This window comes from Scandinavium sp. UTDF21-P1B (assembly GCF_040750395.1).
Classification (GTDB): Bacteria; Pseudomonadota; Gammaproteobacteria; order Enterobacterales; family Enterobacteriaceae; genus Scandinavium.
Window position 1 is genome coordinate 170015 of the sequence record NZ_JBFLVD010000015.1, and the last position, 57443, is coordinate 227457.

The following is a 57443-nucleotide window of genomic DNA, read 5'->3' on the forward strand; positions in this document are numbered from 1 at the left end:
TATCACTGATGCAAAGACCACTTTATCAACGTCTTTTCTGGCTGGTTGTCTTATGGGGCGGCAGCGTGCTGACGCTGGCGACGGTGAGCATGTTTTTCCGCCTGCTGATGAGCGCCGCGGGATTTAAATCTTAACCATTCCATTGCCGGGCGGCACGTTGTTTGCCCGGCCTACAAAATCCGTAGGCCGGATAAGGCGAAGCCGCATCCGGCAATGGCGCTTACAAGCCCTTGCGCTTTGGCAGGGTCTTCATCAAATCGTCCGGGCTGACGGACGCCACAATGCTCCCCGCCTGCGGCATCTTCAGGATATGGTTTTTGATTTTGCCGACCACGTGCATTTCGCACGGACGGCAGTCAAACTTCAGCGTCAGCACTTCGTCGCCGTGCATCAACTGCATTGGCGTCGCCTTCCAGCTCTTGATGTTGCCTTTCGCCTGTTTCGGGCACAGGTTAAACTCAAAGCGCAGGCAGTGCTTGGTGATCATCACCGGCACGTCGCCCTTCTCTTCGTGCGCCTCATATGCCGCGTCGATCAGCTGGACGCCGTAGCGATGATAAAACTCGCGCGCTTTGTGGTTATAAACGTTAGTTAAAAACGTCAGATGCGTTTCCGGGTATACCGGTTCCGGCGTGGAAACCGGCTTGCGGCTACCGCGTACGTAGGCCGCCAGACGTGCCTCATCAAGCATCTCCACCGTTTCACGGCGCAGCTGGTTCAGCAGGCTGTTCGGTACAAACAGCGCACCCGGCAGGTTCACCTGCACGTCGCGCGGGTAATAAATGGTTTGCCCCAGCTTCGCCACGCCGTCCTGAAGGTTGTTCAGGGCTTTTTCAGCGTTGGATGCTTCTTCAAAATTGCCGTCGAGCGTATGCGTCACGCTGACGCCGTCTTCGCTGGTCATCGTCAGGATCAGCTGTTCCTGCCAGCCGCCGATGTCGATATCCACCGCAATGCGGCGTTCGCTGGAGGTTTTGGTCAGCGCCTGGGACCAGTTGTGGTCGAGGTTGCGGTTCAGCGGGGTGTGCGGGCGCGCCTTGTGCAGATCCGCAGGCATTTCGTTCGGCCATACGCGATAGCGGTTGGCGCCGGTTTTCTCCACCGTATTGGCGCGGAAACCAACCACTTCACGCTTGATGAGCACGTTCAGGCCGTCGCCGTTCGCCAGCGGCTCGGTCACTTCCACGTCGAGGTGATCTTTGCTGACCTTCAGGACTTCGCCCACCGGCAGGCCGATAAACTTCGGCGAATCAAACGCGCCGATATCGCCTTTACGCGCGTTCACGAAGTAATCCGTGCTGCCGCGATGGAAGGTTTTGTCAGTGGACGGTACGAAGAAGTGCTCGGTGCGACCGTGGGAAGAGCGCGCCAGGTCGCCGCGCTCTTCGATAATTTTGTCGAGCATCTGGCGATAGTGCGCGGTGATATTTTTCACGTAGCTCATGTCTTTATATCGCCCTTCAATCTTGAAGGAGCGCACGCCTGCGTCAATCAGCTGCCCCAGGTTGGCGGTCTGATCGTTGTCCTTCATCGACAGCAGGTGTTTTTCATAAGCCACTACGCGGCCCTGATCGTCTTTCAGGGTGTACGGCAGACGGCAGGCCTGCGAGCAATCGCCGCGGTTGGCGCTGCGCCCGGTCTGCGCATGGGAAATATAGCACTGGCCGGAATAGGCCACGCACAGCGCACCGTGGATAAAGAACTCGATGGTGGCGTCGGTATTCTCATGAATCGCTTTAATCTGCTGGAGGTTGAGCTCACGCGCCAGCACGATCTGGCTGAAGCCAACATCAGACAGGAATTTCGCTTTTTCGACGCTGCGGATATCGCACTGGGTACTGGCATGCAGCTCAATCGGCGGCAGATCCAGCTGCATGATCCCCATATCCTGCACGATCAGCGCATCCACGCCGGTCTGGTACAGGTCGGTAATCAGCTTTTGCGCCGGTTCCAGCTCATCATCGTGAAGAATGGTGTTGATGGTCACAAACACCTTCGCGCCGTAGCGATGGGCAAACGGTACCAGAGCGGCGATATCGCTCAGGCTGTTGCTGGCGTTGTGGCGGGCACCGAAGCCAGGGCCGCCGATGTAGACCGCATCCGCACCGTGAAGAATGGCTTCGCGGGCAATGCCGACGTCACGGGCCGGGCTCAGGAGTTCAAGATGATGGTTTTGCAGGCGCATCGTTATTATCCGTTGGGATCAAAATGGCGGCTATTGTAGTCAGAACCGGCGCGGGGCGAAATCATTTTCCACACCGCGCGGAGAGGCATTTTCTGCATTCCGGCAAAGCATTGAAGAAATTGCTATTTCCGGGCGAAGCGGCAACGCATTACAGTGGCTGCGTATTCCGGATTTTTCCTCGTCGCGTTTATTCTTGTCGTAAGTCGTCGTGTTTGGCCGCAGCTCAGTCTGCGGCTTTTTCTTTCTTAGCGTGGGGATAATGAATGAGCGAATGGAACAGCACCGCCTGCGCCGTGCTGTTGCGATAGGCGTGCGGCCTGTCCCCCGCGAACTTCAGCCCTTCCCCTTCTTTCACCTGCTGCCACTGCCCGTCAATGCACATCTCGAGCGTGCCGTTGATGGCGACAACATGTTCGATCACCCCGTTTTCGTGCGGCGTGGATTCGCTTAACGCGCCCGGCGCGAGGGTTATCGCGAAGTGATCGTAGTGCAGAATCGGGTCCCACGGGAAAATTGGCGTCACCACCATCGCCTGCTGCTGCGGATCGTAAGCTTTATCTTCACTTTCCGGCGGGGTGATAAACAGCGAAAACGGGACGTTCAGCCCGGTGGCGATTTTCCATAGCGTCGCGATCGTCGGGCTGGACTCGTGGCGTTCAATCTGCCCGAGCATCGCTTTTGATACGCCCGTCTCTTCTGCAAGCTTCGACAGGCTCCATTCCCGCTGCTGACGCAGCGCTTTCAGGGTAGTGGCAAGGTGGTGTGCAATATTCATCACGGCTCCTTTGTTGAACGCAGTTTATCACTTGTGCGCTATAACGCCCAATGCTACATCCCATCGGACGTTATAACGCACAAGAGGACGCTATGCGCACATTTCCTTTCTCAACGCTGCTGGCAGGTTTTGTGGCAGTACTGGTTGGTTACGCCAGCTCCGCCGCCATCATTTGGCAGGCTGCCGCCACTGCTGGCGCCGATGCCCGAACCATCGCTGGCTGGATGACGGCGCTGGGTCTGGCAATGGGGGTGAGCACGCTGGTATTGACCCTGTGGCGCAAGATCCCTGTTCTGACTGCGTGGTCCACGCCGGGCGCGGCGCTGCTGGTGACGGGGTTGCAAGGGGTAACGCTGAATCAGGCGGTCGGTATTTTCGTCTTTGCCAATGTGCTGATTGTGCTGTGCGGCGTAACCGGCCTGTTTGCCCGGCTGATGAAAATCATCCCACACTCTCTTGCCGCCGCGATGCTCGCGGGGATCCTGCTGCGCTTTGGCTTACAGGCCTTCACCAGCCTGCAAAGTGATGGGCTGCTCTGCGGCAGCATGCTTGCTGCATGGCTGGTACTCAAGGCTTTCGCCCCGCGCTATGCGGTAGTGGCAGCGCTGGCTTTGGGCTGTCTGATCGCCATTTTTACCGATAATCTGCACCATAACGCACTGCACCTGGCATTCGTCATGCCACGTTACGTCGCTCCGGCGTTTGATTTTTCTCTGCTGCTAAGCGTCGGCGTGCCGTTTTTCCTGGTCACAATGGCCTCGCAAAATGCGCCTGGCGTCGCCACCATGAAAGCCTCTGGCTACTCTGCCCCCATATCGATGCTGATGGTCGTCACCGGCGGCATTGCGCTGGCGTTCTCACCGTTTGGGGTGTTCTCGATTTGCATCGCCGCTATTACCGCCGCGATTTGTCAGAGCCCTGAGGCGCATCCCGACCCGTCGCAGCGCTGGAAAGCCGCGGCAGCAGCGGGATTTTTTTATCTGCTGGCGGGCGTGTTTGGCGGCTCCATCACATCACTCATGGCGGCTTTGCCCGCGGCGGGAATTCAGATGCTGGCGGGGCTCGCCCTGCTCGGCACTATTGGCGGTAGCCTGGTGCAGGCGTTGGGCAAAGAGAATGAACGTGACGCGGCGATTGTCACCTTTCTGCTGACCGCCAGCGGCGTGACGCTGTTCGGGATTGGATCTGCTTTTTGGGGGCTGATTGCCGGAGGAATTTGCTTCAGCGTACTGTCACTGGCCCGCCGCACGTAGCTGTGACGGCGTCATACCCAGCGCGCTTTTAAAGCGGTTGCTGAAATGGCTCGCAGAGCTGAAACCGCAGGCCAGGGCAATGTCGGTCAGAGGTAACGAGGTGTGACGCACCAGCTCCTGCGCCCTCGCCATCCGCCGCTGCATCACGTACTGATGCGGCGCCATATTCATCGACAGGCTGAACATCCGCGCAAAATGGTATTCGCTTAACTTCGCTTCCTGCGCCAGATCGGCGAGCGTCAGCGGCTCGGCTAGCCTGGCCTCAATCAGCGCCAGCACGTTGCGTAACACAAAGGGCGCAAGGCCGCCGGTCACTTTTGGCAGCTGCCACTGAACGTTGGTGTAGTGCTGAATCAGATGCGTTAGCAGCAACGTGGTTGCCGAACTCAGCGCCAGGTGGTTCGCCTGCTGCTGCCAGTCGCAGTCGAGCAGAAAATGGCGATACAGCGCGGTAATTTTATCGTCCTGGGCGAAGGTTTTTTCGTCCAGCCGGAACGACGCCGGGCTCTTGTCCCAGATTTTCTCGCCGGTGGCGCGCAGATGCTCGTCGGTGCAGTAGAGGTGCACAAACGAAAGATCGTCGCGAATATCCCAACTCGATTCACTCTCTTTTGGCATCAGGCAGAATCTGTCCGGCCCGCCGCCGTTTTTCCAGCCGTGCGGCGTTTTGTGGTAGCTCTCATAGCCATCCGCCACGTACAGGCTCAGCGTATGGTGGTCACTTTGTACCGTCACGGTATCGCTTTGATTAAACCAGGCCGCCAGCTGAATGCCGGAGTTCAGCGCCACCGTGTCCCGCAGGACGGCGTTTTGTTGGCGCAGGGTTTTAAACGTAGCGTACTGTTCAGGCATCGTGTTCGCTGTAGCCGGGAGTCAGAGCGATAGTCTATGAATTGTCGCCTCCGCATGCCAGCCTTCTGCGTGCCGGATCGCAAAAAAATGCGCAAGAATATGCAACTCTCCGGCAACTTTCTACAAGCCCCGCCCTTTCACCTCTGCCAGACTTTGCCCATTGAAGACTGAAGTGAGAAAACAACGATGAACGTATTGCTCTATTTTCTGGTGGTGGTGATTTGGGGAACCACCTGGATTGCCATTTTCCTGCAACAGGGCCCGGTTCCCGCACCGGTATCCATTTTCTGGCGCTTTGCGGTGGCGAGTATCACCCTGATGGTGGTGCTCAAACTGATGGGCCGCCTGCGTAAATTACAGATGCGCGATCATCTGTTCTGCATCATTCAGGGCTGCTGCGTGTTCTGCTTCAACTTCTGGTGCTTCTACAGCGCGGCAAAGTGGATCAACACCGGCCTGGAATCGGTCATTTTCTCCATGGCCGTGCTGTTTAACGCCATCAACAGCTTCCTGTTTTATCGTCAGCAGCCGCCGGGCCGCTTTTACCTCGCCGCCCTGCTCGGTCTGACCGGCATCGTGACGCTGTTCTGGGATGATTTACAGGCGAGCGGCCTGAGCACCGAACTGCTGATGGGCATTGGCCTGAGCGCACTCGGTACTTACGGCTTCTCGCTGGGCAATATGCTGAGCATCCGCCACCAGCGCCGTGGCCTGGAAACGCTGACCACGAACAGCTGGGCAATGCTTTACGGCACGCTGGTGATGGGCGCGATTGCCCTGATTCGCGGCGATAACTTTATGCCTGAGTTCACCGTCAGCTATATGGGTGCGCTGCTCTATCTGGCGCTGTTTGGATCGGTGATTGCCTTCGGCGCGTACTTCACGCTGGTCGGGCGGATCGGGCCTGCGAATGCCGCTTACAGTACCCTGCTGTTCCCGCTTGTGGCGCTGACTATTTCAACGTTCTATGAAGGCTACGTGTGGCACGCCAACGCGGTATTTGGACTGGCGCTGATTCTGACAGGGAATTTAGTGATGTTTGCGAAGCCTGAAACCTGGTTCAAACGCAGAGCGTTACGCAAAAGCGCGGCGTAAGCCTGGTCATCAGCGGAATAGTTGCCCGGTGGCGCTGCGCTTACCGGGCCTGCATAACCTTCCTTAAGCCCACGCAAATAAAGTGCCGCCGGGCAATTTTTTTACTTCTGGCTTGGGTCGAACTTCACGGCGTCAATCGCCATTTCGTCAATCACCGCTTTCAGCGCATCCGCCGTTAACGGTGTGTTTTCATTCGAGAGTGATTTCCCCTCTCCTTTACGCACAATTTTGATAACCGGTTTATTGGTTTTCGCGTCGATGAGCTCACCTTCGAAATAAAGGCTGGTGTTCATCGTGCGATGGCCGGTTGCCATCTGCGTTCCCGCCACAATCATTGCCACTGGCACCACTTCATAGAACTGCAACCCTTCCTTGCTGGAGTCCACGCCGGTAATCGCCCCGCGGAAAATCAGGCTACGCGGCCCGACGGTAGTCGCCAGCGGTTTCTTCTCGGAAATCGCCTTTTTCAACTGAACGTTGGTGTAGTTGCGGATCTGATCCAGCGCATTCTGCCCAACCTGCGTTGTCGGTTTTGGCACCGGATAATAGACAATGGGGTTGAACACCACGTTATCGTAATTCGCCGGATTATAGTTTGGATCGATCCAGCGCAGCTCTGGCTTGCCGGAGGCGGAGGTGGTTTCTTTCAGGTTGGAATAATCCTTCAGGAAACCGGAAAACTGATTGGGCTGAGCGATTTTGGAAGCGCACCCTGTCAACGCTAACATGGCCGCAACGGTGGCCACTTTACATAAAGTTTTGCTACGCATAAAAGAATCCTGTCAGTGCAAAAATGCTCTTAACTTATAGCAAAACGGCAGCGGAAAAGTTGTAGGAAAAAAAGCGATAGCGAAAATATCAGGAAAATAACTATCACCTGCCGTTACGACAGGTGATAGCGCGTTTTACTTCAGGTCGACCTGCCAGAAAAGATGCTTGCCGAACGGATCGATTTCATAGCCGGTCACCTCTTTACGCACCGGTTCAAAAATCGTGGAGTGGGCAATCATCACCGCAGGCATCTGATCGTGCATCATCTGCTGCGCCTGCTTATAAAGCTCGGTGCGTTTCTGCTGATCGGTTATCGATTTCGCTTCAGCAATCAGCTTATCAAATGGCGCATAACACCACTTCGCCGAGTTTGAACCGCCGTCTGCCGACTGGCAGGTAAACAGCGGGCCGAAGAAGTTATCCGGATCGCCGGTGGCGGTGGTCCAGCCCATCAGCGCCGCCTGATGCTCACCGTCTTTTACGCGCTTCAGGTATTCGCCCCATTCATAGGTGGTAATGGTGGTTTTCACACCGATTTTCGCCCAGTCGGCCTGAATCATCTCTGCCATACGCTTGGCGTTCGGGTTATAAGGACGCTGGACCGGCATCGCCCACAGATCGACGGTCAGACCGTCAGTAAAACCCGCCTCTTTCAGCAAGGCTTTGGCTTTTTCCGGGTCGAAATCGTAATCCTTCAGTTCGCTGTCGGCGCTCCACACGCCCGGCGGCAGGATGTTCTTCGCCGCGGTACCTGTCCCCTGGAAGACCGCGTCAATGATGGCCGGTTTGTTGATCGCCATCGCCAGCGCCTGACGAACCTTCACATTATCAAACGGCGGCTTTTGCGTATTAAATGCCAGAAAGCCGGTATTCAGCCCCGCTTTACTCATCAGGTTGATGTCTTTGTTCGCCTTCATGCGCGGCAGATCCGCCGGGTTCGGGAATGGCATCACCTGACATTCATTTTTCTCGAGCTTGGCGTAACGGACGGAAGCATCCGGCGTAATGCTGAATACCAGCCGGTCGATTGTTGATTTGCCCTGCCAGTAGTCAGAGTTTGCGGTAAACAAAATGCGCGAATCTTTTTGGTACTGCGCGAGCTTAAACGGCCCGGTGCCAATCGGATCCATATCGACGCGCTCCGGCGTGCCCGCTTTCAGCATCGCATCGGCGTATTCGGCGGAAAGGATTGAGGCAAAATACCAGGCCAGATCGGCCACAAACGGTGCCTCAGGATGCGCCAGCGTAAAGCGCACGGTGTGCTCATCCACTTTGTCGATGGATTCAATCAGCTTGCCAAACTCCAGGCTTTCAAAATTGGAATAGCTGCCGCCGGAGACCTTGTGATACGGGTTGTTCTCGTCCTTCTGGCGCATGAACGAGAAAATCACGTCGTCGGCGTTAAAATCACGGGTGGGTTTGAAGTTTTTGTTGCTCTGAAACTTCACGCCGGGCCTGAGATGGAAGGTATAAACCTTGCCGTCTTCACTCACGTCCCAGCTTTCCGCCAGGCTCGGTACCAGCTCCGTGGTGCCCGGTTTGAAATCCACCAGGCGGTTATAAACCGGTACGGCGCTGGCATCCACGCTAGTGCCAGAGGTGTATAACTGCGGGTTGAAGTTCTCCGGCGATCCTTCCGAACAGTACACCAGCGTTTTGGCCGCCACGGTGGAACTTACCGTCAGGGCCAGCGTCGCAAGCGTTAGCGTTGTCAGTTTGCAATTCATGTCCTTTTCCTGTTCTTATTGGTTTAGCCTTCCATTGATAACATCAAATACAAACTGCAAACACCTGATAACATGAATAAAGAAGGAATCACTATGCCATCGCCGCTCGCCAGTCAATTAACCCAGCGCTTCTTCCGCTATCTGTCTATCACCAGCCAGAGCGACGCCAGCGCAACCACCTTACCCACCACCGCAGGACAGCACGAGATGGCGCAAGTCCTGGCAAAAGAGCTGGAACAGCTGGGCCTGGACAATATTGAAATTGATGAGCATGCCACCGTTACCGCGGTGAAAAAAGGCAATATTCCCGGTGCGCCGCGCGTTGGTTTCATCACTCATATCGATACCGTGGACGTCGGGCTGTCGCCGGATATTCATCCGCAAATCCTGCGTTTTACTGGTGAAGATCTCTGCCTGAATACGCAAAAAGACGTCTGGCTGCGGGTAAAAGAGCATCCTGAAATTCTGGCCTACCCTGGTGAAGACATTATCTTCAGCGACGGCACCAGCGTGCTCGGTGCCGACAACAAAGCCGCAGTTACCGTGGTGATGACGCTGCTGGAAAACCTGAAGGCCGAACAGCGCCATGGCGATATCCTGGTAGCCTTCGTGCCCGATGAAGAAGTCGGCCTGCGCGGCGCGAAGGCGCTGGATATCGAACGTCGCTTCAACGCTGATTTCGCCTGGACCATCGACTGCTGTGAACTCGGTGAGATCGTTTATGAAAACTTCAACGCCGCTGCGGCAGAAATCCGCTTTACCGGCCTCACCGCTCACCCGATGTCCGCCAAAGGCGTGCTGGTCAACCCGTTGCTGATGGCGACGGACTATATGAGCCACTTCGATCGTCTGGAAACCCCGGAGCACACCGAAGGCCGTGAAGGCTATGTCTGGTTTAATGGCATGGAAGCCGTGCAGAGCAATGCGGTGCTGCACGCCAGCATTCGTGATTTTGACAAAGCGAGCTTCGAGCGCCGTAAACAGCAGATTGCCGAAGTCGCCGGGAAGATTGCCGCGCTCTACCCAACGGCAAAAGTGGACTATCGGATAAGCGATACCTACAGCAACATCAGCAATGCCATCGGTGAAGATCGTCGTGCGGTTGATTTGATGTTTGAGGCCATGGAGAGCCTCGGTATTACGCCAAAACCGACGCCGATGCGCGGCGGCACCGACGGCGCGGCGCTCTCAGCCAAAGGGCTGCTGACCCCGAACTTCTTCACCGGCGCGCACAACTTCCACTCGAAGTTTGAATTTTTGCCGCTGAAATCGTTCGAGGCCTCTTACAACGTCGCCCTGCAGCTCTGCCTGCTGGCCGCGCGTTAAGCAGGTTTGCGGGCGAGCATGGTGGCAAAGCGCAATTTGATGCGGTTACCGTTGGCGTCGGTGCGATGGAGTTCGCCGACCTCTTCGTTATAGCGGTCGAACTGCCAGCCTTCGTAGTAATTCTTCAGCTCGCCCGCCTTAAAGGCAAACGGGAAGCCGACGGTACACGGATAATCGTCCGTGTCCATCGCCGCCACGATCAGGTTCCAGCCGCCCGGCTTCGTGCAGCGCTGCATGTTAGCAATCAGCCCCGGAATGGTTTTCGCTTCCAGGAACATCATCACCACGGTGGAGAGAATAAAGTCGTAGTCGCCGTCGAACGTCAGCGCATTCAGATCCACTTCCTTCGATCGCAGGTTTTCCAGCCCTTCCGCCTGGCGAATGGTCTCCAGGTTATTGATGCTCATTGCGTTTTTATCCCACGCGGTAACATCAAAGCCGTTCGCTGCGAGGAAAAGGCTGTTACGCCCGTTGCCACATCCCAGATCGAGCGTTTTTCCGGGCTGAATTTTCGTCGCCGCGTGCAGCACTTCTGAATGGGTGCGAGTCAGGCCGTATTTGTCAGTGAAGTAGTTTTCGTCACGAAGAGTCATTGGGGATCCTTGTTGGGTAAAAGAGTGTCACGATCGACGCGGGTCAGCAGCTTGCCGCAGACCAGCAAATTCAGGGTCCACAGCATCAGCAAAGCGATAATCGCGTTAGTGAAGATAAACAGCGGCAGCGCCAGGTAATGGAAAAAACCGTCAGGCGCGGCGTGCCCCAGATGCAGCCCGGTGGTCGCCAGCGCTGAAATGCCGAACGAGAAGCTCCAGAATGAGGCGTTAAACGGCTGAGCCAGGAACCAGGGGATCAGACGCAGCATAAACAGCAGCTGCAGCAGGCCGTAACCGAACAGCATTTTTGCCAGCACATCCGCGTGACCACCATTTACGGCAAACCAGGCGCTACAGGCCACCAGCGCGGGGGCAAGCTGAATACCAAGCGAGGTGCGCAGCGGTGCGGGCAGCTCTCCGGCGCTGCGTAAACGTTGTAAAATAACAGGCTCCAGGCTCAGCCAGGAGAAAATGCCGGCGCCCAGGAAAACCAGCCCGACGTCGGTATAACCCAGCGCACCGCACGCCATTGCGCTGATAAAGTTATTTGCCACCGTCGGCAGATACAGGCCTGGCGTTGTGGCCTCATTTGGGTGCTTTCCGCGCCACAGTCCGGCGCTTTGCCACGCGGCGTAACACAGCTGCGCCGCGACGCCGAAGCCAAACAGCCCTTCTGCCAGCTCCCGCCACCACGGCATTACGCCAATAGAAACCAGCATTGTCGTCGCCGGAAACAGGCTGACAAAGCTGCTGGCAAACGGGTGGCGCATCTCAGCGAGCACGCTGTGCGGGAAACGCGTCAGCCGCAGTAAAAACGCCAGCGTCAGCAGCGCCCAGATAACGATCGCCAGTACCACCAGCGCGTCGCCAATCAGCCGCGGTACAGGCCAGATTGTGCTGGCATAGCGCCAGGCAAACCCCATGCCGATGATACCGAGCACCATGCCGAAATAACCGGCTGGCAGATGCAGAACGGGACGTTTACTGGAGGGATTGTTCATTTATGTTAAGCATTCAAAAAAATTTGAAGATGCATTTTAAAGGAACCTTCTGCGCCGCGTCACGCAGATTCTTTGCTACGTTTATCTTAGCCCCTCATAAAGAGAATTCTGATGAACAAATTCCGCCTGAGCGATTCCGCACGTAGCCACAGCTATCAGGAAGATGGTGAGAAAAAGTGCGTCTCACTGCGGCAAATCATTGCCCTGCGAGATTTCGCCGACGTGAAAGCCGGCACGCCGGGCGGCTGGGTGGATGATGAATCAGCGCTAAGCCAGGCAGGCAACTGCTGGATTTATGATGAGAACAGCGTGGTTTTTGCCGCTGCCCGCGTAACGGGCGATGCGCGAGTGACGCAGCCCTGCACGCTTTCTTACGGCGTGCTGGTGGAAGGTAATGCCTGGATAGACAACGCCATCCTTAGCCATCAGGCGAGAGTAAGTGACAACGTCACCGTTCAGTCATCCCGCGTGCGCGGCGAGTGTCATCTTTTCGGCGATGCACGCATTCTCAACGAATGCGATATTATCGCCGCCATCGGCTTAACCCGTGACAGCTTGCAGCATCTGCAAATCTACGATCGCGCCACCGTCAGTCGCTCACGCATTGTTCACCAGGCACAAATTTACGGCGATGCCATCGTCGATCAGGCGTTTATTGAGCACCGCGCCGAAGTGTTCGATGCCGCACTTCTCCAGGGTAATGATGTAAACAACGTCTGGGTCTGCGACTGCGCGAAAGTCTATGGTAACGCCCGCGTGGTGGCCGGGAGCGGCGAGGACGCGATTCCCACCCTGCGCTACAGTTCACAGGTGGCGGAAAACGCCGTGGTGGAAGGCAACTGCGTGCTGAAACATCACGTGCTGGTTGGCGGTCACGCCTGGCTGCGCGGCGGCCCTATCCTGCTGGATGATAAAATCCTGGTTGAAGGCCACGCGCGCATCAGCGGAGATGTGGTGATTGAACATCGGGTTGAAATCACCGGTAACGCAGTGATCGAAGCTTATGACGGTGACACTATTCACCTGCGCGGGCGCAAGGTGATCAACGGCGACGAGCGGATCACACGCACGCCGCTGCTCGGGTCACTTTAAGCCATCTTCAATAATGCGGGCGTAGATATTCTGGTCCTGGTAGCGGCCGTTGAGATACTCCGCCTGTCGCAGGCACCCTTCCAGCACGAAACCGTTGCGCAGCGCCACCCGGTTGCTGCGCTCATTTTCAACACGACATTTGATCACAAACCGGCGGATTTCCCCCTGTTGCGCGTAGTACTGCATAAACGCTTCAAGACAGGCGGACAGGATCCCTTGCCCCTGATGGTCTTCATCCAGCCAGTAACCGATATAACCGGCCTTATTGAGCGGCTCAATGGCGTTAAACGACAGCACGCCCACGACATCACCGCTGTATACAATCAGGAACATTTTGGCGTATCCGCGCTGGTGCAGTAACCGGTTGCTCAGCATATTTTGCCGGGTGTCCTCTTCACTACCGACAAACTGCGGCCAGTTCAGGGAGTGCTGCAGCCACTGGCGATTTTTAAGCACCAGCTGGTGCAGCGCGGGAACAAAACGCTCATTGGCGGCTTCCAGCGCTAACTCAGCGGAAACCTGAATCAATGCATCCTGTAGCGGGTTTTCAGGTGTCATCATGGATCCTTGTGATTAGCATACGTTTTCGTTCCACTGGTCCTCAAACCCTAAACAGGCTTGCCGGGTGGCACTGCGCTAACCCGGCCTACGGTATTTTGTAGGCCAGGCAAACGCAGTGCCGCCGGGCGCTTACTTCATCACGCGGTCATCAACGTAATTACGCTTGTCCGGCGCGGGCGGGAAGTACTGATACAGCCAGGTTTCGCTGATCGCATCGCCCTGGCAGCGCAGGAACATGCGCATATCTACCGGGTCTGTGGAGTCGTTGGTCGGATACCAGTCGAAGAGAATGCGGTAGCCGTCGAACGGTTCGACGTAGAGAATTTCAATCTGCTTCGCTTCGCCGTTGGAGAGCGTGATCACCGGCTCGATACCTTTCGGTGCGGCGGCTTTCAGGTCCCCGCCCACGAAGTCAATGGCAAAGCGACGTGCCCATTTCTCCGGATAGTGTTCACCCGGTGCCCAGCCTTCCGGGAAGCCGCCCATGCCGGTGCGGGTTGCCATCACTCGGGCCATTGGAGAGCGTACCGGCGGCTGCGCGGCCCAGTAGAGGCGATACTTGAAGTCCAGTTCGTCGCCCGCCTTCACCGTTTTTTTCGGTTGCCAGAAGCAGACGATGTTATCCAGCGTTTCACCGGTGGTCGGGATCTCCATCAATGAAACGGCCCCTTCGCCCCACTGGCTGCGCGGTTCGACCCACAGGCTCGGGCGCTTGTTGTACCAGCCCATCACGTCCTGATAGTGCGAGAAATCGCGGTCAAGCTGCAGCAGACCAAAGCCGCGCGGATTTTTGTCCTGGTAGGCGTTGAACTGTAGCTTCTGCGGGTTGTTCAGCGGACGGCAGATCCACTCGCCGTTACCGCGCCACATCGCCAGACGATCGGAGTCGTGGATTTGCGGGTGGATGGTATCGCACGTGCGGCGCTCGTTGTTGCCGCAGCTGAACATGCTGGTCATCGGCGAGATGCCGAGCTGTTTGATGTCCTTGCGGGCGAAGATGTGGTTTTCCACATCCATGATCACCTGCGTTTCCTGACAGTTTACGGTGAACTTGTATGCACCGGATACGCTTGGGCTGTCCAGCAATGCGTAAACGGTAAAGACCGTGGCGCCCGGCTTAACGGTTTCAAACCAGAAAGAGGTGAAATCCGGGAACTCTTCGAGACCGTCGGTGTAGGTATCCACCGCCAGGCCGCGTGCAGACAGGCCGTACTGATAAGTGCTGTCAACCGCGCGGAAGTAGCTTGCACCAAGGAACGACACGATATCGCGGCGTGCCAGTTCCGGCGCCTTAAAGGTGCGGAAACCGGCGAAGCCGAGGTCGGTCTGCCCTTCCAGCTGCTTAGTGTCGACGCCCGCATCGTTGTATTTGAACAGCTCCGGGCGGAAGTGGATTTCACGCGCCTGCTGTGTCGCAGAATCCAGTGAGAACATGCGCACGCGGCGGCGGAAGCCCATCCCGACGTGGAAGAACTGAATATCGAGCTGACGATCGGGAATGTTGTTCCACAGCGACTGGTTTGCATCGTACTGAATCGCGTTGTAAGCCTGCGGCGTCAGCTCTGCGAGAGTTTTCGGCAAATCTTTTGGTTTGCCACCCCATGGCTGGCTGGCAATGTCGCGGGCCATCGACTGCAATACGGAGAAATCAAAACGACGCGTTTGCCCGTCGGCAATGGACGAATCATCAGCAAGCGCGGCTTTGGAAAACAGGGAGGCAATGCCGGTTGTCGCGCTCACCGCGGCGACAGCCATCGAGGATTTAATAAAGTGTCTGCGGTTCATGCCTGAGTCAGCGTCCTTATAAATGTCGACTTCGCGAAGATGCGCCCCACTCTAGACAAAAAACGCTGATAATCCAATTGTTGCCCGCGCAAAATCCGCGCAAACCGGGAAATAAATTATTGCGATCGGAAGTGACTGATTCCGGTTGTAAATGTCTGTATAAAAAAGGCTCATCGCTGATTTGCGTGAACGCTTGCGCGAAGGGCTTTTATGCCGGGTGGCGGCTTCGCCTTACCCAGGCCTACGATGCCCCATACGCCGTTCGAAAAAAAAACCGGCGAGCGACATCACTCCCGGGGCCAAAATACACTCTCGTTATTATTTCACGCTGACGTCAATACCCGGAAAGTATTTCGCCGCAAGCGTGGTGATGGTGCCATCGGCACGCACTTTGTCGATAGCGGCGTCGAGCTGCTTTTTCTGCGCCTCGTCGCCTTTACGCAGACCAAAGCCAATCCCGCTGCCGAGGATCGTGTCATCCGCCACCGGTTTGCCGATAAAGCCGAAGCCTTTACCCTGCGGCTTACTGAGGAACCCGGCCTGGCCCGCGGCGGACATCACTAAGCTTGCGTCAATACGCCCGTTCAGCAGATCCGCCCACGCCATATTCTGATCTTTATAAGACACTACGGTGACACCGTGCTTTTCCCAGTGCTCCTTGGCGTAGGTTTCCTGAATGGAACCCTGCAACACACCAATGGTTTTACCCTGCAATCCTTCCGGCGTGGCCTGCATGCCGCTGCCCTCTTTTCCGACCAGCTGAGACGGAATGCGGTAAATCGGCTGAGTGAAATCAATGCTTTTACGCCGCTGTTCGGTGATGTTCATCGCCGAGTTTATCGCGTCAAACTTTTTCGCAACGAGCCCCGGGATCAGTGAATCAAACGAGCTTTCCACCCAGCTGCATTTCAGCTGTGCCGCTTTACAGATGGCGTTGCCCAAATCGATATCAAACCCCTGTAGTTCGCCCGCTGAGTTACGACTTTCAAACGGCGGGTACTCCGCCTCCACGCCAAAGCGCAGCTCGTCTGCCGCAAAAGAGGAAACCGAGCAAATCAGGCCGAAGCCCAGGATCAGTGCTTTTACTTTCATCGCCAACGCCCCTTAACGTGGTTTAACCTGACACAGGGCCGCAGCGCCTGCCCGTAATGTCGCCTCATCTTTGGCAAAAGAGAGACGAATCAGTTTGTTATCGGTGCCGTCGGTGTAAAACGCCGACAGCGGGATCGTCGCCACGCCGTGGTCAACAATCAGCCTTTTAACCATTTCGCTGTCGCGCTCGTCACTGAACGCGCTGTAGTCCGCCAGCAGGAAGAACGAGCCCTGACCCGGCAGCAGCTTAAATGGCGATTCTGCCAGCAGCGATTGCAGCAGATCGCGCTTACGCTGATAAAACCCCGCCAGCGACAGCCAGGTTTGCGGGTCCATCATATGTTCAGCAAACGCGTACTGCATCGGAGTATCGGCAGAAAACATCAAAAATTGATGCACTTTGCAGATCTCATCCATCAGTTCGGCTGGCGCCACACAATACCCCACCCGCCAGCCGGTGACGTGATAGGTTTTTCCAAAGGATGAAACAATCACGCTGCGCTCGGCGAGCTGCGGATGCGTTGCCATGCCGTGATGCGGCTGGCCGTCAAACACGACGTGTTCGTAGACTTCGTCAGACAAAATCACAATATCGGTGTTTCGGGTCAGCGCCGCCAGCTGCTGCAGATCGTTAGCATCGAAGACTTTGCCGCTCGGGTTATGCGGCGTGTTGACGATAATCATGCGAGTGCGCGGCGTGATGGCGGCACGCACCTCATCCCAGTTAACGGTAAAATCCGGCACCGTCAGCTTAATGGCGACCGGCGTTGCGCCCTGCAAACGCACAATCGGCGCATAGCTGTCGAACGAGGGTTCAAAATAGATCACTTCATCGCCGGGATGCACCAGCCCGCTGATGGCGGAATAGAGCCCTTCGCTGGCGCTGGCCGTGATCAGCACTTCGCTGTCAACGTCGTAGCGAGTGCCATAGAGATCGGCAATTTTCTCCGCGATGCGGATTTTCAGCGCATGCAGGCCGGTCATCGATGCGTACTGGTTATGCCCCGCTTCCATCGCACGGGTTACGCCCTGTACTAATCGTGGATCGCAGGCAAAGTTCGGCGCGCCCTGGGAAAGGTTAATGGCGTTATGCTGTGCGGAAAGCTGGCCAATCACGGTAAAGATGGTGGTGCCCACATCGGGCAACTTTGTACGGGTTTTCACCGGAGAACGCAGAGTCATCGCCAATCCTTTCTCAGTAAATATGCATAACTATTCAAGCGAAAGCCCTCTGCGGCGACAATCGAATTGTTGTCATGCTAGCCATGAGGAAATTGCATAGCTGACATCGACGACTACACTTGATGCAGGTAACTCAGGTGAACCGCCATGAAAAAAATCGCCATTATCGGCACCGGCCCGACCGGGATATACACTTTCTTTTCGCTCTATAAGCACAACACACCCGTCGCCATCTCGCTGTATGAGCGCGCGGAGGAAGCCGGCGTCGGCATGCCGTATGCCGACGAGGACAATTCACGCCTGATGCTGGCGAACATTGCCAGCATTGAAATTCCACCGCTCTTTATGACCTACCTGGAGTGGTTAAAAACGCTGCCTCAGGAACGCCTGGCACATTTTGGCGTTGAGGCGTCCACGCTGCACGATCGCCAGTTCCTGCCGCGCATTCTGCTGGGCGACTACTTTCGCGCGCAGTTCCTCATCCTGGTGGAAAAAGCGAGACAGCGTGGTTACCAGGTTGAGGTCCATGAATCCTGCGAAGTGAGCGATCTGCACGCAACGGAGCAAGGCGTCCGGTTATGGATAAATAACGTTGCTGAACCTGACGTGTTCGACCTTGCCGTCATCGCCACCGGGCACGTCTGGCCGGATGACGAAGAGGCGACCCGTTCATTTTTCCCGAGTCCGTGGTCGGGGCTGCTGGAGGCGCGTATTCCTGCGGGTTGCGTCGGCATTATGGGGCTTTCGCTGAGCGCCATTGATGCTGCTATGGCCGTCGTGGCACAGCACGGTGCATTCGATGAAACGGATGAGCACGCTGTCACTTTTAACCTCAACAGAAACAGTACTGCACTGAACCTGACGCTGATGTCGCGATCCGGTATTTTGCCTGAGGCAGATTTTTACTGCCCTCTCCCTTACGAACCGCTGAAAGTGGTAACGGAACAGGCCGTAGCACGGGAAATTGCCGCCGGAAGTCAGGGTTTGCTGGACCGTATTTTTGCGCTGATGGCAAAAGAGATTACGCTTGCCGACCCGCAGTGGAGCGACCACATCACGTTACCTGAACTGAACGCCGACACCTTTGCCAGCGCCTGGTTTGCCGACAGGCAGCAGCACAACCCTTTTGACTGGGCGGAGGAGAACCTGCGGGAAGTCGAGCGTAACAAGCAAGAGCGGCATACGGTGCCGTGGCGTTATGCCATCCTTCGCCTGCATGAAGCGGTTGAAGATGCCGTGGCGCATTTTGATGAGCGCGACCGACAGCGCTTCAACGCAGGCCTGGCGCGGGTGTTCATCGACAACTATACCGCAATCCCTTCAGAATCCATCCGCCGCCTTCTTGCGCTGCGGGAAGCAGGGATCCTGACGATTCAGACGCTTGGGGAAAACTATTCGCTGGAGAAAAGGGAAGACAGGACGCGCATTCGCGGACAGAACGGCGAACTGATGTTCGACACCTTCATTGACGCTCGTGGACAGAAACCACTGAAAATAAAAGATTTACCCTTCCCTCATCTTCGCGAACAGCTGGCCGCCACCGGAGATGATTTTCCGAACGTGGCGGAGGATTACACCCTGCCGGAGCCCGAAGCGCTGCGCGGGCGGATCGCGTTTGGCGCACTGCCTTATCTCATGCACGATAAACCCTTCATTCAGGGCATTGTCGTTTGCGCGGAGATAGGCGAACGTATTGCTGAAACGGTGACGCAACCGACGAGCCGTCTGCGCCGACGTCTGCCGTTTATTGAGCGCTGACCCTGTGTCATACTCGTCATGACCAAATTGCATAGCTGGAGCCCGCATGTCCCGTAGCCAGTTGCCGCTAAACGCTATCGAAACTTTTCTGGTGACCGCCCGGCACCTGAACCTGACGCACGCGGCGAAAGAGCTGTGCCTGACCCAGGGCGCGGTGAGCCGCAAGATTGCCACGCTGGAAGCCTGGTTCGGGTTTCCGCTGTTTGAGCGTCTGGCACGCGGCCTGCGCCTGTCGCCTCAGGGCAGCGCGCTCTATCCGGAGCTGATGACGTCGTTTAACCAGATGGTGCTGGTCGCCGAACAGGCGCGCCAGCAGCAGAGCGTGGTCAGGCTTAAAGCCCCAACCTGCGCAATGCGCTGGCTTGTGCCGCGGCTGGTTGAGATTGAACAGCGCTTTCCGGAGATGCAGATTGCGCTGACCACCACCACCGAGCATTCGGTCAACTTCAGGACCGAGCCGTTCGATGCCGCCATTGTCTTTGGCACGCATATGAACGCGGGCGATCTGCTGTTTGAGGAGTCGCTGACGCCGGTCGTCAGCCACCGCCTGGCGGAAAACAGTCAGTTTTCAGGTATGACGTTTTTACACCCCACGCGCGATAAAACCGACTGGTCGCTGTGGCTGGCAAAATTGCCTGAACCGCTGCCTTCTGCCATGCAAAAGAATCAACACTTCGACACTATGGATTTGGCTATCACCGCCGCCGTGCAGGGCTTTGGCGTAGCGATTGCTGACGAAACGCTCGTCCAGGAAGATTTACTCAGTGGCAGGCTGGTGCGCCCCTACGCGATGAGTGTGAAAACCGGGGCCAGCTATCGCCTGGTGCTGCGCGAAAGTTCTGCGAAAGCCAGCGGGCTGACGCAGTTTCGCGACGGCCTGCTCAATCCAGCGTCACGTGATGACGCATCACTCGCCGAAACAGCACCATCCGCGCGCGCATAAAGCGGTTTTCCATTTTGAAACCGGCATATTTATTCAGTCCAATGCGTAACAGCCTGTCGCGGCCTTTGACCGACGCAGGCCAGCGAACCGGGCCGGGCAGCGTGTCGTTTGCTGTGCTCGCATCACGGGCGAAACTCACCCAGTAATCCGCCACCCGCTTCGCAAACGCAAGGTCGTGTTCGTTTACGTACTGCCGGGCAGGCTCGGCGAGCGTCAGCGTATCAAACACATAAGGCACTTCGTTACCGTGCCAGGCGCCGTTTTTGTAGGTGTCATGCTCAGCCTGCGCCACATAGTCAAACCAATAGCGCCAGCACGGCTGGCCGATGCGCTGCTGCGCCTGCATCACCACAAATCCCAGCGTGGTGAAAGCCATATCCCGGCATACCTGGCGACCCAGCTCCTCGTCTCCTTTTACGCCGGGATAAAGCAGCTTAATCAGGCCCAGCCCCAGCCGACGCTCGCGGCGAAGCTGCTGAATTTGCTCCGCCAGATCGACGCCAAACACCGCCATCACGCTCGCTTCATCGCTATTAGAACCAATTACCACTGGCATGGGATGCTGGCGTGCGGTAAAGAAGGTTTCCAGCATCGGCTCAGGTAAAACGGCATCGCCGCAGACGGGTACCGGGCCGGGCTTCAGCGCGCCTTCCAGCGGCCAGAGGGCTTCGGCAGGAATCTCACGCAGCTGTTCAGCCGTCGCGTTTTGCAGACCGAAATGGGCGGCAACGGCTTCGCCCTGCGCCAGCGCTTTGTCGACCGGCGTATCGGGCAACGTATAACCGCTTTGGACTATAGTCTTGTGAAACAAATGCTTAGATTTTGGTGATGCCAGTAAGGAGAGCACGCTGCGCGCACCGGCAGACTCGCCAAACAGCGTGACGTTGTCACGATCGCCACCAAACGCTTCAATGTTTTCCTGCACCCATTTCAGCGCGGCAATCTGATCGAGCAGCGAGAAGTTACAGATGCGTTCGCCCTCTTCACCGTCCAGCGCCGGGTGCGCAAAGCAGCCGAGATGCCCAAGACGATAGTTAACCGTCACCAGCACTACGCCGCGCTGCGCCAGCCGTTTTCCATCATAGGGCGGCAGACTGCCTGCTCCAATCGTAAAACCCCCACCGTGCAGCCAGACCATCACCGGTAAGGGAGTGGTGCGTTCGGCAGGCGTCCAGACGTTGAGATAGAGACAATCTTCGGAGAACCGCCCCGGATCGCCGCCGCCGAGTTCGCGGCAGTAGTCGATATTTTGCCAGCTGGCCGGAGAGAAGGTTTGTGCATCACGCACGCCTTCCCATGGCGTAACGGGCTGCGGCGAACGCCAGCGCAAAGCGCCGACTGGCGGGGCCGCGAACGGAATGCCGCGATAGCAATGGGTGTTATCTTCGGTAAAACCCAGCAGAGACCCCTGCCGGGTATGAGCCAGCGGTGTAGCAGGATGATGCATTGTTTTCTTCCTTTTACGCGCATTCATCCCAGTTTATGCGGGTTAGCGCCCCGTTAGCAACGCCGCCAAAGGCTGATTTACAGCAACCCGCAGCGGCGTTTACTGCGGTCTTCAGCTTCCTGGTACAGCTCAAACTCGTCCAGCACCGGGCAGCCTAGCGCTTCTTCGAAGGCTGCCTGGCTGGCGTTGCCGCGGCTGCGGGCCTGAGTTTCATTGCCGAGGTTTGACTGGAAGATCCCCGCTGCGCTCACCGGCAAAAAGTCTTCATAGGTGATGGGCTGCGCCACCAGCCAGCCTCGCTCGATAAGCGGCTGCGGGTCATCACCCGGACGGAATGCCTGGCGATGCGCTTCACCCGCAGGCGTCAGGCGATAGCGGAAGTACGCCAGCGCCTGACGTCTGAGGAACATTTCACTGTCGGGGAAGGATTTGAACATCTCCGAAAGATGCTGCTGATGGCTGAGGTTGTCTTTTCCGGTGCCCGCTTCCGCCAGCAACGCGTCATACAGCGCCCGTCCTTTCGGGGTTAACGCTACGCCGCGCTGTTCGATTTCGCCGAAACGCGCGGTGTGCGTTCCGCGATGCTCCCCGGCAAACAGAACGGGTTCCTCAAGGGCTTTGAAGCTGGTCTGACGCAACAGAATCGGCACTTCCCGGCGCGGAGGACCTTCAATCAGAATCTTCGGTTCGATGCCATACTCCGGCATCAGCTGCTGAACGCGATCGATGTCCAGCGTGCGCGGCGTCAGATGGTTGATGTGGCAGCCGGGGAAGCATACAACGTCGGCAATCAGCCTGTGTTCGTTGTGCAGCGCCAGATAAGTTTCCTGATCCACCGTGGCATGACTGTGCCAGCGGAAGGTTTCCAGCGCTTCCTTCACAAACTCTTTAGCTTCCGCTTCGGTCAGATCGCCCTGCACTTCATGCTGCGCGATCAAATCCAGGCAGCGCGAAGTGAAAATCTGTCGTTTCGCCAGAATCTCAGCGGCCTTGTTGCGCAGCTCAACGTTTTCGATCAGCTCCAGACGAAGCAATGAGGTAAAGACGCGGAACGGATTGCGGGCAAGCGCAGCATCCTCCACCGGACGAAACGCGGTGGAATGCACCGGCACGCCCGCCTGCGAGAGATCGTAATAGCTGACGGGATACATTCCCATCACGGCAAACATGCGGCGCAGTGTTGCCAGTTCCTCGGCTGACCCTACTCGGATCGCGCCGTGGCGCTCAACGTTCAGACGCGCCAGTTCATCGGCGTTCGCCAGTTGTTCATGTAGCTGAGGATGGTTCTCAAGCACTGCCAGGTTCACATCCGCCACCAGTTCCAGCAGCGTGCCGTACTGTGGAACTTCCTGCTGGTACATCGCTGACATAGCCTGCGAAAAGTTTTCCCGAATCTCATCAGCCGTGATGGTGTTCGCCATGATGTCATGTCTCCAGTGAATATTACCTGGAGTGTACATAAGCCTTTTCCGCCCGGTAGGAAGAATTTCTGAATTGTGATCGCGGATAACCTCTGTCGGCCAGTGCGAACCGCGTGGCAATGAAGTCGTCTGTCGCTTTACCATCCACCTTCAGGGCGAAGCGAAAACGGTATTCTCCGATCTCTGATGCGCTTTTAGTCCGATGCCCTTATGCCGTGGGTCGTCTTTTCTGCTGTTTCCATAACTCACCGTCACCCTGCCCGGACAAATGTTAATGATATTTTGCTAGCAAGTTATCAAATTTAAACAAGTTGTCTTGATTGCGATCTCTGACTCTCTTTAACATCCGGTTATGGAAAAAAACGGTCTCTTCAGTCAGCGCATTCGCTTGCGCCATTTGCATACCTTCGTCGCCGTCGCTCAACAGGGAACGCTGGGGCGCGCGGCAGAAACCCTCAACCTTAGCCAGCCTGCGCTCTCTAAAACTCTCAACGAGCTGGAGCAGCTGACCGGCACGCGCCTGTTCGATCGCGGGCGTTTAGGCGCGCAGCTCACGCTGGTCGGCGAACAGTTTCTGACCCACGCGGTAAAAGTGCTCGATGCGTTGAACACCGCCGGGCAGGCCTTAAGCCGCAAAGAAGGCCTCAGCGGTGACGTAGTGCGGGTCGGTGCGTTGCCAACCGCCGCGCTCGGCATTCTTCCCGCAGTGATAGGCCCGTTCCATCAGCAGCAAAAAGACATCACGCTCCAGGTTGCCACCATGAATAACACCATGCTGCTGGCGGGGCTGAAATCAGGTGAGATTGATCTGGGGATTGGGCGCATGTCCGACCCGGAGCTGATGAGCGGCCTCAACTACGAACTGCTGTTCCTCGAGTCGCTCAAGCTGGTTGTCCGTCCGAACCACCCTCTTTTGCAGGAAACCGTCACGCTCAGCAAAGTGATGGAGTGGCCGGTGGTGGTATCGCCGAAAGGCACCGTTCCACGACAGAACGCCGAAGCTTTGGTGCTGAGCCAGGGCTGTAAAATTCCTTCAGGCTGTATTGAAACGCTGTCGGCTTCGCTGTCGCGCCAGCTGACGGTGGATTTTGACTACGTGTGGTTTGTGCCATCGGGCGCGGTGAAAGATGATTTACGCCGCGGCACGCTGGCGGCGCTGCCGGTGCCGAATCAGGGTGCGGGCGAACCTATCGGGATTTTAACCCGGGTGGATTCACCGCTGTCGAGCGGTGCCCAGACGCTGCTAAGCGCGATTCGTAAGTCGATGCCGGGGAGCTAATCCCGTTTGCCGGGCGGCGGCTTGCGCCTGACCCGGCCTACAAATGCATGTTGAGGTCGTAGGTCGGGTAAGCGCAGCGCCACCCGACATTTCTGTTACTTCTTACGCGGCATCATGCGCAGCAACGTATTGTCCTTCCAGAAATAGTGATGCATCAATGATGCCAGCGCGTGCAGACCAATCACGTAATAGCCAAAATTCGCCAGCCACACGTGGTATTCCTTGAGATTATCCGCCAGATCAAAATTGGCCTCCGCTGCGTGCGGCATGGTGATGCCAAACGCAATCCATGGGTTGCCTCGGTTGTACATCATCACCAGACCGATAATCGGCAAAATAATGAACAGCAGATAAATCACCAGATGCCCCAGATGCGCCATTCCGGTCATCCACGGTTTTGGCTTAGGCACAATCGGTGGCGATTTGTGCTTCAGCCGCACCAGCAGGCGCGCCACCATCAGCACCAGAATCGAGATGCCGCAGGAGACGTGCACCATATTAAAGTACGGACGGTAAGTCCGTGGAAAGAAGCCCCTCAGCTCCATGGCGCAATACGCGCCGATGACCAGCAAAAAAACCAGCCAGTGAATGCCTATTTGCAGACCAGAATATTTATCCCGCATCGTTATTGATTTCCGGAAAGAAGATGAAAGCGCTACCATAGCGGCCTTGCCTGAAAAATTCATTAACTTTTCTGTATCTATTTTCATACTGTTAACGCCCATTTGCGGTTGTTCAGTTGCCCTGGCAGAGCAACTGGTCTAAGCCTGGAGGAGTTTATTGACGATTAAGACAACCCCGACAGGAGAAGATGAATGAGTAAGATTGGCATTAACGGTTTTGGACGTATCGGACGCCTGGTACTTCGCCGCCTGCTGGAAGTCAAAAGTACGCAGGAAGTGGTGGCGATTAACGATTTAACGTCGCCCAGGGTGCTGGCGTACCTGCTGAAGCATGACTCCAACTACGGCCCTTTTCCGTGGAGCGTGGACCATACGGAGGATGCGCTAATCGTCGACGGCAAAAAAATCGCAGTTTATGCGCAGAAGGATGCCAGCCAGATCCCGTGGAAAACGGCAGGCGTGGAGTACGTGATTGAATGCACCGGGTTCTACACCGCCACGGACAAAGCCAAAGCGCATCTCGATGCAGGTGCCAAAAAAGTGCTGATTTCCGCCCCCGCAGGCGACATGAAAACCATCGTTTTTAACGTCAACGACGATACCCTCGATGCAAACGACACCATAATTTCGGTGGCATCCTGCACCACCAACTGCCTCGCCCCAATGGCAAAAGCGCTGCACGACGCGTTTGAAATCAAAGTCGGCACCATGACCACCATTCATGCGTATACCGGCACCCAGGCGCTGGTGGACGGGCCAAGAGGAAAAGATTTACGCGCCTCCCGCGCGGCGGCTGAAAACATTATTCCGCACACCACCGGCGCGGCGAAGGCGATTGGTCTGGTGATCCCGGCGCTGAGCGGCAAGCTGAAAGGCCATGCGCAGCGCGTGCCGGTGAAAACAGGATCGGTAACGGAGCTGGTCTCCATTCTGGGTAAAAAAGTCACGGCGGATGAGGTCAACGCGGCCCTGAAAAAAGCCGCCGATGGCAATGAATCATTCGGTTATACCGAAGAGGAAATTGTCTCAGGCGACGTGATCGGCAGTCATTTTGGCTCAGTGTACGATGCCACTCAGACTGAAATCACCGAAGTCGGCGATTTGCAACTGGTGAAAACCGTATCGTGGTATGACAACGAATACGGTTTTGTGACTCAGCTGATTCGCGTGCTGGAAAAATTCGTCAAGCTGTAAGCAGGCAGGAATAAAGCGAAAAGGCATAAGGCTGTCCTTATGCCTTTCTTATTTCAGGGCAGGTTAAGCGCTTTTTCCGCTTTATTTCCGTTCTGGATCACCCTTTTCCCGAACGCGATACCGCGCATTTCAATAACCCGATGTAATACGGTGGCTAAGAGATACACGACCGGGAAACATAATCCGATGGTAATCAGATAGCGCACCCCGCTGCCGTGCGTTGCCAGGTGTGCATATTTGAGCAGCAGGCCAATCACTGGCATCACCACCAGCAGGTGCAGCAGATAAACCGAATATGAGACGTCGCCAAGCCAGGTGAAAAATCGATGGCACAGCACGGCGCGTAACAAGCTGAACAGGCGCTGCATCAGATTTTGCTGCTGCCACGGCCACAACACGCCCGTCATGCCCAGAATCATCAGCGCCTCAATAAAGACCTGCATGCTGTCCATACGGATATTCATCATGGCGCTGACCACCGGAGCCAGCAGTGCAAGCGCAATAAACAGAAGGCGGCGCTGCCTGACCGCCTCTGCCATCAGCATGCCCGCAATGAAAATATGCAGCTTAATCAGGATCATCGACGGCATCGGGAACGCGGTATACAGATCGGGCAACAGATAACGCCCGGCAAGCACAAAAATCATCAGGGTGACCATCGCCAGGGCAAAGCCCAAACGGAGCGTCAACAGCATGATGAACGGGAACAGGACGTAATACTGCATCTCAAGCCCGATGCTCCAGTCCGGCAGCGCGGTGTTGTAGGCATATTGCGGCAGATCGCCAAACGTAAAGGTCAGGTGCGCCAGCACGTTGAAGAAGGAGATGTCGCTGTAGCGCGACGTTTCGGTGGCCGTCGAGGGAAAGGCGCCCGCAATAATTTCACGCATATCGCCAAGATAATGCCCGGCCAGCAGCGCAACAAACAGCAGCACATAATAGAGCGGCGCAATACGGAAATAGCGCCGCAGCCAGAAGGTTTTGATGGTCTGCCATTGCCCCCACGGTTCTTTCGTCTGACGCTCAATATAATTTTTGGTCATCAGATAGCCGGACAGCAAAATAAACAGATCGACGCCCAGCTTGGGCACCGCAATAATCGGTATCTTGCAGTTCACCAGTAGCGCAATATGCCCGAGAAATACCCACAGCGACGCCGCGCCGCGCAGACCTTCAAGCTCCGGGGACCAGTTTTTAGTCGTTGCCATAATCACCTCGTTAAAAAAGCATCATAGCAACATGTCCGTGACAGAATGTCAGAAAGCCAGGCCTGATAGCGACTTTCAGATAAAGGCCACAACGCCCGCTCTCATACGGGTTTTGTTGGCGTATAGCGTAAGATCCCGGCCACCCCGCCACCGCCATCAGAAGGATGATGAACCCCATCGGCTACGGTTACTTCGCTGAAATCAAACGGCGACACATTCTCAATGCAGGCAACGTTCACCCCATACTGGTCAGGGTTGGATCGACGCTGATGGAAGGTATAAATCCCGCAGACCGAACAAAAATAGTGGGCGGCAGTGCGGGTATTGAAGCGGTATTCGGCCAGCTTTTCTTTGCCGTGGGTAATGTGGATCCCGGAGAGAGGCGCGGAGACCACTACCGCCCCGCGCATCCGACAGAAAGAGCAATTGCAGCGGCGGATCGTGTTAAATCCGTCCGCCAGCTCAACCGTAAACTTCACCACGCCACAGTGGCATTGGGCATTCACTTTTTCAGTCATGGGCGTACCTCGTCATGGAGAGAGTCGCCCTAAGTTGTAGCACAGCGTAGCCCTTTTTGTCGGGTGGCGGCGATGCCTTACCCGACCTGCCCAGAAAATGACATTTATGCCAGTCTCACAGGTCGGGTAAGCGTCAGCGCCACCCGGCACTCCTCAAAACTTACGACTGCAAATAAACCACCTGCGTCTGCAAATACTCCTCCAGCCCGTGGCGACCATCGGCGCCGCCGATGCCGGATTTGCGCCAGCCCGCATGAAAGCCCTGCATCGCCTCAAAGTTCTCGCGGTTGATATAGGTTTCACCGAACTTCAGCCCTTTGATGGCCTTCATCGCTTTGTTCAAATCCTGGGTGTAGACGGAAGAGGTGAGGCCATATTCGCTGTCGTTCGCCATCTTCAGGGCCTCTTCAAGCGTATCGAACGCCACCACCGGCAGCACCGGGCCGAACGTTTCCTCATGCATGATGCTCATCTCCTGGCGCACGTTCAGCAGCAGCGTTGGCGGGTAGAAATAGCCTTTGCCCTCCGGCGTTTTGCCGCCAATGGCGACTCTGGCGCCCTGCTCAACCGCTTTCGCCACTTTCTGCTCTACGCGCTCAAGCGCAGCGGCGTTGATAAGCGGGCCCATCGCAATATCGGTACGCTGCGCCGGGTCACCGAACTGTACCGCTTTCATCGCCTCACCCAGACGATTGACGAAGCGATCGTAAATGCCCTTCTGGACATAGACACGCTCGGCGCAGTTGCATACCTGCCCGGTGTTGATCACGCGGGAATCCACAATGGCCTTCACCGCCAGCTCAAGATCGGCATCGTCGAGCACGATCGCCGGGGCTTTTCCGCCCAGTTCCAGGCACACTTTGGTGATATTTTTTGCCGCCGCCGCCATGATTTTTTCGCCCGCGCCGACGCTGCCCGTCATGCTGACCATCGCGACTTTCGGGTTCCCCGCCAGCGCCTGCCCAACCGTTTCACCGCGGCCCAGCACCAGGTTGAATACACCTTTTGGCAGACCAATCTCATGCACAATTTGCGCAAAGGCGATGGCATTGTTCGGCGTAAATTCGCTTGGCTTAATGACGATGGTGTTACCGGTAATCAGCGCCGGAGCAAGCTTGCGGGCAATCAGGAAGAACGGGAAGTTCCACGGCAGAATGCCGGTGGTGACGCCCAGCGCCCGCTTGAAGACAAAAATATTCTCCCCCGGACGGTCGCTTTGCAAAATTTCGCCTTCGTAGCGGCGCGCCCATTCGGACATGTAGTCGAGATAGTTGGCAGTAAAAGCCACTTCCACTTCTGCCAGCTGCTGAATTTTACCGCCTTCCGCGACGATAAGGGCGCTGATTTCGTCCGCTCGATCGCGAATACCTTGCGCAATTTTCCTCAGCCAGCCCGCACGCTGAATAGCCGGAAGCGCTTCCCACGCGGGTTGCGCACGTTCAGCCGCCTCAATGGCCTGCTGCGCTTCTTTGGCGGAGCCATCCGGAATACGGGAGATCAGCGCTTCGGTTGAGGGATTAACCACGTCAATCCAGGCGTCGCCTTGCCAGGTCACAAACTGGCCGTCGATATACATAGGGTGTTGAACGGGTGCTGTCATGCGCTGCTCCTGTAAATGCATCGTTTTTAACAAGTGAATTTATTGTTAAATATCCAAATGCAGCGGCGAGGGTCCAACGCTATGATCCTGAATCTGTGAGATATCTCATAAAAGTGGCGGGCTGAACGCGATTCAGCAGCAACATCGCGTTAACAAGAAGTGCCCGTTTGAGCACGGCGGCTCGCAAACGGGCATACGCATAAGACGTTACAGAAGAGAACGGCTGGCTAACGCTTCACGCAGCAGCGCATCGTCGCGCAGGTGCTGCCAGGCGCTCAGCACGCTTTCAGGCAGGTCAACATGTGCGATAAAGCCTTTTCCGCGCGGGCCGTAGCCGTTTTCATCGTCCTGAATACGCGGCAGTTCGCCAAGGATCAGCGACAAATAACGCTCGACGGGCCAGACGTTCTCCGCTTCATCGGTAAAGGTCAGGCCTGTTTCGCCGTTACGCAGCACGGGCAAATAGCCCGGATAGCTGTGCCACTGTGGCGCGCTGGCATCGTCCTGCCAGACATGGGAAAACGTCGCCATAGTGCGACGCTGCATGGTCGGATCCTGCACAACAATAGCGTGGCGACTCCCGATTCCGCATGACTGCATAACGTCGCGCGTAAAACGGGCATTTTCGCCACAGTTAGTCGAACGATCTTCTACAACAATACGCTCACGGGGAATATTCCAGAACCGATGTGCGATATCGGCAAGAATGGCCGCTTCTGCCCGCCCTGTGGTACGCAGCGTGTTGTAGCGCGGATGACGGGCAACAGCAGCATACAGGAACGTGGTTGAGTGACCGATGCCGCCGCTGATAAGCAGGGTCCGGTTCTCTGCGGCCAGGCGACACGCGGCGTCAATCGTCGGGATAACCGCATTGCCTGCGAGCACCACAAGATCTGCCTCAGCGTTTACTGGCGGCGCAGAATAATCGTTTTGCGCCAGCCATTCACCCACGCAGTTAGCGGCCTGCAGAGTTGCATCAGTCAGGTGTGGAAAGGTGGTCAGCATAGTACTCCCTTCTTTCGTATGTCAGCGTTCAGGGTAACGTCCTGGACGGATGATGACAGCAGAGGGCTCCGAAAGCGAGCCTGTTGCTTTGTCTCTGCGCGGTGATTGGCTCTTTTTATTCAGGGTGTTTTTGTGACAGTATTAACCGATTCACTTGAGTAATGTTTTGTAACAGGACTACAATCATTAGCACACTAACGATTAACGGTTTGAATGTATTTTCCGCAAGGTCTGAGGGATAAGATGCGCCTGCCGAAACGCGACCCGTACGCGCCACACGACTGGGCACCCCATGAGAAGCCCGCCCTGCTCGGTTCCCCTTCCACGCCGGAACACCCCATACCCAAACGTATCGCGTACGGGATTGTCGGTCTGTTGGTTTGCCTGACCGGTGCGTTGGGCAACGCCGTTGTGACGGCTAACCTGCAAAATTTGCAAGGTACGTTTGCCGCCTGGTCAACGGAAATCGCCTGGCTTCCTGCGGTTTACGTGATGACCAACGTCTCCATCAACCTGCTGCTGGTGAAGTTTCGCCAGCAGTTCGGGCTGCGCGCCTTTACCGAAGGGTTTCTGGTGCTGTACGTGCTGGTCACCTTCTTCCACCTTTTCGTCAACGATTTGAGCAGCGCCCTGATGGTGCGCGCGGCACACGGCATGGTCGCCGCGGCGCTCAGTTCGCTGGGGATTTACTACCAGATTCAGGCCTGGCCTGCGCGTCACCGCCTTAAGGGGCTGATCATCGGCATCACCGGTTCATCGCTGGCGATCCCCCTTGCCCGCCTGTTTTCTACCGAACTGTTGCAGCTCGACGAGTGGCGCGGCCTCTATTTCTTTGAGCTGGGGCTGGCGCTGATTTGTCTTGCCTGCGTTATCGCCCTGAAGCTGCCGCCGAGCGATCGCAAAAAAGTGTTCGAAAAGAAAGATTTTGTGACGTTTTTCCTGCTCGCTCCCGGCATGGCGTTGCTGTGCGCGGTGCTCTCTCTGGGGCGTCTTGACTGGTGGTTTGAGGCGCCGTGGATTGGCTGGTCGCTCGCCCTCGCCACGGTGCTTATCATCAGCGCCATCGTCTTTGAACATAACCGCAGTAACCCGCTGCTCAATACCCGCTGGCTCTCCAGCGGGAGTATTCTGCGCCTGGGGCTGATTATGCTGCTGATCCGCATTGTGTTGGCGGAACAGAACACCGGCGTTATCGGCTGGCTGCAGTATGTCGGGCTGCAAAACGAGCAGATGATCCCGCTGGCGTGGTCGATTTTTGCCGGAATCGCCTGTGGGATTGTCGCCAGCTGTCTGACCCTCAAGCCGCAGCGGCTGGCGTTGCCGATTGTTATTTCGCTGGCGCTGATGATCGTTGCCTCGCTGATGGACAGCCAGTCCAGCAGCCTGACTCGCCCCGCACAGCTGATGGTCAGTCAGTTTCTGTTGGGCTTCGCCAGCGCGTTCTTCCTCGCCCCTTCCATGCTTGCCGGGATCGGCGGCGTAATTGCCGACCCGCGCAATCTGGTCAGCTTTTCCGTGCTGTTTGGCATGAGCCAGAACATCGGCGGCCTGCTGGGGTCGGCGATCCTCGGCACCTTCCAGACCTGGCGGGAGAAATATCACTCAGCGCTGATAGCAGAACAGCTGACAACGTTGAACCCGCTGGTGACCGAGCGCATCCAGCAATATACGCAGCTTTTTCAGAGCCAGATTGGCGACAGCGCCCTGCTCGGTACTCAGGCGCTGACGCAGCTCCAGACCGTCAGCACGCTGGAGGCCAACATTCTGGCCTACAACGATACTTACCTGCTGACCGCCTGCATTGCGGGCATGACGTTAATCTGGATTGCCTGGCGTCTGTTGCGCCTGCGCATCACCGCGCATCTGGCGCTGAAAAAAGCTACGGGAAACAAATAAATATGTCCGCTATACGGGAGTTGTTATGAGTCAGCAGGATGCCGCCAGCGAGCAGGCCCACACGCGCAACAATCTGCGCATCGTTTCTGTGTTTACCGCCGCGGCCATTGGGCTGGTCGGCGTTCTGGTCATTCTTTACGCCTGGCAGCTGCCGCCGTTCACTCGCCACAGCCAGTTTACCGATAACGCCTACGTGCGTGGCATGACCACCTTTATCAGCCCGCAGGTCAATGGCTACATCACCGACGTGAAGGTGAAAGATTTTGACCAGGTACGGGCTGGCGATGTGCTTATCCAGATTGATGACCGCATTTACCGCCAGCGGGTGCATCAGGCGCAGGCCCAGCTTGCCATGAAAAAAGCCGCGCTGAACAACAACCTGCAGCAGCGAAAAAGCGCCGAAGCGGCCATTGCCCGCAACGCCGCCGCGCTCGAAAACGCCAGAGCGCAAAACCTGAAGTCGCAGGCAGACCTGAAGCGCGTGAAGGAGCTGACCGCTGACGGTTCACTCTCTATACGCGAACGTGATGCAGCACTTGCCAGCGCCGCGCAAGGCAACGCCAATATCGCCCAGGCGAACGCCACGCTTGAGATGTCCCGACAGGATCTACAGTCAACCATCGTCAACCGTGCCTCGCTGGAAGCGGATGTGACCAATGCTGAAGCCTCACTGGAGCTGGCGCAGATCGATCTGCAAAATACCCGCATCATCGCGCCGCGTGACGGCCAACTGGGGCAAATCAGCGTGCGTCTTGGCGCCTACGTCACCGCCGGAACGCATCTCACCACGCTTGTGCCACCGCAGCACTGGGTGATAGCCAACATCAAAGAGACACAGCTTGCAGAGCTGAAGGTTGGCCAGACTGCGACATTCACCGTTGATGCGCTCAATAACGAAAAATTCCACGGCAAGGTCCAGAGCATCTCCCCGGCGACCGGCGTCGAGTTCAGTGCCATTTCTCCGGATAACGCCACCGGCAACTTCGTGAAAATCGCCCAGCGTATTCCGGTGCGCATTACGGTTGATGAGGGGCAGAAAAACGCCGAACGCCTGCGGCCGGGCATGTCGGTGCAGGTGACGATTGATACCCGTGAGGCGCAGAAATGAGGCGCTTATCCTCTCTTGCCGCCGCGCTGCTGCTGGCGGGATGTCACTCCGTTGATGTTCAGAAAGCCGACTCGCACCTGCAAATTCCGGGCGCATGGCGGCAGAGCGTGGGTCCGGCAAGCCCGGCGGAGAGCGTGTGGTGGCGTAATTTTCACGACAGCCAGCTGAATCAGTACGTTGAGCAGGCGTTGCGCTATAACAGCGACGTGCTGATTGCCCGGGAACGCGTGAATGAATATCAGGCTCGCGCTTATGCAACGGAAGGCGCACTGTTCCCTTCCGTCGATGCCGGGCTGAGCGGCACCCGGGCGCGGGCTCAGTCAGCAGCAACGGGCTTACCCATCCACAGCACGCTTTATAAAGGCAGCCTGACCGCAACCTATGATGTGGACCTGTGGGGAGCGAATCGCGCCGCATCACGAGCAGCTGAAGCCTCGCTTGACGCGCAAAAAGCAGCGGCTTCCGCTGCCGAGCTGACCGTTGCCTCAAGCGTAGCGGCGGGTTACGTCACCCTGCTGTCGCTCGACGAACAGCTTAGGGTCACTGAGGACACACTGAAATCTCGCGAAGAAGCTTACCGCCTTGCGAAACGGCAGTACGAAACGGGATATACCTCCCGACTGGAGCTGATGCAGGCCGACTCTGAACTACGCGGGACGCGCGCCCAGGTGCCACAGGTGCAGCACCAGATAGCGCAGCAGGAAAACGCGCTGAGCGCACTGCTCGGCCAGAATCCGGCAAGGGTGGAACGCCAGACGTTTGCCACGCTCACGCCGCTGGCTGCCCCGTCACAACTGCCGTCCACGCTGCTGAACCGCCGCCCGGATATCGTGCAGGCCGAACGGACGCTGCTGGCCGCTGACGAAACGCTCGCCTCATCAAAGGCACAGCTGTTGCCTTCCCTCAGCCTGACCGCCAGCGGTAGCTATCAGGACGATGCGCTGTCGGGGTTACTCGATAATCCGCTGCGCCTTTGGAGCGTCGGCGGCAGCATTCTCGCCCCGCTGTTGAACCGACAGGCGCTGAATGCACAGGTGGACGTGTCGATGTCCCAGCGCAATCAGGCACTTTACAGCTATGAAAAAACGGTGCGGAGCGCCTTCAGCGAAGTCAACGACAGCCTCGACGCCATCACCCGCTACGGCGAACAGCTGGAAGCCCTGCAAGAGCAGCAACAGGTGGCGGAAGAGACGCTGCGCATCGCGCAAAACCGCTACCGCAACGGCTATTCGTCCTACCTGGACGTGCTCGACGCTCAGCGTACGCTGTTTTCCACGCAGCTGAGCGTAGTGCAGGTGAAAAACAACCTGCTGCTGGCACAAATCGATCTTTACCGGTCGCTGGGAGGCGGCTGGTCTTCTCTGTCAGGGTGACGCTCACTGTGAGGCTCAGAGATGCAAAAATCGTGATCTGCTGTCGATAACTATTTGATCAACGCGCTCCTGCCTGCCGATCCTGTCCTGGAAAGCGTGCTTGAGAATAACCACAAGGCTGGCCTGCCCGCTATTGACGTGGCAGCCAATCAGGGACAGCTGCTGGCGCTGTTTGTAAGGATGACAGGCGCCAGAAGCATTCTGGAAATTGGCACCCTCGGCGGATACAGCACAATCTGGATGGCCAGAGAGCTTCCCGAGAATGGCAGGCTAACGACGCTTGAATTCAGCCCGCATCACGCCGCCGTCGCCCGCCAGAATCTGCAAAGCGCAGGCGTGGCGCACAAGGTGGAGGTGATTGAAGGGCCGGCGCTGGAATCACTGGCGGCGCTGGATCCGGCAACCACGTTTGATCTGATCTTTATCGACGCCGATAAGCCCAATAACCCACATTATCTGGAATGGGCGCTGCGTTTTTCACGGTCGGGGACGCTGATCGTCGGCGATAACGTGGTGCGCGAAGGCGAAGTCACCCATCCTGCAAGCTCTGATAAAAGCGTTCAGGGCGTGCGGAAATTCATCGAGATGATGGGCAATAATCCGCGCCTGACCTGCACGGCGCTGCAAACCGTGGGCGTAAAAGGCTGGGATGGGTTTACGCTGGCAATTGTGGAACGATAATCAGCCGGGTGGCGGCTACGCCTTACCCGGCCTACATTTTCTTCCGTAGGCCCGGTAAGCGCAGCACCACCGGGCATGGTTTTTAACCAGAAATCTGCTCCATCGCCTGCAAAATACGCTTGTCGGAAATCGGATACGGCGTGCCGAGCTGCTGCGCAAAATAGCTGACGCGCAGCTCCTCGATCATCCAGCGAATCTCCTTCACATCGTCGTCTTCCCGACGCCCCGGCGGTAGCTTGTTCAGCCACTGCTGCCACGCCTGCTGTACGCTTTCCACTTTCAGCATATTTGCGCGATCGCGGTGGGGATCGACAGCCAGTTTTTCCAGTCGTTTCTCAATTGCGTTGAGATAACGTAGCGTATCACCCAGCCGCTTAAAACCGTTACCGGTGACAAACCCACGGTACACCAGCCCCGCCATCTGCGCTTTCACGTCTGAAAGGCCAAGCGCCATGGTCATGTCCACGCGCCCTTTCAACCGCTTGTTGATGTTGAAGACGGCGGTCAGGATCTGCTCCACCTGTTTAGCAATCTCAACCACGGTATCGTTCAGCTCTGCGCGCACTTTCTCGTGCAGCTTCGCGAAGTTCTCTTCCGTCCACACCGGACCGCCCGCCTCGTCAATCAGCTTGTCCACGCCGCAGGAGATGCAGTCATCAATCAAATCCAGCACTTTGCCGTACGGGTTAAAATAGAGACCGAGCTTGGCCTTGTTTGGCAACTTTTCGTGCAGATACTTAATCGGCGAAGGAATGTTCAGCAGCAACAGGCGGCGTAAACCACGCCACATCGCCTGCTGCTGCTCCAGCGGATTATCAAACAGCTTAATGGCAACGCTGTCGCGTTCATCCACCAGCGCAGGCCAGGCCTTCACTTTGTAGTTACCGCGCTTCTGCTCATAGCTTTCGGCAAGCGTACCGAAGCTCCACAGGTGCAAACCACTCTGCTCGATACCGTCGTCCGCTACGGCGGAAAGCGTCTCCTGCACTTTACCTTTAAGCGCGTCTTTCAACGCCGTCAGGTCTCGCCCTTCCTGAAGCTTCTTGTTTTTGTCATCGACGACGCGGAAGGTCATTTTAAGGTGATCGGGCACCTGATCCCAGTGCCAGTCCTCACGGTCGATAGTGACACCGCTCATGCGGCGCAGCTCCCGCTCCATGGCATCCAGCAGCGGCAGTTCCAGCGGCGTAACGCGGCCCAGTAATGCTTCGGCGTAGTTCGGTGCTGGCACAAAGTTGCGGCGCACGGGTTTCGGCAGCGATTTAATAAGCGCAATCAGCAGTTCGCGTCGCAGACCCGGAATCTGCCATTCAAAACCGGCTTCCTCCACCTGATTCAGCAGCGGCAGCGGAATATGCACCGTGACGCCATCGGCATCGGCGCCCGGCTCGAACTGATAGCTCAGGCGCAGCTTCAGGTTGCCCTGATGCCAGAAATTCGGGTAGTCGAGCTTGCTGACGCTCTCCGCCCCCTCTTTGATCAGCATGCTCTTTTCAAAGCTGAGCAGATCCGGCGTTTCACGGCTGGCCTTCCTCCACCAGCTGTCGAAATGGCGGGCGGAAATCACTTCATGGCTGATGCGCTGATCGTAAAACTCAAACAACGAATCGTCGTCCACCAGGATGTCGCGGCGGCGGGATTTGTGCTCCAGCTCTTCGATTTCGGTGCGCAGTCTGTTGTTGTCGCGGAAGAACGCGTGACGCGTCTGCCAGTCACCTTCCACCAGCGCATGGCGGATAAACAGCTCACGGCACAGCGCCGGATCAATCTGGCTGTAGTTCACCTTACGTGCCGCCACGACAGGCAGACCGTAGACGGTCACTTTCTCCGTCGCCATCACCGCCCCCTGTGAGCGTTCCCAGTGCGGTTCGCTGTATGAGCGCTTAATCAGGTGCTGCGCCACCGGCTCGACCCATTCCGGATCGATGCGTGCGGCAATGCGCCCCCAAAGGCGGCTGGTTTCCACCAGTTCAGCCACCATCGTCCACTTAGGCGGCTTTTTGAATAAGCCGGAGCCCGGGAAAATGGAGAATCGGGCGTTACGCGCGCCGGTAAATTCCTGCTTATCGGTATCTTTCATGCCGATATGGGAAAGCAGCCCCGTCAAAAGAGCGATATGAATTTCGCGGTATTCGGCCGGTTCGCTGTTCACCGGGATACCCAGCTCTTTCACCACCTGGCGAAGCTGAGTGTAGATATCCTGCCACTCGCGCACGCGCAGGTAGTTGAGGTAATCCGTGCGGCACAGACGTCGGAACTGGTTCGACGACAGCGCTTTTTGCTGCTCGCCGAGGTAGTTCCACAGGTTCACAAACGCCAGGAAATCCGACTCTTTGTCGTGGAAGCGGCGATGTTTTTCATCAGAGGCCTGCTGCTTGTCCATCGGACGCTCGCGCGGATCCTGAATCGACAGCGCGGAGGTGATAATCATCGCCTCACGCACACAGCCGTGTTTCTGTGCTTCCAGCACCATGCGTGCCAGGCGCGGATCGACCGGCAGTTGAGCAAGCTGGCGACCCATGGTCGTCAATTTATAAACGGTTTGCTGTTCGTCAGTGGTAATAGCGCCCAGCTCTTCCAGCAGACGCACGCCGTCCTGGATATTGCGCTTATCCGGCGCTTCCACGAACGGGAATGCGCCAATATCGCCGAGCCCCAGCGAAGTCATCTGCAAAATAACCGACGCCAGGTTAGTGCGCAGAATTTCCGGATCGGTAAATTCCGGACGCGACAGGAAATCATCTTCCGAATAGAGTCGAATACAGATCCCTTCGGAGACGCGCCCGCAGCGCCCTTTACGCTGGTTAGCGGAGGCCTGAGAAACTGGCTCAATCGGCAACCGCTGTACCTTGGTGCGATAGCTGTAGCGGCTGATGCGTGCGGTACCCGGGTCGATCACGTATTTAATACCCGGCACGGTGAGCGAGGTTTCGGCAACGTTGGTTGCCAGCACGATCCGCCTTCCGCTGTGTGACTGGAACACGCGGTTCTGCTCGCTGTTCGACAGGCGCGCGTAAAGCGGCAGAATCTCGGTATGGCGCAGATCGCGCTTGCTCAGCGCATCAGCGGTATCACGAATCTCTCGCTCGCCGCTCATAAAGATCAGGATATCGCCCGGACTTTCCTGCCCCAGCTCATCCACCGCATCGAAAATGGCCTGCAGCTGATCGCGTTCCGTGTCATCCGCCTCTTCAACTATCGGACGGTAGCGCACTTCCACCGGGAAAGTACGCCCGGAAACCTCAATTATCGGTGCGTTATTGAAATGTTTTGAGAAACGCTCCGGGTCGATGGTTGCCGAGGTAATAATAATCTTCAGATCCGGACGTTTTGGCAGCAGTTCGCGCAGGTAGCCGAGCAGGAAATCAATGTTCAGGCTACGCTCGTGAGCTTCATCGATGATGATGGTGTCGTACCGCATCAGCAGGCGATCCTGCTGGATTTCCGCCAGCAGGATCCCGTCTGTCATCAGCTTAACCATCGTGTTATCGCTGACGTGGTCGCTGAAGCGGACCTTATAGCCAATGCAGCCGCCCGGCTCGGTTTGTAGCTCTTCAGCAATACGGTTAGCAACGGTTCGCGCCGCCAGTCGACGCGGCTGGGTGTGACCAATCAGCCCCTTCAGCCCGCGGCCCAGCTCCATACAGATTTTCGGCAGCTGGGTGGTTTTCCCCGAACCGGTTTCCCCCGCCACAATCACCACCTGGTTATCGCGAATGGCGTTGAAAATATCCTGCTTTTTCTGGCTGACCGGCAGGTTTTCCGGATAGGTAATCAAAGGGCGCGCCGCTTCGCGCAGCAGGACTTTCCCTGCGGCCTGGGCGATCTCCTGCGCCATCTCCTGCAAAATGGCCTGCTGTGATTCAGGATTTTTAACCTTCTTCACGCCATGCAGACGGCGGGCGAAGCGCGTTTTGTCGCGTAGCATCAGGCCGTCGAGTCGTTCATGCAGCTGAGAAAAAGTCAGTTTATGTTGTTCTGTCATAGTCTTATCGGGCAGCGCACTGCCGGGAAAGTGTCTCTGTTTTGATTGTGTCAGATTACCATATCGGGGCTTCGCTTTCCTTCATCAATAAATTTGAACGAAGGCTTCGATATATTGCGCTATCCCTGCGACAGGATTGTGAATAGAGTGTCAACAAGCAACAGGGCACGGGCCCGTCAATCTCATAAAAGGAAACACCCATGAGCAAAGTATTAGTTCTCAAATCCAGTATTCTGGCAGGGTACTCTCAGTCTGGTCAGCTGACCGACTATTTTGTTGATCAGTGGGCTGAAAAACACCCGGCCGATCAGATTACCGTTCGTGACCTGGCTGCACAGCCAATCCCGGTACTGGATGGTGAACTGGTTGGCGCACTGCGTCCGAGCGATGCACCACTGACGCCACGTCAGCAGGAAGCGCTGGCGCTCTCCGATGAGCTGATTGCCGAACTGCAGGCGCATGACGTGATCGTTATTGCCGCACCGATGTACAACTTCAACATCCCGACTCAGCTGAAAAACTATTTCGATCTGGTGGCTCGCGCTGGCGTGACCTTCCGCTATACCGAAAACGGTCCGGAAGGTCTGGTAAAAGGCAAACGTGCGGTAGTAGTTTCCAGCCGTGGCGGTATCCACAAAGACACCCCAACCGACCTGCTGGCACCGTACATGAAGCTGTTCCTGGGCTTCATCGGCATCACCGACGTGAACTTCGTGTTTGCTGAAGGTATCGCTTACGGGCCAGAAGTCGCCACCAAAGCGCAGACCGATGCCAAAACCGCTATCGACAGCCTGGTTGCAGCATAAGATCTCCAGCCTCTCACCGCCCGGTGGGAGGTTTTTTTATCCGCAAAATCCTTCCCTTACGATTCTTTCCGAGCCTGCTCGTAAAATCAGCAGACTTATCTTCCCGGTGATTTAGCACAGCGTAGAATGGCGGCGGGTGCTTGAGGCTTTCTGGTCTCAGGCATGAGGCAGGCAGTGCGTGCAGGAGTCAGAAAGTAAAAGCCCCAGGCAATATGTCTATCAACCTGGGGCTACCACTCCAAACCTGAACAGTTGGATGGTAGTCCTTCATCAGAAAGGAGGCAACAGCTATGCTGACAAAGTACGCCCTGATAACGGTGATTGTGCTGTGTATCACCGTTCTGGGGTTCACGCTGATGGTCCGCGAAACGTTATGTGAGCTGACCGTCAAAGAGCGTGGTATGGAAATCAGAGCGGTTCTCGCCTACGAATCGAGGAAGTGACTGACAAACGCGGGGAGCTATCCCCGCGTCTGACGACAGGTTTGGTGCCAAAAGCACCCTCTTTAGCCCTCTTCAGACGAAGAGGGCTAATTTCTTACTGAGAGGATTTCGGCCGCAGGTTTTCATCGAACGTCAGCCGCGTGCGCCCTTCCTCCACCTCCCGCAGGGGTTCAACCTGATGCATTGTTAATTTACAGCGTTCCACCAGCACCTGATACTCACGCGTACCGCGCTTTTTCCATTCCATTTCTTCGGCGCTGAGGCGGCGAATCGCTTTCGCCGGGCTGCCGATAATCAGGTGATCGGCGGGCATTTCTGCTTTAGCTTTCACAAAAGCCGCCGCGCCAACAATGCTGTTTTCACCAATCACCGCACCGTCCATGACCACCGCGTTCATGCCCACCAAAGCATTACGGCGGATCACGCAGCCATGCAGAATCGCGCTATGGCCGATATGGCCATCTTCTTCCACAACGGTATCCTGCTCAGGAAAGCCGTGCATGACGCAGTTATCCTGAATATTGGCACCATCTTTCACCACAATACGGCCAAAATCACCGCGCAGGCTGGCATTGGGCCCCACGTAGACACCTTTGCCGAGGATCACGTCGCCAATCAGCACCGCCGTCGGGTGCACGTAGCTCTCTTCCGGCACTACCGGCGTTAAGCCATCAATCTGATAAACCGGCATGGTTAAACTCCTTATTTAAGATTCAGGCCGCCAAAGCGCTGATAAAACAGCGAAGCTGGCTGCGGCAGCGCTCCGACGGAGGTTTCCCCCTTCTCGCTAACCCACGCCAGCGCACCTGCGGCGACGCTCTGATAAATATTGATACACAGTTGACGAGCGGCCTGTCCTGCCCAGTGCGCGGGCAATAGCTCTTCCGGCAGTAACGGATCTTTCAGGATCACCCGTCGATAAAGGTGGATCGCCAACAGCTGAATGGCGAAACAGCGCGCGGGCGTCAGCTCATCCGGCGCAGCGTCCCGCAATAGCGGCAGCAACGGTCTGAAAGTATTGATGAAATTTTCATACATCTGATTCTGCTCGGTCAGCTGCCAGCACTCTTCCACGCGGGCGCGCAGCGCACTGACCGAAGTCGCTAACGGCGACTGCGCCTCAAAGCAGATGACGTTCTCCGCCACGCCCGCCTCGTGCAGCAGAGCCTGAACGTCCGCCAGCTTCTGTGAGGGAGACGCCATCAGGCTCGGCGCCAACGTGCCGAAGCCCTGCCAGATCAGCTGTTTTTTCACGTCTGCCAGCGTGCTTTTATCGAGGCCTTCAGACAGTAAAAGCAGCCAGGTGCCGTCCCAGGGTGGCGGTTCGGCGCGGTAAATTTTGCTCTCCGCACGGCGCGTCAGACGTAGCCCTTTGTCGCTCAGACGGTAAAAGCTGCGCCGTCCGATACGGGATACATCCAGCCAGCCCTCTTTATTGAGTCGAAACAGCGAGGTACGCACGAAGCGATCGCCAAAGCCGAGCCCTTCCAGCAGAGCCGTCAGGCTGCCAAGCCAGATTTCGCCGCCACGATGGGACAAAGCATCGCCATAAAGTGAGGAGATCAGAGATGTGCCGCTCACCGGAACGGCGGCTACCGCGTGCTGAATAAAGGCGTCGAGCTTACTCATTTGATTCATTCTGTTGTTGTTTTCATCCTGGATGAATCATAGCACAGGCTTTCCGGGTGGCGCTGCGCTTAGCCGGCCTACGAGATGTTCCAGGCCGGGCAAACAACGTGCCGCCCGGCAAATAATGCAGATTTACCCGTTCGCCGCCACTTTACGCAGGTCAAATACGCGGCAAGCCTTGCCTTCAGAACGTGGAATGCTGCCACAGTTGACGATCGTCACGTCGGTGGAAATACCCACCATCGACTTAATGCGGTGGCGCAGTTGATGACATACCTGGCAGCGCTGCTCGTGGGTCAGCGTCAGGCTGCTCTCTTTCAGCTCCACCTTAACGGAGAGCGAATCAAGATGCCCGCGACGGTTCACCTCCAGCTGGTAGTGCGGCGACAGATGCTCAAACTTGACGATCTCCTCTTCCAGCTGCGACGGGAAGACGTTCACGCCGCGGATGATCAGCATGTCATCGCTGCGCCCGCTGATACGATCCATGCGGCGCATGGTGCGGGCTGTGCCCGGCAGCAGGCGCGTCAGATCGCGGGTACGATAGCGAATCACCGGCAGCGCTTCTTTGGTCAGCGTGGTGAACAGTAGTTCGCCCTGCTCGCCGTCGGCCAGCGGTGAGCCGTCGTTCGGGTTGACGATTTCCGGGTAGAAATGATCTTCCCAGATGGTCGGGCCGTCGGCGGTTTCGAGGCACTCCATCGCCACGCCCGGGCCCATGACTTCGGAGAGGCCATAGATATCCAGCGCGGTAATGCCGAGGCGGCGCTCAATCTCTTTGCGCATCGCCAGTGTCCACGGCTCTGCACCGAACACGCCGACGCGCAGCGAACATAAGCTGGCGTCGCCGCCCATCTGGCGCTCCATCTCTTCAATCAGGTTCAGGCAGTAGGAGGGCGTCACCATGATCATGTCGGGTTTGAAGTCGCGGATCAGCTGCGCCTGCTTCTCGGTCTGGCCGCCGGACATCGGGATCACCGTTGCACCCAGACGTTCTGCACCGTAGTGCGCGCCCAGCCCTCCCGTAAACAAACCATAGCCGTACGCCACGTGAATTTTGTCTTTCGCACTACCGCCAGCCGCACGCAGGGAACGTGCCACGATGTTTGCCCAGGTATCGATATCGTTTTGGGTATAGCCTACAACCGTGGGTTTACCGGTGGTACCGGAAGAGGCATGAATGCGCACCACCTGCTCCATTGGCACGGCGAAAGTGTCGAACGGATAATTATCGCGCAGATCCTGCTTAGTGGTGCACGGGAACTTCTGGATATCGCTCAGCTCTTTAAAATCGTCAGGGTGTACACCCGCCTCATCAAACTTGCGGCGGTACATGGGCACATTGCTATAAGCATGATTCAGCGTCCACTTCAGGCGTTCGGTCTGCAGGGCCTGCAGTTCATCAACGGACGCGGTTTCGATTGGGTCTAATTTTGTTGTTGTCATTTTGTAGGGTACTCGCAGGTTAATCAGCTCACACGCGCTCCAGGATCATGGCAATGCCCTGACCCACACCGATACACATCGTGCAGAGGGCGTAACGCCCGCCGCGACGGTGCAGTTCATTGCTGGCGGCCAGCGCCAGCCGGGCACCGCTCATCCCCAACGGATGGCCTAAGGCGATGGCGCCACCGTTCGGGTTAACATGCGGGGCATCGTCCGGCAGCCCCAGTTGCCGCAGTACGCCGAGCGCCTGAGCGGCAAACGCCTCATTCAGCTCGATGACGTCCATGTCGGTAATGCTCAGGCCCGCACGCTCCAGCACTTTGCGGGTGGCAGGCACCGGGCCGAGGCCCATCAGGCGCGGTTCAACCCCCGCTGTCGCCATTGCCACAATGCGGGCACGCGGCGTTAAGCCTTGCTGTTTCGCCATTTCAGCACTGGCAATGATCAGCGCGGCGGCACCGTCGTTGACGCCGGAAGCATTACCCGCAGTGATCACGCCGTTCGCGCGGAATGGGGCTTTCAGCGAAGCAAGCTGCTCAAGCGTGGTTTCCGCACGAGGATGTTCATCCTGCGTCACTTCGGTAACCGCGCCCTTCTTGCCCTTCACGCTGACGGGCACGATTTCCTGCGCCAGAATCCCCTTTTGCTGGGCTGCCGCCGTGCGCTGCTGGCTACGAAGCGCGAAGGCATCCTGATCGGCGCGGCTTATTTTTAACAATTCGGCTACATTCTCTGCCGTTTCCGGCATGCTGTCAGTACCAAATTGCTGCTGCATGAGCGGATTCACAAAACGCCAGCCGATGGTGGTGTCGAACATCTCCGCCTGACGCTGGAACGGCGCGGTGGCCTTGCCCATCACAAACGGTGCACGGGACATGGATTCTACTCCACCCGCAATCAGCAGATCGGCATCGCCAGAGCGAATGGCGCGGGCCGCAAAACCGATTGCGTCAAGACCAGAACCGCACAGGCGGTTGATGGTGGTGCCGGACACCGTCTGCGGCAGACCAGCCAGCAGCGACGCCATGCGTGCCACGTTACGGTTGTCTTCCCCGGCCTGGTTGGCGCAGCCGAAAATCACATCATCGATAAGCTCCGCGTCGAGCTGCGGATTTCGCTCCAGCAGCGCGCGCAGCGACACGGCACCTAAATCATCGGCGCGCACGCCTGAAAGACCGCCACCATAGCGCCCCACCGGGGTTCGAACACCGTCACAGATAAATGCGTCACGCATCAGGCCTCTCCTGTTATACCGCCGCCGATGCGGTGAGATTTTCCGCGAAACAGGGCGACAGTCTTTTGTTGTTGGTTAACGATCTCAATGTCATACACGCCGGTCAGCTTGCCCTGATGCTTCACCCTCGCGGTGGCGGTGAGCTTGTCCCCGGCAAACCCCGGACGCAGAAAGTCGATATTGCAGGCCGAGGCCACCGCCGCCAGCCCCTGGCTGTTGCAGGCGTAGGCAAACGCCGTATCCGCCAGTGAAAACAGCTGCCCGCCGTGGCAGGTCTGGTGGCCGTTAAGCATTTGCGGCGTGACGATCATCGTCAGCACCGCAAACCCTTCATCCATCTCAATGATGTCGATGCCCAGCGCCTGCGCGCAGGAATCTTTCTCGTACATCACCCGGGCGTTGTGCCAGGCGTCGTTATGACTCATAGCTACTCTCCAGAAGCGCGCGCTGGCGCAGCAGGGAACAAGGGCGATAGCGCTCTTCGCCGTAGTGGCGTTGCAGGTTTTCGAGCAGCTCAAGCACACGCTGCCAGCCAAGCAGTTCGCCCCATTGCAGCGGCCCGCGCGGGTAGTTCACGCCCAGACGCATAGCGATGTTGATATCCGCTTCGCTGGCGACACCTTTTTGCAGGGCATCCAGCGCCTCGTTGACCAGCATCGCCACGGTGCGCCACACCAGCAGGCCGGGGTAGTCGGCAATCAACAGCACTTTTTTGCCCTGCTGCTGGAGCCAGTAAATCGCTTTCTCTGTCTCTTCAAGGCGGTTGCTGGCGGCAGCGGCAATCACCGCCACGTCACTTTCGCTGCGATCCATCACTACGACAGGGCGATGCAACCGCGTCGCGGCGGCCTGAGCGGTTTCGCCGCGGGTTTCCAGCAGGAGCACGTCATCAAGCGTGACAACGTCACGATCCTTTTGCGCATTTACCGCCTGACGATGCGCGGGCACCGTCGGGTAATACGCCACTTCAGCGGCGCCCTGGGGCCAGGTATACATGCCCTGCCCGGATTTCTTGCCGAAGCGCCCCGCCAGCACCAGCTCCTGCTGGACCAGCGACGGCAGGAAACGTCGCTCCTGCCAGAAGGCGTTAAACACCGAACAGGTCACCGCAAAGTTAACGTCCTGGCCGATCAAATCGGTCAACGCCAGCGGGCCCATCGGGAAGCCACCCGCTTCACGCAGCGCGGTATCAATCGCCTCCGGCGCTGCCACCTGTTCTTCCAGGGCACGCCAGGCTTCGGCGTAGTAAGGCCGCGCCACACGGTTGACGATAAACCCAGGCGTGGACTGACAATGTACTGGTTGTTTACCCCATGCCAGTACGCACTGGCTCAGTTGCGTGACCACTTCTTCTGAGGTCGCTACGCCGCTCACCACTTCCACTAACTTCATGACCGGGGCCGGGTTGAAAAAATGCAGCCCCGCCACGCGCTCCGGATGCTTCACGCCTGATGCAATGGCGGTGATGGAAATGGAAGAGGTGTTGCTGGTCAGCAGCGTTTGCGGCGGGCAAATTTCGCCGAGCTGGCCGAATAAGGCTTTTTTGATGTCGAGGTTTTCCGCCGCGGCTTCAATCACTAAATCCGCAACGGCAAGCGCGGCGATATCGGTCACTGGCGCAATCCGCGACAGGCCGCGTTCGCAGGCATCTTTGCTCAGTTTGCCCTTTGCCACACGGGCTTCGAGACGACTGCGCAGCGCGGCAATCGCGCGGGTCATGGCTTCGGCAGAGATGTCATGCAGCAGCACCTGCTGGCCCGCCATGGCCGCCACTTCGGCAATGCCTGCGCCCATGGTGCCGCTGCCAATCACCGCCACGGTTCTGATGTTCTGGCTCATGATCATTTCCCGCTGAACTGTGGCTGACGTTTATTCATAAAGGCGCTGACGCCTTCACGGTAATCGGCACTGCGCCCGGCCATGCGCTGGTAGTCGCGCTCGAGATCGAGCTGCGCTTCCAGCGAGTTGGTTTCGGCAGCGTTAATCGCCTGCTTGATCAGACCCAGGCCGTAGGTTGGCTGCGTCGCCAGATGGCGCGCCAGCTGCCCGGCGGTATCGCTCAACTGTGCGTCTTCCACCACCTGCCAGATCATGCCCCATTGCTGAGCCTGTTCGGCGCTCAGTTTATCGCCCAGCAGCGCCAGCGCCATTGCACGAGCACGCCCCGCCACGCGTGGCAGCAGCCACGTACCGCCGCAGTCAGGAATGAGACCGAGCTTGCTGAAGGCCATCACGAAATTCGCTGAGCGCGCAGCAATCACGATATCGCAGCCGAGCGCTAACGTGGCCCCCGCGCCCGCCGCCACGCCGTTTACCGCACAAATGATGGGTTTAGGTAGCTTTGCCAGGCGCTTTACCAGCGGGTTGTAGAAAGTTTCCACGGAGTAACCCAGATCCGGAGCCGGGCCGTTCGGGTCGACGTTGCGATCGTTCAGATCCTGCCCGGCGCAAAAGCCGCGCCCGGCGCCGGTAATCAGCAAACAGCGGATGGAGTCGTCGCGTTCGGCCTGGGTCAGGCACTCTGCAAGCTGCTTGTGCATAACGTCGTTAAAGCTGTTCAGCCTGTCCGGACGGTTGAGGGTCAGGGTCATCACACCGTGCTCAACGTGGCTGAGAATAAAAGCATCCATGATTAGCGTCCTTTGAAGTCGGGTTGGCGTTTGGCAAGAAAAGCGGCAATGCCTTCACGGCGATCGTCGGTGGCGCTGAGCAGCGTGAACAGCTGGCGCTCCTGAGCCAGCCCGGCGCGGAGGCTCACTTCCTGGGACTGACGCAGCGCCTGCTTCGCGGCCTGCAGCGCCAGTGGGGAGTGCTTCGCCATCTGTGCGGCAAGCGTCAGCGCGTATTCCGTGGTTAATTCGGCCGGGTGTACTTCACTGACCAGCCCGGCCTGCTGCGCGCGCTGTGCATTAATGGCTTTGCCTGTCAGCACCATCTGCGTCGCCAGCGATTTACCGACGGCGCGAATCAGCCGCTGCGTACCACCTGCGCCCGGCATGATGCCGAGGGTAATTTCCGGCAGGCCGAACGAAGCGTTGTCGCCTGCCACCACCACGTCGCACAGCAGGGCCATTTCGCAGCCCGCGCCCAGCGCGTAGCCGTTCACTGCGGCAATCAGCGGTTTGGTGAACGCATCAATACGTGCCCAGATCCGTGGACGAATATCGCTGAGCGTGGCGGCCAGATCTTTTTCCGCCATTTCCTGTAAATCTGCTCCCGCCGCGAAACACCGCTCGTTGCCGGTGATGACCACCGCGCCAATGGAACTATCCTGCTGCGCAGCGTCCAGCGCATCGGCAATCTGCGTTAACAGCGCATTATTCAGGGCATTACGCGCCTGCGGACGGTTGAGCGTCAGCAGCAGTACGCGTTCATGCAGGCTTTTCACTAATTCGCTCATGCCATCCCCTTGGCGTCGAAATCGACAATCACGTCGGCAGTCACCGGCAGCGCCTGGCAGCTCAGCACATAGCCCGCCGCCAGTTCGTCCGGTTCAAGGCTGTAGTTGGTCGCCATCGACACTTCCCCGCGCAGCACTTTACATTTACAGGTCGCACAGACGCCGCCTTTGCAGGCATATGGCAGATCCGCGCCCTGGCGCAGCGCCGCGTCGAGAATGCTTTCGTCTTCGCCGGAAAGGACGATCGCGCGGTCGCGTCCGTCCTGGCGAATCGTGACCGTCTGGCCGTCAGCCTGCACGCTGGAGGCATGGCGAACGGCGCTGCCCGGCGTGTTAAAGCGCTCAAGGTGAATCGCTTTCGCAGGCATACCAAGTTCAACCAGCGCGGCTTCGGCGTCGTCCATCATTGCCGCCGGACCACAGATAAAGGCCTCGTCAAACTGGCTGAAGTTGAGCAGCGTTTTTGACAGCGCGTACAGCTTTTCGCCGTCGATACGACCGTGCAGTAAGGCGCTGTCGAGCGTTTCCTGGCTGAAAATACAAACCAGCTGCAGGCGCGTCGGGTATTTGTCTTTCAGGTCGGCCAGCAGCTGGCGGAACATCATGCTCTGGCTGCTGCGGTTACCGTAAATCACCGTGAACTGGCTTTGCGGCTCGGTCTGTAAGGTGGTTTCGGCGATGGCCAGCATCGGCGTAATACCTGAACCTGCGGCAATAGCCAGATAGTGACCGTTGCGCTCCGGTTGGGCCTGATAGCCAAAATTGCCCTGCGGGATCATCACTTCCAGCGCCATGCCCGCTTTGATTTCGTCACGGGCATAGCGGGAGAAGCGCCCGCCTTCGATAGCCTTCACCGCCACGCTGATTTCACCGGGTACGGCGCGGCGGCAGATGGAATAACAGCGGCGCAGCTCTTCGCCCGCCAGCTGTGTTTTCAGGGTCAGGTGCTGGCCCGGACGGAATGCGTAGGCGCTCTGCAAAGCTTCCGGCACCGCAAAAGTGATGGTCACCGCATCGCGGGTTTGCGGTTCAACTTTTGCCACCGTCAGCGAATGAAACGTCGTCATGGCAACCTCAGATACATTTAAAGTAATCAAAGGGTTCCCGGCAGCTGTCGCAGCGATAAAGCGCTTTACAGGCCGTGGAACCGAATTCAGAGATCATCGTGGTGTGGGTGCTGCCGCAGCGCGGACAGGCAACGTCTTTCGGCATTTCTGCATGACAGGCGTGGGCCTGCGGCGGGCTGATGCCGTACTGGCGCAGGCGCTCGCGGGCGTCCGGCGTCATCCAGTCGGTGGTCCACGGCGGATCAAGTTGCAGCACGATGTGCACCGGCGTGAAGCCGTGGGCGGTCATCACCGAGCGAATCTCAGCGAGCAGGTGTTCCGTCGCCGGGCAGCCTGAATAGGTCGGCGTGAAGCCCACTATCCAGCCTTCACCCTGCTGCGCAACGCTGCGCACCATCCCTAAATCGGTGATGGTCAGCACCGGCACTTCCGGGTCAGCGATCTGACTCAGCAGCGTCCAGACCTGGTGCACTTCCGCTGACGCAATTTCCGCAAGACGTTGCATAGTTCCTCCTTACCACTGCTGACCGGGATACGAACGCTGCAGATACTGCATCTCTGCCAGCATCGGCCCGAGGTGTTCGGTATGCAGACCCTGCTTGCCGCCGGTGCGATAAGCCTGTTCGCCAGGCACGATCAGTTCAGCTGCGTTCAGGGCGCTGGTGATTTCCGCCTGCCACTCATCACGCAGTTCGCGCGGATCAACGGCGATGCCCTGAGCCACCAGGTCGAGCTCCAGCTCATCGGCCTGGAACAGTTCAGCGGTAAAGCGCCACAGGTTGTCGATGGCCGCCTGCATACGCCGGGCGGAGAGTTCAGTACCACCGCCCAGACGCTCAACCCAGCCACGGCTGAAGCGCAGGTGATAGCGGGCTTCTTTGATGGCTTTGGCTGCGATGGCGGCTATTTGCGCGTCTTTGCTGGCGACCAGTCGGCTGAACAGCGCCACGTGCCAGGCATCCATAAACAGCTGGCGGGCCAGCGTGTCGGCAAAGTTGCCGTTCGGCTGCTCCACCAGCAGCACATTGAGGAACTGGCGCTCATCGCGATTGAAGGCCAATGTGTCTTCGTCGCCATTGCCCTGACGTTCGGCGGCATAGCTGAGGAAATTGCGTGACTGACCCAGCAGATCGAGACCGATGTTAGCGAGGGCCAGATCGATTTCCAGCTCCGGCGCATGGCCGCACCAGGCAGAAAGACGCTGGGCCAGCACCAGGCAGTTGTCACCGAGACGCAGCGCGTAGGTGGATACAGGATCGTGATTCATCATGCCCCGCCTCACATATGCTCGATGCCGTCAGGCAGGGTGTAGAACGTCGGGTGACGGTAGATTTTGCTCTCCGCCGGATCGAAGAACTCACCGCGATCTTCCGGCTGCGAGGCCACGATCTCGCTCGCCTTCACCACCCAGATGGAGCAGCCTTCGCTGCGGCGGGTGTAAGCATCACGGGCGTTTTCCAGCGCCATGCGATCGTCGGCGGCGTGCAGGCTGCCCACGTGACGGTGGGATAATCCCTGTTTGCTGCGAACGAACACTTCATATAAAGGCCAGTAGACATTGCTCATTATTTTTCTCCTTATGCCGCGTTGCGGGCCTGCTGTTTTTTGGCATGCGCCAGCGCGGCTTCCCGCACCCAGGCGCCCTCTTCCCAGGCTTTACGCTTGGCGGCCAGACGCTCGTGGTTGCACACGCCACGCCCGTTAATCACTTCGTTAAATTCCTGCCAGTCGATCTCGCCAAAGCGATACTGACCGGTGGTTTCATCCTGCGTCAGATCTTTATCCGGCACGGTCATGCCGAGCATTTCCACCTGCGGAACGGTGTTGTCGACAAAGCGCTGGCGCAGTTCGTCGTTACCAAAACGCTTGATCTTCCAGGCCAGGCTCTGGGCGCTGTTCGGTGAACTGTCGTCATTCGGCCCAAACATCATCAGCGCAGGCCACCAGAAGCGGTTGATGGCGTCCTGCAACATGGCACGCTGTTCCTGGCTGCCGTTCGCCAGCGCCATGCAGGCCTCAAAGCCCTGGCGCTGATGGAAGCTCTCTTCCTTACAGATTTTCACCATCGCGCGGGCATACGGACCGTAGGAAGTGCGACACAGCGCCACCTGGTTCACGATGGCTGCGCCGTCCACCAGCCAGCCGATCACGCCGATGTCGGCCCAGCTCAGCGTCGGGTAGTTAAAAATGGAGGAGTACTTCATGCGGCCATCTAGCATCTTCTGGTAGATGTCTTCGCGGGCGCAGCCGAGGGTTTCAGCGGCGCTGTAGAGATAGAGGCCGTGCCCCGCTTCGTCCTGCACTTTAGCGAGCAGGATCGCTTTGCGGCGCAGGCTGGGTGCGCGGGTGATCCAGTTGCCTTCCGGCAGCATGCCGACAATTTCGGAGTGGGCGTGCTGACCAATCTGGCGGATCAGCGTTTTACGGTACGCCTCGGGCATCCAGTCCTGCGGCTCGATGGCCGTCTCTTCGGCGATCTTCGCTTCAAAGCGTTGTTCTTCAGTCACATTGTCACCTTTATGATTCCCATTTGATTCACATTTAGCATTAATGCGAATCATATCGTTTATGGGAAGTTACATAATGGTTAACTAAAACCCCAAGAACGCTTTGTGCATTCTGTGAGCACCATCGCAGAGTAAATCACACACCACATAAATAACAATAACTTAACAAAACACCGATCATAGACAAAGATCGCACTGTTAATAAATTATTAAATTCAGGATTGATTTTTATGATTCATCATAAAACTATGTATAGCGATATGACGTAACATTTTACGGAGAAGCAAGATGCAGCAGTTAACCAGTTTCTTATCCGGCAGCTGGCAGTCTGGCCGGGGCCGCGAACGCGCCATTCACCACGCCATTACGGGCGAAGCGCTGTTTTCCGTTACCAGCGAAGGTCTGGATATGGCACAGGCGCGCCGCTATGCCATCGAACATGGCGGCAATGCGCTCGGCAAAATGACCTTTGTGGAACGCGCCGCGATGCTAAAAGCGGTGGCGAAACATTTGCTGGAGCAGAAAGAGGTGTTCTATGCCCTCTCCGCACAGACCGGCGCAACCCGCGCCGATAGCTGGGTGGATATCGAAGGCGGGATCGGCACCCTGTTTACCTACGCGGGCCTCGGCGCACGCGAGCTGCCGGACGACGTTTTGTGGCCGGAAGATGAGCTGATTCCCTTATCAAAAAACGGCGGCTTCGCGGCCCGTCACGTGCTGACGGCAAAATCCGGCGTGGCCGTTCATATCAACGCCTTTAACTTCCCCTGCTGGGGGATGCTGGAAAAACTGGCCCCCACCTGGCTTGCCGGAATGCCCGCCATCATCAAACCGGCCACCGCCAGCGCGCAGGTCACCCAGGCAATGGTAAAAGCCATCGTCGACAGCGGCCTGGTGCCGGACGGCGCCATCAGCCTGATTTGCGGCGGTGCGGGCGATCTTCTGGACCAGCTGGATTTCCAGGACGTGGTGACCTTTACCGGCTCAGCGCAAACCGGACAGTCGCTGCGCATTCACCCGAACATCGTCAAAAACTCGATTCCGTTCACCATGGAAGCAGACTCCCTGAACTGCTGTGTGCTGGGCGAAGACGTCACGCCGGAGCAGCCGGAGTTTGCACTGTTTATCCGCGAAGTGGTGCGCGAGATGACCGCCAAGGCGGGTCAGAAATGTACCGCCATTCGCCGTATTATCGTGCCGCAGTCGCAGACTGAAGCGGTAAGCGAAGCGCTGATTGCCCGTTTGCAGGGCGTGAAAGTCGGCGATCCGGAGGTGGAAGGCGTGAAAATGGGTTCACTGGTGAATGCTGAACAGCGTGCCGACGTACAGCAAAAAGTGGATGCGTTAGTGGCAGCAGGCTGTGAAATTCGCCTCGGCGGCAAGGCCGATCTGCATGCCGCGGGCGCGTTCTTCCCGCCAACGCTGCTGTTCTGCCCGCAGCCGGAGGAAAGCCCTGCCGTTCACGCCATTGAGGCGTTTGGCCCGGTGGCGACGCTGATGCCGTATCAGACCCGCGAGCAGAGCCTGGCGCTGGCGCGTGCCGGACAAGGCAGCCTTGCAGGCACGCTGGTGACCGCCGACGGCGATATCGCCCGCGAGTTTATTCTGGGCGCAGCGCGTGCGCACGGCCGTATTCAGATCCTCAATGAAGAGTCGTCGAAAGAGTCCACCGGGCACGGTTCTCCGTTACCACAGCTGTTGCACGGTGGCCCCGGTCGCGCGGGCGGTGGTGAAGAGCTGGGTGGTCTGCGTGCAGTGAAACATTACCTGCAGCGTACCGCCGTTCAGGGGAGCCCAACGATGCTCGCCAGCATCGGTAAACAGTGGGTGCGCGGCGCAAAGGTGCAGGAAGACCGCGTTCACCCGTTCCGCAAATACTTCGAAGAGCTGCAGCCGGGCGACAGCCTGCTGACTGCCCGTCGCACGATGACCGAAGCGGACATCGTCAACTTCGCCTGCCTGAGCGGCGATCACTTCTACGCTCACATGGACAAAATCGGCGCAGCGGAATCCATGTTCGGTGAGCGCGTTGTGCACGGCTACTTTGTGATTTCTGCCGCAGCGGGCCTGTTTGTGGATGCGGGCGTCGGCCCGGTGATCGCTAACTACGGTATGGAGAACCTGCGCTTTATCGAACCGGTAAAACCCGGCGACACGCTGCAGGTGCGGCTGACCGTGAAGCGCAAAACCGTTAAACGCCAGAAAACTGCCGAAGACAAGGCAACCGGCGTGGTGGAATGGGCCGTTGAGGTGTTTAACCAGCACCATCAGCCCGTGGCGCTCTACTCCATTCTGACGCTGGTCGCGCGTCAGCACGGCGATTTCTAACGGATAACGCGCGCTACCCGGCAATCATCCACATCGTTGCCGGGTGGCACGTTGTTTGCCCGGCCTGCATAGCATCCCCCTCAAATTCACCAACCTGGCAAATCTGACAAAACGGCTGGCAGGTGCAGACAAACACCGTGCACCTGCCCGCTGCTAGGGTGAGCATGTCGCAACTCAACACAACACCAATATACTGATAATAAGACGAGGCTAACGATGACGATTTCCGCCCGCAAAACGGCGCTGGCTATGGCCGTTGCCCTGATGTGCAGTTGGCAAACACCCGTCTTCGCCCACGGCGGCGAAGCCCATATGCTCCCGATGGACAAAACGCTGCAGGATTTCGGCGCCGACGTGCAGTGGGATGATTACGCCCGGATGTTCACCATCGCCAAAGACGGCGCGTACGTGAAGGTCAAGCCAGGGGCCAAAACGGCCATCGTCAACGGCAAAACTCTGACGCTTCAGGTGCCGGTGGTAATGAAGGATAAGAAAGCCTGGATTTCAGATACGTTCATCAACGATGTGTTCCAGTCCGGGCTGGATCAGACTTTCCAGGTCGAGAAAAAGCCACATCCGCTGAATGCGCTGACCGCTAAGGAAATCAAGGAAGCGGTGGAGATTGTTAAAGCCTCGCCGGACTACAAGCCCAACACCCGCTTCACTCAGATTGCGCTGGCCGAGCCTGAGAAAAACAAAGTCTGGGACTTCGTGCTGCACGACAAAGCCGTTGACGAGCCGCGGCTGGCGAACGTCACCATGCTCGACGGTAAACACATTATTGAGAGCCAGGTCGATCTGCAAAGCAAAAAAGTCCTGCACTGGGAGCCAGTTAAAGACGCCCACGGCATGGTACTGCTGGACGATTTCGCCACCGTACAAAACGTGATTAACGCCAGTAAAGAATTTGCCGATGTGCTGAAGAAGCATGGCATAACGGACACGACTAAAGTGGTCACCACGCCGCTGACCGTTGGCTATTTTGACGGCAAGGACGGCCTGAAGCAGGAAGCTCGCCTGCTGAAGGTGGTGAGCTATCTCGACACCGGCGACGGCAACTACTGGGCTCACCCGATTGAGAACCTGGTGGCAGTGGTGGATTTAGAACAGAAGAAAATCATCAAGATTGAAGAAGGCCCGGTGATCCCGGTGCCGATGACCCCGCGCCCGTACGACGGTCGTGACCGCGTGGCGCCGAAGATAAAACCGCTGGATATCATTGAGCCGGAAGGCAAAAACTACACCATCACCGGTGACATGATCCACTGGCAAAACTGGGATTTCCACGTGCGCCTGGATTCCCGCGTCGGGCCGATTCTGTCGACGGTGACGTACAACGACAACGGCACCAGACGTAAAGTGATGTATGAAGGCTCACTCGGCGGCATGATCGTACCGTACGGCGATCCGGACGTGGGCTGGTACTTCAAGGCCTATCTGGATTCCGGCGACTACGGGATGGGCACCCTGACCTCCTCCATCGCCCGCGGCAAAGATGCGCCGACGAACGCCGTCCTGCTGGATGAAACCATCGCCGATTACAGCGGGAAGCCGATGGATATCCCGCACGCCATCGCCGTATTCGAACGCTACGCCGGGCCGGAGTATAAGCATCAGGAAATGGGCCAGCCGAACGTCAGCACCGAGCGCCGCGAGCTGGTTGTGCGCTGGATCAGCACCGTCGGCAACTACGATTATATCTTCGACTGGGTATTCCATGACAACGGCGTGATTGGCATTGATGCGGGCGCGACGGGGATTGAAGCAGTGAAAGGCGTGCTGGCAAAAACCATGCACGATCCGAGCGCGAAAGACGACACCAGATACGGCACGCTTATCGACCACAATATTGTTGGCACCACGCACCAGCACATCTATAACTTCCGTCTCGATCTGGACGTGGATGGTGAAAACAACAAGCTGGTGGCGATGGATCCTGACGTGAAGCCAAACACCGCGGGCGGCCCGCGCACCAGTACGATGCAGATTGATCAGCACGACATCGGCACCGAACAGGAGGCGGCGCAGAAGTTCGACCCGGGCACCATTCGTCTGCTGAGCAACACCAGCAAAGAGAACCGCATGGGGAACCCGGTTTCTTACCAGATTATCCCGTATGCAGGCGGCACGCACCCGGTGGCGACCGGCGCGAAATTTGCCCCGGACGAGTGGATTTATCACCGTCTGAGCTTTATGGATAAGCAACTGTGGGTGACGCGCTACAAGGCGGATGAACGCTATCCGGAAGGCAAATACCCGAACCGTTCGATCCACGACACAGGCCTTGGCCAGTACAGCAAGGATAACGAGTCGCTGGATAATCAGGACGATGTGGTGTGGATAACCACCGGCACAACGCACGTCGCCCGCGCCGAAGAGTGGCCAATTATGCCGACCGAATGGGTTCACGCGCTGCTGAAGCCGTGGAACTTCTTCGATGAGACGCCGACGTTGGGTGAGAAGAAAAAGTAACCCGCGTGGGCTTCAAATGCCTGATGGCGCTTCGCTTATCAGGCCTACAGGATCCGCACACGATGCGGGCTTGTAGGCAGATAAGGCGTTTACGCCGCCCTCCGGCAAAACATATTCTTACCAGGGCCGAAAGGCCCTTTTTCATGCGCAGCAGCGGTCGTTCCATGCATCCCGATAAAGGATATTCCCTTCCGTATATTTCCACGTGATGGCCTCGTAGCGAAGCTCCGGCGTTTCAAGGTGCGTGCTGCTCAGACCGTTGGGGATCAGATGTGGCAACATCGTCGTCAGCCTCTTTCCCTACAGCGGAAACGGCGCGGTCGAGCTTAATGGCGAGGATGTTATTGGCCTGGAGATAGCTAATAATGGCATTATTCTGATGCGTAACGACGCCCTGTTTGTTTCTGCTTAAATGCTTTGGAGGTAAAGCTCCCTGCCTTTCCGAAACAAAAATCAGGTAAACAAACACCTCGTCAAATAATAAATTTTGGGGTGTACATAAAAGACTTCAAATAAACACATCTTTTTTCATTCGCTCTGATTATAGTCTGAATTCTTCCATTTCCTCTGAATATGAAGCAAGCCCATCATGCCTGCATTTCATGAGGTACCCGATTCATATTGATAATAAAAACGCCACCGCGACACCGATGACCAGCACGGCACAGTAGAAAAATATGTTACCTGAGAACTGAGCCAGATCTTCCAGATGTTCGCTACCCTGTTTATTCAGCTTCTGAATGGCCTTCTTTTGATCATCTGCTTCAATGGCATAAGGATAT

51 protein-coding genes and 1 pseudogene (2 of these 52 running past the window's edge) are annotated in these 57443 nt (G+C 57.3%); 18 read left to right on the forward strand and 34 right to left on the reverse strand.

From position 1 onward, the window contains the following. Together cydB and AB1287_RS13040 are read left to right on the forward strand one after the other, a co-directional pair. On the forward strand, positions 1–9 hold the end of the coding sequence (gene cydB / locus AB1287_RS13035; RefSeq protein WP_435618033.1) for a cytochrome d ubiquinol oxidase subunit II. It extends 1002 nt beyond the left edge of the window; 9 of the gene's 1011 nt are visible here — the last part of the coding sequence; its start codon lies off the left edge, out of view; it ends in the stop codon at positions 7–9. Next, on the forward strand, positions 9–134 hold the full coding sequence (locus AB1287_RS13040) for a DUF2474 domain-containing protein (protein ID WP_312628084.1): 126 nt from the start codon (positions 9–11) through the stop codon (positions 132–134). The genes cydB and AB1287_RS13040 overlap by 1 nt, the downstream gene beginning before the upstream one ends. Before the next feature lie 86 nt (positions 135–220). Here the strand turns inward: AB1287_RS13040 and AB1287_RS13045 are convergent, their stop codons facing one another. Both AB1287_RS13045 and AB1287_RS13050 read right to left on the reverse strand, forming a co-directional pair. Beyond that, the gene (locus AB1287_RS13045; protein ID WP_435618034.1) at positions 221–2185 is read right to left on the reverse strand and encodes a U32 family peptidase; all 1965 of its coding nucleotides are present in this window, start codon (positions 2183–2185) and stop codon (positions 221–223) included. Positions 2186–2408: 223 nt separating this feature from the next. After that, a complete protein-coding gene (locus AB1287_RS13050) occupies positions 2409–2960 on the reverse strand; it encodes a helix-turn-helix domain-containing protein (RefSeq protein WP_312628082.1) in 552 nt (183 codons plus the stop codon). A 92-nt stretch (positions 2961–3052) separates the two neighbouring features. Between AB1287_RS13050 and AB1287_RS13055 the strand changes: the two genes are divergently transcribed. Beyond that, positions 3053–4213, forward strand: coding sequence for a benzoate/H(+) symporter BenE family transporter (locus AB1287_RS13055; protein WP_435618035.1), 1161 nt, complete (start codon positions 3053–3055; stop codon positions 4211–4213). Here AB1287_RS13055 and AB1287_RS13060 read toward each other — a convergent pair. After that, positions 4193–5065, reverse strand: coding sequence for an AraC family transcriptional regulator (locus AB1287_RS13060; protein ID WP_312628080.1), 873 nt, complete (start codon positions 5063–5065; stop codon positions 4193–4195). The genes AB1287_RS13055 and AB1287_RS13060 overlap by 21 nt on opposite strands. Positions 5066–5251: 186 nt before the next feature. On the opposite strand from AB1287_RS13060, the gene AB1287_RS13065 reads away from it, so the two are divergent. After that, a complete protein-coding gene (locus AB1287_RS13065) occupies positions 5252–6160 on the forward strand; it encodes a DMT family transporter (RefSeq protein WP_435618036.1) in 909 nt (302 codons plus the stop codon). A gap of 101 nt (positions 6161–6261) precedes the next feature. Here AB1287_RS13065 and AB1287_RS13070 read toward each other — a convergent pair whose 3' ends face one another. Together AB1287_RS13070 and AB1287_RS13075 are read right to left on the reverse strand one after the other, a co-directional pair. Then, positions 6262–6930 carry a DUF3313 domain-containing protein gene (locus AB1287_RS13070; protein WP_435618037.1) on the reverse strand — a complete coding sequence of 223 codons (669 nt, stop codon included), beginning with the start codon at positions 6928–6930 and terminating at the stop codon, positions 6262–6264. Positions 6931–7065: 135 nt separating this feature from the next. Then, positions 7066–8658, reverse strand: a complete 1593-nt coding sequence (locus AB1287_RS13075) for an ABC transporter substrate-binding protein (protein WP_435618038.1) — start codon at positions 8656–8658, stop codon at positions 7066–7068. A gap of 93 nt (positions 8659–8751) precedes the next feature. On the opposite strand from AB1287_RS13075, the gene pepT reads away from it, so the two are divergent. Beyond that, positions 8752–9984, forward strand: coding sequence for a peptidase T (pepT, locus tag AB1287_RS13080; protein WP_435618039.1), 1233 nt, complete (start codon positions 8752–8754; stop codon positions 9982–9984). Here pepT and tehB read toward each other — a convergent pair. Continuing rightward, positions 9981–10577, reverse strand: a complete 597-nt coding sequence (gene tehB, locus AB1287_RS13085) for a tellurite resistance methyltransferase TehB (protein ID WP_435618040.1) — start codon at positions 10575–10577, stop codon at positions 9981–9983. The two genes, pepT and tehB, sit on opposite strands and share 4 nt — an antisense overlap. Continuing rightward, positions 10574–11578 (reverse strand): dicarboxylate transporter/tellurite-resistance protein TehA, encoded by a 1005-nt coding sequence (gene tehA, locus AB1287_RS13090; protein WP_435618041.1) that lies wholly within the window; start codon positions 11576–11578, stop codon positions 10574–10576. Before tehA ends, tehB begins: the two co-directional genes overlap by 4 nt. A gap of 111 nt (positions 11579–11689) precedes the next feature. Here tehA and ydcK point away from each other — a divergent pair, with 111 nt between their 5' ends. Continuing rightward, on the forward strand, positions 11690–12670 hold the full coding sequence (ydcK, locus tag AB1287_RS13095) for a YdcK family protein (RefSeq protein WP_312628073.1): 981 nt from the start codon (positions 11690–11692) through the stop codon (positions 12668–12670). Here the strand turns inward: ydcK and rimL are convergent. From rimL to AB1287_RS13115, 4 genes are all read right to left on the reverse strand, one after another. Next, complete coding sequence (gene rimL, locus AB1287_RS13100; RefSeq protein WP_312628143.1) at positions 12662–13228, reverse strand: 50S ribosomal protein L7/L12-serine acetyltransferase; 567 nt, start codon at positions 13226–13228, stop codon at positions 12662–12664. The two genes, ydcK and rimL, sit on opposite strands and share 9 nt — an antisense overlap. A 132-nt stretch (positions 13229–13360) precedes the next feature. Next, the gene (locus AB1287_RS13105; RefSeq protein ID WP_435618042.1) at positions 13361–15016 is read right to left on the reverse strand and encodes a glucan biosynthesis protein D; all 1656 of its coding nucleotides are present in this window, start codon (positions 15014–15016) and stop codon (positions 13361–13363) included. A gap of 318 nt (positions 15017–15334) precedes the next feature. Next, positions 15335–16108, reverse strand: coding sequence for an ABC transporter substrate-binding protein (locus AB1287_RS13110; RefSeq protein WP_312628070.1), 774 nt, complete (start codon positions 16106–16108; stop codon positions 15335–15337). Positions 16109–16120: 12 nt separating this feature from the next. Then, positions 16121–17290 (reverse strand): pyridoxal phosphate-dependent aminotransferase, encoded by a 1170-nt coding sequence (locus tag AB1287_RS13115; protein WP_435618043.1) that lies wholly within the window; start codon positions 17288–17290, stop codon positions 16121–16123. 147 nt (positions 17291–17437) lie between these two features. On the opposite strand from AB1287_RS13115, the gene AB1287_RS13120 reads away from it, so the two are divergent. Both AB1287_RS13120 and AB1287_RS13125 read left to right on the forward strand, forming a co-directional pair. After that, complete coding sequence (locus AB1287_RS13120) at positions 17438–19048, forward strand: FAD-NAD(P)-binding protein (RefSeq protein WP_435618044.1); 1611 nt, start codon at positions 17438–17440, stop codon at positions 19046–19048. Between the two features lie 46 nt (positions 19049–19094). Then, positions 19095–19991 carry a LysR family transcriptional regulator gene (locus tag AB1287_RS13125; RefSeq protein WP_312628065.1) on the forward strand — a complete coding sequence of 299 codons (897 nt, stop codon included), beginning with the start codon at positions 19095–19097 and terminating at the stop codon, positions 19989–19991. Here AB1287_RS13125 and AB1287_RS13130 read toward each other — a convergent pair. Both AB1287_RS13130 and hglS read right to left on the reverse strand, forming a co-directional pair. Continuing rightward, positions 19930–21438 (reverse strand): carboxylesterase/lipase family protein, encoded by a 1509-nt coding sequence (locus AB1287_RS13130; RefSeq protein WP_435618045.1) that lies wholly within the window; start codon positions 21436–21438, stop codon positions 19930–19932. The two genes, AB1287_RS13125 and AB1287_RS13130, sit on opposite strands and share 62 nt — an antisense overlap. Positions 21439–21515: 77 nt before the next feature. Then, a complete protein-coding gene (gene hglS / locus AB1287_RS13135) occupies positions 21516–22859 on the reverse strand; it encodes a 2-oxoadipate dioxygenase/decarboxylase HglS (RefSeq protein ID WP_312628062.1) in 1344 nt (447 codons plus the stop codon). 352 nt (positions 22860–23211) lie between these two features. On the opposite strand from hglS, the gene AB1287_RS13140 reads away from it, so the two are divergent. Further along, positions 23212–24138, forward strand: a complete 927-nt coding sequence (locus tag AB1287_RS13140) for a LysR substrate-binding domain-containing protein (RefSeq protein ID WP_435618046.1) — start codon at positions 23212–23214, stop codon at positions 24136–24138. 95 nt (positions 24139–24233) lie between these two features. Here AB1287_RS13140 and cybB read toward each other — a convergent pair whose 3' ends face one another. Next, entirely contained in the window at positions 24234–24761 is a 528-nt protein-coding gene (gene cybB, locus AB1287_RS13145; RefSeq protein WP_312628060.1) for a cytochrome b561, read from the reverse strand. A gap of 192 nt (positions 24762–24953) precedes the next feature. Here cybB and gap point away from each other — a divergent pair, with 192 nt between their 5' ends. Beyond that, positions 24954–25955: a type I glyceraldehyde-3-phosphate dehydrogenase gene (gene gap / locus AB1287_RS13150; RefSeq protein WP_435618047.1), complete on the forward strand. Its 1002-nt coding sequence runs from the start codon at positions 24954–24956 to the stop codon at positions 25953–25955. A gap of 53 nt (positions 25956–26008) precedes the next feature. On the opposite strand, the gene AB1287_RS13155 is transcribed toward gap, so the two are convergent. The 4 genes from AB1287_RS13155 to AB1287_RS13170 all read right to left on the reverse strand — a co-directional run bounded on the left by AB1287_RS13155 (position 26009) and on the right by AB1287_RS13170 (position 30286). Beyond that, positions 26009–27163: an acyltransferase family protein gene (locus AB1287_RS13155; protein WP_435618048.1), complete on the reverse strand. Its 1155-nt coding sequence runs from the start codon at positions 27161–27163 to the stop codon at positions 26009–26011. Positions 27164–27264: 101 nt separating this feature from the next. Beyond that, on the reverse strand, positions 27265–27681 hold the full coding sequence (locus tag AB1287_RS13160) for a GFA family protein (RefSeq protein ID WP_435618049.1): 417 nt from the start codon (positions 27679–27681) through the stop codon (positions 27265–27267). 160 nt (positions 27682–27841) lie between these two features. Then, positions 27842–29281, reverse strand: coding sequence for an aldehyde dehydrogenase (aldA, locus tag AB1287_RS13165; protein WP_435618050.1), 1440 nt, complete (start codon positions 29279–29281; stop codon positions 27842–27844). 207 nt (positions 29282–29488) lie between these two features. Next, the gene (locus AB1287_RS13170; protein ID WP_435618051.1) at positions 29489–30286 is read right to left on the reverse strand and encodes a YdcF family protein; all 798 of its coding nucleotides are present in this window, start codon (positions 30284–30286) and stop codon (positions 29489–29491) included. 243 nt (positions 30287–30529) lie between these two features. On the opposite strand from AB1287_RS13170, the gene AB1287_RS13175 reads away from it, so the two are divergent. The 4 genes from AB1287_RS13175 to AB1287_RS13190 are packed head-to-tail and all read left to right on the forward strand — an operon-like array spanning position 30530 to position 35344. Next, positions 30530–32182 (forward strand): MFS transporter, encoded by a 1653-nt coding sequence (locus tag AB1287_RS13175; protein WP_436799836.1) that lies wholly within the window; start codon positions 30530–30532, stop codon positions 32180–32182. Between the two features lie 25 nt (positions 32183–32207). Further along, complete coding sequence (locus AB1287_RS13180; RefSeq protein ID WP_435618052.1) at positions 32208–33290, forward strand: HlyD family secretion protein; 1083 nt, start codon at positions 32208–32210, stop codon at positions 33288–33290. After that, complete coding sequence (locus AB1287_RS13185) at positions 33287–34663, forward strand: efflux transporter outer membrane subunit (protein WP_435618053.1); 1377 nt, start codon at positions 33287–33289, stop codon at positions 34661–34663. Before AB1287_RS13180 ends, AB1287_RS13185 begins: the two co-directional genes overlap by 4 nt. Positions 34664–34717: 54 nt before the next feature. Then, entirely contained in the window at positions 34718–35344 is a 627-nt protein-coding gene (locus AB1287_RS13190; RefSeq protein ID WP_435618054.1) for an O-methyltransferase, read from the forward strand. Positions 35345–35426: 82 nt separating this feature from the next. Here AB1287_RS13190 and hrpA read toward each other — a convergent pair whose 3' ends face one another. Then, positions 35427–39329, reverse strand: a complete 3903-nt coding sequence (gene hrpA, locus AB1287_RS13195; protein WP_435618055.1) for an ATP-dependent RNA helicase HrpA — start codon at positions 39327–39329, stop codon at positions 35427–35429. A gap of 200 nt (positions 39330–39529) precedes the next feature. Here hrpA and azoR point away from each other — a divergent pair, with 200 nt between their 5' ends. After that, entirely contained in the window at positions 39530–40135 is a 606-nt protein-coding gene (gene azoR, locus AB1287_RS13200) for an FMN-dependent NADH-azoreductase (RefSeq protein ID WP_312628047.1), read from the forward strand. Positions 40136–40425: 290 nt separating this feature from the next. Then, positions 40426–40578: a Hok/Gef family protein gene (locus AB1287_RS13205; protein WP_435618056.1), complete on the forward strand. Its 153-nt coding sequence runs from the start codon at positions 40426–40428 to the stop codon at positions 40576–40578. A gap of 94 nt (positions 40579–40672) precedes the next feature. Here AB1287_RS13205 and paaY read toward each other — a convergent pair whose 3' ends face one another. The 13 genes from paaY to paaA all read right to left on the reverse strand — a co-directional run bounded on the left by paaY (position 40673) and on the right by paaA (position 51861). Continuing rightward, a complete protein-coding gene (gene paaY / locus AB1287_RS13210; RefSeq protein ID WP_312626760.1) occupies positions 40673–41269 on the reverse strand; it encodes a phenylacetic acid degradation protein PaaY in 597 nt (198 codons plus the stop codon). Between the two features lie 11 nt (positions 41270–41280). Beyond that, positions 41281–42216: a phenylacetic acid degradation operon negative regulatory protein PaaX gene (gene paaX / locus AB1287_RS13215; protein ID WP_312626759.1), complete on the reverse strand. Its 936-nt coding sequence runs from the start codon at positions 42214–42216 to the stop codon at positions 41281–41283. Positions 42217–42339: 123 nt separating this feature from the next. Next, positions 42340–43653, reverse strand: a complete 1314-nt coding sequence (gene paaK / locus AB1287_RS13220) for a phenylacetate--CoA ligase PaaK (RefSeq protein ID WP_435618057.1) — start codon at positions 43651–43653, stop codon at positions 42340–42342. Positions 43654–43681: 28 nt separating this feature from the next. Beyond that, positions 43682–44887, reverse strand: coding sequence for a 3-oxoadipyl-CoA thiolase (gene pcaF / locus AB1287_RS13225; protein WP_435618058.1), 1206 nt, complete (start codon positions 44885–44887; stop codon positions 43682–43684). Beyond that, complete coding sequence (paaI, locus tag AB1287_RS13230; RefSeq protein ID WP_435618059.1) at positions 44887–45312, reverse strand: hydroxyphenylacetyl-CoA thioesterase PaaI; 426 nt, start codon at positions 45310–45312, stop codon at positions 44887–44889. Before paaI ends, pcaF begins: the two co-directional genes overlap by 1 nt. Beyond that, the gene (locus AB1287_RS13235; RefSeq protein ID WP_435618060.1) at positions 45302–46726 is read right to left on the reverse strand and encodes a 3-hydroxyacyl-CoA dehydrogenase; all 1425 of its coding nucleotides are present in this window, start codon (positions 46724–46726) and stop codon (positions 45302–45304) included. Before AB1287_RS13235 ends, paaI begins: the two co-directional genes overlap by 11 nt. 2 nt (positions 46727–46728) lie before the next feature. Beyond that, positions 46729–47517, reverse strand: a complete 789-nt coding sequence (paaG, locus tag AB1287_RS13240; protein WP_312626754.1) for a 2-(1,2-epoxy-1,2-dihydrophenyl)acetyl-CoA isomerase PaaG — start codon at positions 47515–47517, stop codon at positions 46729–46731. A 2-nt stretch (positions 47518–47519) separates the two neighbouring features. Beyond that, complete coding sequence (paaF, locus tag AB1287_RS13245) at positions 47520–48287, reverse strand: 2,3-dehydroadipyl-CoA hydratase PaaF (protein WP_435618061.1); 768 nt, start codon at positions 48285–48287, stop codon at positions 47520–47522. Then, positions 48284–49354 carry a 1,2-phenylacetyl-CoA epoxidase subunit PaaE gene (gene paaE / locus AB1287_RS13250; protein ID WP_435618062.1) on the reverse strand — a complete coding sequence of 357 codons (1071 nt, stop codon included), beginning with the start codon at positions 49352–49354 and terminating at the stop codon, positions 48284–48286. The genes paaF and paaE overlap by 4 nt, the downstream gene beginning before the upstream one ends. Before the next feature lie 7 nt (positions 49355–49361). Continuing rightward, positions 49362–49859, reverse strand: coding sequence for a 1,2-phenylacetyl-CoA epoxidase subunit PaaD (gene paaD, locus AB1287_RS13255; protein ID WP_312626750.1), 498 nt, complete (start codon positions 49857–49859; stop codon positions 49362–49364). Positions 49860–49868: 9 nt separating this feature from the next. After that, positions 49869–50624 carry a 1,2-phenylacetyl-CoA epoxidase subunit PaaC gene (gene paaC / locus AB1287_RS13260; RefSeq protein WP_312626749.1) on the reverse strand — a complete coding sequence of 252 codons (756 nt, stop codon included), beginning with the start codon at positions 50622–50624 and terminating at the stop codon, positions 49869–49871. An 8-nt stretch (positions 50625–50632) separates the two neighbouring features. Further along, a complete protein-coding gene (gene paaB / locus AB1287_RS13265; RefSeq protein ID WP_435618063.1) occupies positions 50633–50920 on the reverse strand; it encodes a 1,2-phenylacetyl-CoA epoxidase subunit PaaB in 288 nt (95 codons plus the stop codon). 11 nt (positions 50921–50931) lie between these two features. Continuing rightward, positions 50932–51861: a 1,2-phenylacetyl-CoA epoxidase subunit PaaA gene (paaA, locus tag AB1287_RS13270; RefSeq protein ID WP_435618064.1), complete on the reverse strand. Its 930-nt coding sequence runs from the start codon at positions 51859–51861 to the stop codon at positions 50932–50934. 288 nt (positions 51862–52149) lie between these two features. Here paaA and paaZ point away from each other — a divergent pair, with 288 nt between their 5' ends. Both paaZ and tynA read left to right on the forward strand, forming a co-directional pair. Continuing rightward, complete coding sequence (gene paaZ, locus AB1287_RS13275) at positions 52150–54189, forward strand: phenylacetic acid degradation bifunctional protein PaaZ (protein ID WP_435618065.1); 2040 nt, start codon at positions 52150–52152, stop codon at positions 54187–54189. A gap of 216 nt (positions 54190–54405) precedes the next feature. Next, positions 54406–56661, forward strand: a complete 2256-nt coding sequence (gene tynA / locus AB1287_RS13280) for a primary-amine oxidase (RefSeq protein WP_435618066.1) — start codon at positions 54406–54408, stop codon at positions 56659–56661. A gap of 141 nt (positions 56662–56802) precedes the next feature. Here the strand turns inward: tynA and AB1287_RS13285 are convergent. Both AB1287_RS13285 and AB1287_RS13290 read right to left on the reverse strand, forming a co-directional pair. Then, positions 56803–56955, reverse strand: a pseudogene (locus AB1287_RS13285) (type VI secretion system tube protein Hcp); the annotation flags it as partial. 322 nt (positions 56956–57277) lie between these two features. Further along, on the reverse strand, positions 57278–57443 hold the 3' portion of the coding sequence (locus AB1287_RS13290; RefSeq protein ID WP_435618067.1) for a hypothetical protein. 107 nt of this gene lie beyond the right edge of the window; only the last 166 of its 273 coding nucleotides appear in the window; the start codon falls outside the window, past its right edge; it ends in the stop codon at positions 57278–57280.

Excerpts from the sequence above, each read along its gene's own strand:
- AB1287_RS13180 (WP_435618052.1), top strand. The coding sequence starts at position 32,208 with ATGAGTCAGCAGGATGCCGCCAGCGAGCAGGCCCACACGCGCAACAAT.
- paaE (WP_435618062.1), bottom strand. The coding sequence starts at position 49,354 with ATGACGACGTTTCATTCGCTGACGGTGGCAAAAGTTGAACCGCAAACC.
- azoR (WP_312628047.1), top strand. The coding sequence starts at position 39,530 with ATGAGCAAAGTATTAGTTCTCAAATCCAGTATTCTGGCAGGGTACTCT.
- tynA (WP_435618066.1), top strand. The coding sequence starts at position 54,406 with ATGACGATTTCCGCCCGCAAAACGGCGCTGGCTATGGCCGTTGCCCTG.
- AB1287_RS13170 (WP_435618051.1), bottom strand. The coding sequence starts at position 30,286 with ATGCTGACCACCTTTCCACACCTGACTGATGCAACTCTGCAGGCCGCT.
- cybB (WP_312628060.1), bottom strand. The coding sequence starts at position 24,761 with ATGCGGGATAAATATTCTGGTCTGCAAATAGGCATTCACTGGCTGGTT.
- tehA (WP_435618041.1), bottom strand. The coding sequence starts at position 11,578 with ATGAACAATCCCTCCAGTAAACGTCCCGTTCTGCATCTGCCAGCCGGT.
- paaX (WP_312626759.1), bottom strand. The coding sequence starts at position 42,216 with ATGAATCAAATGAGTAAGCTCGACGCCTTTATTCAGCACGCGGTAGCC.
- paaZ (WP_435618065.1), top strand. The coding sequence starts at position 52,150 with ATGCAGCAGTTAACCAGTTTCTTATCCGGCAGCTGGCAGTCTGGCCGG.
- AB1287_RS13050 (WP_312628082.1), bottom strand. The coding sequence starts at position 2,960 with ATGAATATTGCACACCACCTTGCCACTACCCTGAAAGCGCTGCGTCAG.
- AB1287_RS13060 (WP_312628080.1), bottom strand. The coding sequence starts at position 5,065 with ATGCCTGAACAGTACGCTACGTTTAAAACCCTGCGCCAACAAAACGCC.
- aldA (WP_435618050.1), bottom strand. The coding sequence starts at position 29,281 with ATGACAGCACCCGTTCAACACCCTATGTATATCGACGGCCAGTTTGTG.
- AB1287_RS13160 (WP_435618049.1), bottom strand. The coding sequence starts at position 27,681 with ATGACTGAAAAAGTGAATGCCCAATGCCACTGTGGCGTGGTGAAGTTT.
- gap (WP_435618047.1), top strand. The coding sequence starts at position 24,954 with ATGAGTAAGATTGGCATTAACGGTTTTGGACGTATCGGACGCCTGGTA.
- AB1287_RS13045 (WP_435618034.1), bottom strand. The coding sequence starts at position 2,185 with ATGCGCCTGCAAAACCATCATCTTGAACTCCTGAGCCCGGCCCGTGAC.
- AB1287_RS13115 (WP_435618043.1), bottom strand. The coding sequence starts at position 17,290 with ATGACTCTGCGTTCTCCGGTGAAAACCCGTACAAAGTTGCCCGATGTG.
- AB1287_RS13205 (WP_435618056.1), top strand. The coding sequence starts at position 40,426 with ATGCTGACAAAGTACGCCCTGATAACGGTGATTGTGCTGTGTATCACC.
- paaC (WP_312626749.1), bottom strand. The coding sequence starts at position 50,624 with ATGATGAATCACGATCCTGTATCCACCTACGCGCTGCGTCTCGGTGAC.
- AB1287_RS13120 (WP_435618044.1), top strand. The coding sequence starts at position 17,438 with ATGAAAAAAATCGCCATTATCGGCACCGGCCCGACCGGGATATACACT.
- AB1287_RS13175 (WP_436799836.1), top strand. The coding sequence starts at position 30,530 with ATGCGCCTGCCGAAACGCGACCCGTACGCGCCACACGACTGGGCACCC.
- hglS (WP_312628062.1), bottom strand. The coding sequence starts at position 22,859 with ATGGCGAACACCATCACGGCTGATGAGATTCGGGAAAACTTTTCGCAG.
- AB1287_RS13075 (WP_435618038.1), bottom strand. The coding sequence starts at position 8,658 with ATGAATTGCAAACTGACAACGCTAACGCTTGCGACGCTGGCCCTGACG.
- AB1287_RS13065 (WP_435618036.1), top strand. The coding sequence starts at position 5,252 with ATGAACGTATTGCTCTATTTTCTGGTGGTGGTGATTTGGGGAACCACC.
- AB1287_RS13105 (WP_435618042.1), bottom strand. The coding sequence starts at position 15,016 with ATGAACCGCAGACACTTTATTAAATCCTCGATGGCTGTCGCCGCGGTG.
- AB1287_RS13185 (WP_435618053.1), top strand. The coding sequence starts at position 33,287 with ATGAGGCGCTTATCCTCTCTTGCCGCCGCGCTGCTGCTGGCGGGATGT.
- AB1287_RS13130 (WP_435618045.1), bottom strand. The coding sequence starts at position 21,438 with ATGCATCATCCTGCTACACCGCTGGCTCATACCCGGCAGGGGTCTCTG.
- ydcK (WP_312628073.1), top strand. The coding sequence starts at position 11,690 with ATGAACAAATTCCGCCTGAGCGATTCCGCACGTAGCCACAGCTATCAG.
- paaD (WP_312626750.1), bottom strand. The coding sequence starts at position 49,859 with ATGCAACGTCTTGCGGAAATTGCGTCAGCGGAAGTGCACCAGGTCTGG.
- tehB (WP_435618040.1), bottom strand. The coding sequence starts at position 10,577 with ATGACTCTTCGTGACGAAAACTACTTCACTGACAAATACGGCCTGACT.
- paaK (WP_435618057.1), bottom strand. The coding sequence starts at position 43,653 with ATGACAACAACAAAATTAGACCCAATCGAAACCGCGTCCGTTGATGAA.
- paaG (WP_312626754.1), bottom strand. The coding sequence starts at position 47,517 with ATGGATGCTTTTATTCTCAGCCACGTTGAGCACGGTGTGATGACCCTG.
- hrpA (WP_435618055.1), bottom strand. The coding sequence starts at position 39,329 with ATGACAGAACAACATAAACTGACTTTTTCTCAGCTGCATGAACGACTC.
- AB1287_RS13235 (WP_435618060.1), bottom strand. The coding sequence starts at position 46,726 with ATGAGCCAGAACATCAGAACCGTGGCGGTGATTGGCAGCGGCACCATG.
- paaB (WP_435618063.1), bottom strand. The coding sequence starts at position 50,920 with ATGAGCAATGTCTACTGGCCTTTATATGAAGTGTTCGTTCGCAGCAAA.
- AB1287_RS13055 (WP_435618035.1), top strand. The coding sequence starts at position 3,053 with ATGCGCACATTTCCTTTCTCAACGCTGCTGGCAGGTTTTGTGGCAGTA.
- AB1287_RS13070 (WP_435618037.1), bottom strand. The coding sequence starts at position 6,930 with ATGCGTAGCAAAACTTTATGTAAAGTGGCCACCGTTGCGGCCATGTTA.
- AB1287_RS13110 (WP_312628070.1), bottom strand. The coding sequence starts at position 16,108 with ATGAAAGTAAAAGCACTGATCCTGGGCTTCGGCCTGATTTGCTCGGTT.
- pepT (WP_435618039.1), top strand. The coding sequence starts at position 8,752 with ATGCCATCGCCGCTCGCCAGTCAATTAACCCAGCGCTTCTTCCGCTAT.
- AB1287_RS13155 (WP_435618048.1), bottom strand. The coding sequence starts at position 27,163 with ATGGCAACGACTAAAAACTGGTCCCCGGAGCTTGAAGGTCTGCGCGGC.
- rimL (WP_312628143.1), bottom strand. The coding sequence starts at position 13,228 with ATGACACCTGAAAACCCGCTACAGGATGCATTGATTCAGGTTTCCGCT.
- paaY (WP_312626760.1), bottom strand. The coding sequence starts at position 41,269 with ATGCCGGTTTATCAGATTGATGGCTTAACGCCGGTAGTGCCGGAAGAG.
- paaI (WP_435618059.1), bottom strand. The coding sequence starts at position 45,312 with ATGAGTCATAACGACGCCTGGCACAACGCCCGGGTGATGTACGAGAAA.
- AB1287_RS13040 (WP_312628084.1), top strand. The coding sequence starts at position 9 with ATGCAAAGACCACTTTATCAACGTCTTTTCTGGCTGGTTGTCTTATGG.
- AB1287_RS13125 (WP_312628065.1), top strand. The coding sequence starts at position 19,095 with ATGTCCCGTAGCCAGTTGCCGCTAAACGCTATCGAAACTTTTCTGGTG.
- paaF (WP_435618061.1), bottom strand. The coding sequence starts at position 48,287 with ATGAGCGAATTAGTGAAAAGCCTGCATGAACGCGTACTGCTGCTGACG.
- pcaF (WP_435618058.1), bottom strand. The coding sequence starts at position 44,887 with ATGCGTGACGCATTTATCTGTGACGGTGTTCGAACCCCGGTGGGGCGC.
- AB1287_RS13140 (WP_435618046.1), top strand. The coding sequence starts at position 23,212 with ATGGAAAAAAACGGTCTCTTCAGTCAGCGCATTCGCTTGCGCCATTTG.